This is a genomic window from Streptomyces sp. CA-249302, assembly GCF_050936785.1.
Lineage (GTDB): Bacteria > Actinomycetota > Actinomycetes > Streptomycetales > Streptomycetaceae > Streptomyces.
This window is the reverse complement of sequence record NZ_JBNJMG010000001.1, coordinates 8,317,057-8,374,727: the sequence shown is the minus strand read 5'-3', so window position 1 is coordinate 8,374,727 and position 57,671 is coordinate 8,317,057. Positions and strand designations below refer to the sequence as shown.

The window sequence follows — 57,671 nt, the reverse complement described above, 5'->3', positions numbered from 1 at the left end:
CCGGCACCCGGCCGGCTGCCGAGGGTGCTGAAGACGAAGACGTACTGCCCGTTGCCGTCCAGGCCTGCCGAGAAGTCGTAGACGTCCCCGTACATGTCGGCGACCGCGCCGGGCGCCGGCTTCACGCCGCTGTCGGGCGACGAGTTGTAGTTGATGAAGAGGTCCGCCTCGCAGTCGGGGTCGAAGCCTCTGGGGTCCCTGGCGATGCAGGGCGAGGAGGAGTAGATGACGGTGACCGCGTGCGCCTGGCTCTCGGTGGCGAACGTGGTGATACCGGCGCAGGTGACGACGGCGAGGCCGATCGCCGCCGCCCGTCTGTTGACGTTGCGGAACGCGGAAAGAGCACTGACCATGACCCGTCCTTTGCAGTGAGGAAGGCAGGCAAACTCCGTGCGATGGCGGCGAGTTCGCCAATGGGTCATGAAGTGCGCGACGCCCCGCCCCCGTGTATCCCTGACGGCGCGCTCAATTCAGGGACGTGCACAGGTTTCTCTTCAGAGCCCAACAGGAACAACCAAGAGTTACCAAAGAAACATCCAAGCAACTTCCTGCACTTGAGGCGCAGACATCACCAACTCACGTGTGACTGAGGTCACTTCATGCGCGTTGGGTAGCGAGAGGAAGTGGAAGATTTCCGACAGAAATCCACAGGAACGAGGGGTTCCACCCCCACGGACCACGCTCGGTGGACATCGCTGTCATGGTGTCCGGATCCGTCCGTTGCCATGACCTCTTCCTTTTCCGGGACCCCTGCACATACCTTGTGTCGGCTTCACTCGCGGGAACTCTCCTGTCCCGCAACGGGGATGAGGGGGCACTCATGTCCCCCGCCTCTCACCCTCACGTCTGCTCCCACCGTCGGTCACACCTGCCCATCGGGACCCTGGAGGACCCTTGAGGCTGAGACACAGAGCACGTGCGTCCATCACCCTGCTGGCCGCTTCACTGGCGGTCACCGGCCTGACCCAGACCGGTCCCGCCTTCGCCGCACCACCTTCCGGGTCACCCGCGTCCGCCTCGGAGTCGTCCGGCGCGAACGACCCCACTCCCAAGGCACCGAGCCAGGACCGGTCCTCGAAGGTGCTCTCCCCGGACACGCAGCTGGCCAAGGGCTGGCAGAAGTCGGCCGACCGCGCGGTGACCGTCGCCGGTGACGGTTCCGCGCTGCGTGTGCTGACCGCCGACAGCGCCAAGGCCTACCAGTGGCGGACCGTCGCCACGCTCTCGGAACCCGGCTTCGGCACCGACCTGTGGATCGGGAACGCGTGCGTGACGGGGTCCGGCAAACGGGCCGTGGTCGTCTACGCGCCGCGGGACTTCACCAACGAGCCCGAGCTGATGGAGCGTGGCGCCTTCGCCGCCGTCGTCGACCTGACCAGCGGCAAGGTCACCAAGCTCGCAGACACGGTCACCCTGGGGTACTTCAACCCGGGCTGCGGCACCGGCGAGACCGCCGTGCTCACCCAGCTCGGCGACGAACAGCGCAACCAGACGCGGCTGTTGACGGTGAACACCGCCACCGGCACTGTCGTCCGCAGGCAGACCGAGAACGTCCAGGTCACCTCCGCGGTCCCCACCGCCGACGGCATCGTCGGCGCGGCGGCGGGCCGACTGATCGGCTTCGACCGGAAGAACCACGCCACCGAGCTCGCCACCACCGACGGCCCCGCCTTCGGCCTGCACGTCGACGCCAAGGACGGCGTCGACTTCCTGGACCAGAAGTCCGGCAGGTCCCGCGCCCGCCGCACCGCCGCCGGCCGGACCACCACCTTCGCCCAGGGCTCGTCGGGTGAACTGGGCCTGGCGGCCGGCACCTCCGGCCGCGTCTTCCTCACCGGCAAGCCCGCCTCAGTACAGCAACTGCCCTCCGCTGTCAGGCAGTTGAAGGTCCCGGCGGACGCCACCGTGTCCTCGACCGGCGCGCTCGCCGTCGACCAGGCCGTGTCCGAGAGCCTGCGCAGCCACGTCAGCGATCCCCTCGCGGCGACCGCCTGGAACACTCCGGCACCGCTGAAGATCAAGACCGAGGTGCCCGCGACCGGAAGGAAGATCGCCTTCACCGTGGGCGAGGCCGCCACCGGGGCGAAGGCCGCGGGCGGGCAGGCGTCACCGGCCCTGACCGGCTCCGGCACAGCGTCGAAGTCCGCGACCACGTTGTCGGCCGCCGTGGCCGGCAGCCCCACGAGCACGGTCGACGACGACCGCACCTGTTCGCAGCCGCGCAACGACCCGGCACAGCAGGCGTACCAGCCGACCCCCAACCAGGTCGAGTGGGCCGCCGACATGGCCATCCGGTCCGACCTCACCAGCGCCTACGTCCGCCAGGGCGGTTGGCGCACCGCCGACGCCCTCGGCACGGTCAACCCCCAGGGCATGTTCCCGCTGCCGGGTCTGAACGGGACGAGCAGCGGTCGTATCCCCGCGCAGGTCCTCCTCGGCGTGCTGGCCCAGGAGTCCAATCTCTGGCAGGCCGAGGGCGGTGCGCTGCCCGGCCAGACCAGCTCCACCCTGGCCAGCACCAACGGCTTCTACGGTCACCCCAGCGACCCGGCGTCCCCCGAGGACCACTGGCTGATCGACTGGTCCAAGACCGACTGCGGCTACGGCATCGGCCAGCAGACCGACGGCATGAAGACGGGCGCCGTGGACGAGCTGCCTGCCGCCCAGCAGCGGGCCATCGCGCTGGACTACACCTCCAACATCGCGGTCGCCGCGCAGACGCTCGAGAAGAAGTGGAACGAGCTGCACACCACCGACGCGTCCACCGCCATCAAGCTCAACACCGACGACCCGGCGGCACCGGAGAACTGGTTCGCCGCCCTGTGGGACTACAACTCCGGCCTCAACTACTACATCCCGGCCAACCCGACCGGCTACTGGGGCCTGGGCTGGCTGAACAACCCGTCCAACCCGCTCTATCCCCCGGACCGGCACGCCTTCCTGGACGGCAACACCTATGCGGACGCCGCCCATCCGCAGGAGTGGTCGTACGAGGAGAAGGTACTCGGCTGGGGCGCCTGGCCGATCGACACCGGGCGCGCCTATGCCGACGACGGCACCGCCAACAACAGCAACCCCGCGGGCTACTCGGCCGCCTGGTGGAACTCCGACGCCGACCGCTCCTCGGTCAAGCCGGACCTCGACACCTTCTGCGCCCCGCTCGTCAACGACTGCGACCCGGCCGACCCGCCGCGCTGCGAGGTCGACCACCTCGGCGAGACCTGCGACCCGCCGCACTGGTACCACGCCAACCAGACCACCTGGAAGGTGGACTGCCCCAACAGCTGCGGTCACGAGTACCTGACGTACAAGACCCTCAGGACCGAACTGGGCAACGGCAACAACGGATCCGGCACCATGTGCGACAACGCGGACGTGGGCTTCACCATCGTGGACGACGTGTCCAGCAGCGTCCCGACGTTCACCGACAACTGCGCCAAGTCGGGCTGGACCAACTCGGGAACCTTCGGCTTCCGTTTCAACGCCGACTCCGCCGGCCACTACGAGGCGAAGGGTGACCTGCACCAGATCGGCGGCGGGTTCGGCGACCACTTCTGGTACGCCCACGCCCGCGACGACGCCCACGGCGCCACGGCCAACGTGTCCGATCCCGGTACGGATCCGGGCGACGCGAGCGGCGCGATGGCCGCCACCGGCACCTGGAGACTCAACACCCAGCGCACCTCCTGGACCCGGGTACTGGTTCACCTGCCCAACACCGGCTCCGGCAGCCAGCAGGCCGTGTACACCATCCACCTCGGCGACGGCACCACCCACAACCGGATCATCAACGCAGTCGCCCACGCCAACCAGTGGGTGAGCCTGGGCATCTACCACTTCACCGCCGGCTCCGACTTCCAGGGCGTCACGCTGTCCAACTACACCCCCGAGGGGCAGGCGGACAACGACGTGGCCTGGGACGCCGTCGGCTTCCAGTGGCTCTCGGCCAAGCCACGGCACATCGTGGCCGCGCTCGGCGACTCCTACTCCTCGGGCGAGGGCGCGGGCTCGTACGACGAGTCCACCAACCAGGACCACGGCACCGTCGACTGGGACGCCTGCCGTCGCAGCGCCAACGCGTGGCCCCGCAAGCTCGTACTGCCGGGCGAGTCCGCGAGCCTGTCGCTGCTGTCCGACAACTACAGCCCCGACGCGGAACTCGGCTTCGTCGCCTGCTCCGGCGCCCACACCTGGCAGGTGGACGGGTCCGTCGACACCAGCTACTGGCAGAGCGGTGACATCGCCGCCGGCGACGGCGAGTTCCGGGAGATCCCGCAGGTGGACTCCGGCGTGCTCACCGACGACACGACGCTGGTGACGCTCACCATCGGCGGCAACAACTACGGCGCGTTCGTCAACGCCGTCACGGACTGCGCGGGCCTGGGCGACTGCGCGGGCAGCGACTTCCTCAGCAAGTACGAGGCGTTGATCGACCAGACCAAGGAGGACATCGGCGACACCCTGAGGGCCATCGCCCAGCAGGCACCGAACGCCAAGATCCTGCTCGTCGGCTATCCGGAGATCCTCAGCCGCACGGTCAAGTGCACGGGCTCCTGGTACATCGACGGCGACGAGGCCGCCGCTCTGGCGACCCTCGCCAACTACACGGACGCCGCGCAGAAGGCCAAGGTGGACGAGTTGCACGCGGCCGGGTACGACGTGTCGTACGCCAATCCGGTATCGGCGTTCGTCGGCCACGGCGGCTGCGACAGCGACGAGTGGATCAACAAGATCGTGCTCGGCCCCAACGGCGACGGGGACTTCCACGAAGGGGACCCGCACGCCGTGTGCATCGCCGTCTCGGGCATCGGCCAGACCTGCCTGAGCCGCGAGGCCTTCCATCCGAACAACGCGGGCACCACCGGATACGAGCACGTGGTGGAGGACGCCTTGACCTCCATCGGCTATACGGGAGCATGACCGCGTGACCTCCCCCACGCGGCATGCGCCACACCGCGGCAGCGGGCCGGCCGGGTTCCTCGCCCGGTCGGCCGGCTGCCTCGGCGCTGCCGTACTGCTCGGCATGCTGGTGGCCGTGGGTGTGCTGGTCTGGTTCTTCCAGGCCGTGCACGACAGCGGGCGGGACCGGGAGCACGACGCCCGGGCCGACGTCACCGCCGCGGCCGAGCGGCTCAGGACCCGGCTCCAGGGGGCCGACGCCGACGGCACCCTGACCGACCGGGAGATCGCCGACGTACTGCGCCCCCGAAGCCCCCGTTCCGTCGCCCGGACCGCGACCCGCACCACGGTCGTGGTCCAGGTCGCGGCATCCGACTGGGCCCAGTGCTACGCGTACACCGCCACCCGCACCGGCACCGTCACCAGCCGACCGCTGGACAGCTGCCCATCGCCTTCCCCTTACGGTGGGACGACGCGGCTCGGCTGAAGGGACGACAAGGTGACACGGGTCGACGGCAGGGTCGAACGGGGCAACCGGACCCGGCAGGCGGTGCTGGACCGCACCGTCGAGATCGCCTCCGTGGAGGGGCTGGAGGCCCTGTCCGTCGGGCGGTTGGCGACGGAGCTGCGGCTCAGCAAGAGCGGGGTGTTCGCGCTCTTCGGGTCGAAGGAGGAGCTGCAGCTCGCCACCGTGCGCGAGGCGGGGCGCATCTTCACCGAGCGGGTGATCCGACCGGCGCAGGAGGAACCGCCGGGCGCCGGGCGGGTGTTGCGGCTGTGCGAGGCATGGCTGGAGTACTCGCGCGGCCGGGTCTTCCCGGGCGGCTGCTTCTTCTACGAGGTGATCGCCGAGTTCGACGCCAGGTCGGGACCGGTGCACGACGCCGTGGTCCGCGCCCAGCGCGACTGGACCGCCCATGTGGAGCACACCATCGCCGGGGCGCGCGACGCCGGCGAGCTGCAGGCCGGGACCGATGTGCCGCAACTTGCCTTCGAGCTGGTCGCGTTGATGGAGACGGCCAACATGGTGTCGGTCCTGCACAGCGAGGAGACGGCCTATGAGCGGGCGCGGACGGGGATCGCGGCGCGACTGCAACAGGCGTCCTCGGAAAACTAGTAGCACGACCGTTCGGACAGTTTTAGGCTCGGAGCCATGACTGTCACCGAAGCGGACATCGTCGAACTGGACCGGGTCGCCGTGCGTGAGGCGGTTCGGGTGGTGGATCTGGCGAAAGGTGAGGACTGGGAGCGGGACACCCCGTGCGCGGGGTGGACCCTGCGGCAGCTCGTGGCGCACATGGCCGCGCAGCACCACGGGTTCGCGGCCGCCGCGCGCGGCGCGGGGCAGGACATGGCGCACTGGCGCGAGCCCGCGGACCTGAGCGAACCGGCCCGGGTGCACCGGGGAGCCGCGGCGGCCGTTCTCGGCGCCTTCGGCGAACCGGGCGTCGGGGAGCGGGAGTTCGCGCTGCCGGAGCTGGGCGCGAGCTTTCCCGGGCGGACGGCGATCGCCTTCCACCTCGTCGACTACGTGGTGCACGCCTGGGACGTCGCCGCCACGCTCGGAGTGGCGGTGGAGCTGCCGGACGAGGTGCTCGGCGCGGCGCTCGCCGTCGCCCGGCTCGTCCCGGCCGAACCGGCGCTGCGGGGACCGGGATTCCCGTTCGCGCCCGTAGTGGCGGGACCCGCGGGAGCCGGGCCGCTGGAGGAGACGCTGCGGCTGCTCGGGCGGGCGCCGGAGCGGTGGCCGACGGGGGCGTGAGGGCCGGACGTGACGGCCGTACGACTTTGCCAGCCGTTTAGGTCTTTACCGTTTGTTTGAACAACGCTGCCGACCCGCTCGTACCTCCAGTCGCCGGCTCCGGCCAAGCACCAGCCCAGGAGGCAGCTTTGAGCAACAGGCGGATCAACGGTACGACGTTCCTCGTCGCGGCCCTCGTCGCCACCATCGGCGCCCTCGCGTTCCCCGTGTGGTCGTACGCCGACCGCTCGGGCACCGGGCAGGCGAACGTGGCCGCGGGGACCGTGAACACCCAGTGGGGTCCGCTGACCGCGGCCGACCGCGATCTGATCGTGCGCGTCCGGCTGGCGGGACTGTGGGAGCTGCCGGCCGGTCAGCAGGCGATCCAGCGCGCGCCCAGCGAGGCGATCAAGGAGGCCGGCGACCATCTCATCGTCGGCCACACCGACCTCGACAAACGGGTCCGGATCGTCGCCGCCCAGCTCGGCGTGGAACTGCCCAACGTGCCGAACGAGCAGCAGCAGGGCTGGCTGCAGGAGATGTCCGCGGCGAGCGGCGCGGAGTACGAGTACAAGTTCGTGAACCTGCTCCGGTCCGCGCACGGCAAGATCTTCCCGGCCATCGGCACGGTCCGGAACACCACCCGCAACACCCTCGTACGGCAGCTGGCCTCGGACGCCAACCAGACCGTGCTCGACCACATCACGATCCTGGAGAAGACCGGCCGGGTCGACTTCGACGCCATCGCCAACGACGCCGTCGCCGGTACGACCGCCAGCCCCACCGGCCCCGCGGCGCCGGTCCCCGGGCAGGTGGCGCCCTCCGCGCCGGCCGCCGAGGCGAGCGGCGACGTGAAGACGACCTCCCGGCCCTCGCCGGCCGCGCCGGGCACGGTCAACACGGGACGGCCGGATCCGGTGGACTCGGCGGGTGTCCTCCAGTAGGGCCGCCGGGGTGCCCCGGGGCCGGATCCGAACCTCAAATGTTCCTCTGAAGGTGTAAGCGGCGGGGTTCGGGTCCGGCCTCCGGGGCCATACCCCCGTCACGTCCGGAGAGACGGACGGGACGGGCGGTTGCGGAGGAAGCCGAGGAGGGGGACGGACCATGGAGCGACTGGGTACGGGTATCGGATGGCGGCCGGAGATCGCGGACGCCGTGGAGCGCATGCCGGGCATCGACTGGGTCGAGGCCGTGGCCGAGAACCTCTGCCCCGGGCACCTTCCCGAGTCGCTCCAGCGGCTCCGGGCCCGCGGGGTGACCGTCATCCCGCACGGCGTCTCGCTGGGCCTCGGCGGCGCCGACCGGCCCGACGCCGGGCGGCTGAGCGCGCTGGCCGAGCGGGTGGAGGCGCTGGGGGCGCCGCTGGTCACCGAGCACATCGCGTTCGTCCGGGCGGGCGGCCCGCTGACCGCCTCGCCGCTCCTGGAGGCCGGCCACCTGCTGCCCGTGCCCCGCACCCGGGACGCCCTCGACGTCCTGTGCGAGAACGTCCGCATCGCCCAGGACGCGCTGCCGGTGCCGCTGGCCGTCGAGAACATCGCCGCGCTGATCTCCTGGCCGGGCGAGGAGATGACCGAGGGGCAGTTCCTCTACGAACTGGTCGAGCGGACCGGCGTACGCCTGCTCATCGACGTGGCCAACCTGCACACCAACCACGTCAACCGAGGCGAGGACCCGGCCAAGGCACTCGCCGAGCTCCCGCTGGAGGCCATCGCGTACGTCCATGTCGCGGGCGGCTTCGAACGGGACGGCGTCTGGCACGACAGCCACGCCCACCCGGTACCGCCCGAGGTCCTGGCGATCCTGACCGACCTCGCGTCGCGGGTGTCACCGCCGGGGGTGCTGCTGGAGCGGGACGAGAACTTCCCGGAACCGGCGGTGCTGGAAGGGGAGTTGGCGGCGATACGGGAAGCCGTGGCGGCCGGTCGCGGTACGGCCGAGGGCATGCGGGCTCCCTCCGCAGAGGTGCCGAGTGCCGAGTCGCCCACCGATCCGGCCCGTCAGCGTCTCGCCCTCGCTCAGGCCGCGCTGCTGTCCGCGCTCGTCGCGGGTACGCCGGTCCCCGAGGGGTTCGACCGGGTGCGGCTCGGCGTGCAGGCACGCGCGCTCGCCGGGAAGCGGGCCGACGTCGTGGGCAAGGTCGCGCCCGAACTGCCGGAGATTCTCGGCGAGGGCTACCGGCCCGCCTTCCTCGCGTACGCGCACGGGCAGCCGATGACCGGCGGTTACCGGCGGGACGCGCTGTCCTTCGCCGAGCAGCTGCTGCTCTCCGGGCGGCCGGAGGACGCGCGGGTGCGACGGGAGTTGCGGGACTGGTGGCTGGAGCGGTCCGGGCCGGCACCGCGGGCGCAGGGACGCCTGGTGCGGGCGGCGCGCAAGGTGCTGCTGCACCGTTGACGGGCATCCCTGCCCGACAGTTGCCTCACACCTCCCGGTAACCTGTCAATCCCGCACTCATTTTCCGACAAGCGTGCGGTGCCGTGAGCAGGAGGCACCATGCGACCTCGACCGCCCCTCAGGGGCCGAGGCATCATCAGTGGCACCGGGATCATCATCACGGGCCTGACAGCGACCCTACTGGCGCTGATCTTCCCGATCTGGTCGTACGCCGACCGGTCGGGCACCGGCGTGGACGTGCTCAACGCCCAGACCGTGGCGACGAACTACGGACCGCTGTCCGGCCTGGACCGCGAGTTCATCACCAAGGTCCGGCTGGCCGGCCTGTGGGAGCTGCCCGCCGGTCAGGAGGCCGAGCAGAAGGGCACCACCCAGGCCGTACGGACGGCGGGGCAGCACCTCGTCCAGGGGCACACCTTCCTCGACCAGCGGGTCCGGGACGTCGCGGCCAAGCTCGGGCTCGCCCTGCCCAACGAGCCCAACGCCCAGCAGCAGCAGTGGCTCGCCACCCTGAACGCGGCCCAAGGCGTGGACTACGACCGCGACTTCGCCAACATCCTGCGCCTCGCGCACGGCAAGGTGTTCTCCGTCGTCGCCCAGGTCCGCGCCACCACCCGCAACTCCCTGGTGCGCGCCCTCGCCGACGACGCGAACACGACCGTCCTGGACCACATCAAGGTCCTGGAGGCCACGGGGTACGTCGACTGGGACGCGCTGGCGCGGGACATGGCCTCGGCGAGCACTCCCCCGCTCACCAACTCCCCGGCTCCGCCCGGCCCGACGGCGGATCCGACCCCGGTCGTCCCGGTCACCCCTTCGGCGTCCGGCACGTACACGCTCCCGCCGGCCGCCTCCAGCCCGCCGCCGTAACAGCCGTAGCGCCCGCACGGATCGCTTCCGGACAACCGGAACGTCACATACCCGCAACGCTCTGTCCGGATTGTGAACAGGCCATGGCGTCTCCGCAGGCCTTTGGCATAGAAACGCGGCATGTTCTGGGTTCTGTTCCTGCTGCTGGCCTGGGCCGTCGCCGGCACGGCGTGTACGCGGCTGTGCCTGGCCGCCGTACGCGCGGCCGCCGTCGACGCGGACACCCAGGGTCACGATCTGACGCTCTACGAGGCGGCTTTCCTGTCCGGCGGGCCCGGGCGGGTGGCCGATCTGACCATGGTCTCCATGGCCCGGCAGCGGCGGCTGCTGCTCGCCCACACCGGCTGGGCGACCGTGGTCGATCCGCTCGCCCGGGACGACATCGAGCGGTCCGTCATCGGGGCCATCGGCCCTGAGGGGCAGAACCGGATCGCCCCGGTCCGGGCCGCCGCGGCCTCCGCGGACGCGGTGGGCAGCCTCGGCGACCGGCTGGTCAGCGCCGGGCTCGCGGTGCCCGACGGGCGGGGCGGCATCGCCTCGGGGATCCGTCAGGTGCAGTTCGCCGCGTCGGCCGTCGCGGCGCTCGGCGCGGCCGCACTGCTGCTGCCCGCCCAGTCGACCATGCCGCGCGGGCTGATGGCCCTCTGGTTCGCGCTGCCGCTGGCCCTGACGCTGAGCTGTCTCGCCATCGCGCGTATCGAGGTCCACCCGTACTCCCGCTGGGCCTCTCCGGCCGGACAGCGGCTTCTGGGGACCCTCGCGCGGCACGCGGCGGGCGGCGACGACCGTACGTATCTCACGACCGTCGCCGTACGGGGCGTACGGGCGATCGGCGAGCCGGATCTGCGCGCCGCCCTCACGCACCGCGACCAGCCGTAGGGGTCGTTTTCCGGTCGGCGTGAACCGCACGCCGGGGGCGCACAGGGGTCATTGGCGCCGACACCGCCGGGGCGGTGCTTGCCTTCGCCGACCGCCGAACGAAACATCCCTTTTGTCGCCGCCGTGCATCGAAGGGATACGCCATGAGAGCAGCCGCCCTCTACTCGGCCGCCGGATCCTTGCTCCTGACCACCCTCGCCGCGGCGCCGGCCGGCGGCGCCTCCGTCGTGCCGGACACGGCTGCTCTGCAAGGCACGGCGATCGCCGCCGCGCGCGCCCGGGCCGCCGGCATCGACTTCGGGAAGTGCGCCGAGGCGCAGGACATGCCGGGTGCGCTCAAGTGCGGCACGGTGTCCGTCCCGCTCGACTACGCGGATCCGAACGGCAAGCAGATCAAGCTGACGGTGAGCCGGGTCCTGGCCACGCACAAGGACCCGCACAACAGCAAGCGCCGGGTGCCGGGGCAGGGCGCGCTGGTCTACAACCCGGGCGGACCTGGCGGCGACGGCCTGTACTTCCCGCTGGTCGGGCTGCTGCCGGAGTGGAAGCGGATCGGGGCGGCGTACGACCTGGTCGGCTACTCCCCGCGCGGCGTCGGCCACTCAGCACCGCTGTCCTGCCAGGACCCCAAGCGCTTCTTCAAGGCACCCTCGCAGTCGCCGACGAACCCCTCGGAGTCGTACAAGAAGGAACGCATCGCGCAGGCGAAGGCGTACGCGCGCGGGTGCTCGAAGAGGGCGGGCAGCGCGCTGCCCTACTACAACTCGGTCAACAACGCCCGCGACCTGGACGTGCTGCGGGCGGCGCTCGGCGAGGACCGGCTGACGTTCATGGGGGCCTCGTACGGCACCTACTTCGGGGCGCTGTACGCGACCCTGTTCCCGTCCCATGTACGGCGGATGGTGTTCGACTCCGCGGTGAATCCGGACCCGGAGCAGGTCTGGTACCGCAACAACCTCGACCAGTCGGCCGCGTTCGAGGAGCGCTGGACGGACTTCCGCGAGTGGATCGCCCGGCACGACGACGTGTACGGGCTGGGGAAGACGGCCGAGGCGGTGCAGCGCAGCTACGAACGGGCGAGCGCGCAGCTGGCGGCGGAACCGGCCGGGGGCAAGGTGGGCCCTGCACAGTTGCAGGGGGCGTTTCTGACGGCCGGATACTACGACGACTACTGGCCGCACCGGGCGCAGGCGCTGTCGGAGTACCTGAAGGGCGACCCGAAGCAGCTGATCGGACAGGCGGCGCCGGTGCCGGGGGCGGCGGCCGAGGCGGAGAACTCCAACGCGGTGTACACGGCCGTGGAGTGCAACGACGCGTCCTGGCCGACGGACTTCAGGGTCTGGGACCGGGACAACACGCGGCTCGCGCGGGTCGCGCCGTTCGAGACCTGGGACAACGTGTGGATGAACCTGCCCTGCGCGTACTGGCTCGCGCCGCGTCAGCAGCCGGTGGATGTGCGGACGGGGCCCGGGGAGTTGCCGCCGACGCTCATTCTGGCCGCCGAGCGGGACGCTGCCGCGCCTTACGAGGGGGCGTTGGAGTTGCAGCGGCGGTTGTCGGGGGCGGTGCTGGTGACCGAGCGGGATGCGGGGACGCACGGGATCGCCGGGGGGCCGAACCGGTGCGTCAACGGGTACTTGGACGCGTACCTGCTGGAAGGGCGGATGCCGGTACGGCGCGCGGCCTGCGCACCGCACCGGGAACCCCAGCCGACGAGTCGCTCACGTAAGGCGACTCCACAACCGGCTAGTTGATCAGGCCAGGCCCGCCACAAGCTCCGCGACGTCCTTGCGGCGGCCCGTGTAGAACGGGACCTCCTCGCGGACGTGCATGCGGGCCTCCGAGGCGCGGAGGTGGCGCATGAGGTCGACGATGCGGTACAGCTCGTCGGCCTCGAAGGCGAGGATCCACTCGTAGTCGCCGAGCGAGAAGGACGCGACCGTGTTGGCGCGGACGTCCGGGTAGCCGCGGGCCATCTTGCCGTGGTCGGCGAGCATGCGGCGGCGGTCCTCGTCGGGCAGCAGGTACCAGTCGTAGGAGCGCACGAAGGGGTAGACGCTCACATAGTTGCGGGGCGTCTCGTCGGCGAGGAACGCCGGGATGTGCGAGCGGTTGAACTCGGCGGGGCGGTGCAGCGCCATGTTCGACCAGACGGGCTCCAGGGCGCGGCCCAGCTTCGTGCGGCGGAAGAGGTTGTACGCCTCCTGCAGCTGGTCGCTGGTCTCCGCGTGCCACCAGATCATGAGGTCGGCGTCGGCGCGCAGACCGGACACGTCGTACGTGCCGCGGATCGTCACGTCCTTTGCGGCGAGCTGGTCGAAGAGCTCCTGGACCTCGTCGGCGTAGCCCGCGCGGTCCTCGGGCAGTACGTCCTTCAGCCTGAAGACGGACCACAGGGTGTAGCGGATGACCTCGTTGAGGTCCTTGGCCAGCTTGCCCTTGTTCGGGATCCGGGCGGCCTCGGTGGTGGGGGCGTCGTCACTCATGTCCCTCATTCTCCCGCTCCGCCGTGCAGACTCTGCACCGGGTTGGCGGTGAGCTCCTGCACAGCACTGAGGTCGCCGTCAAGCTGGTCGACGGCTGCGTGCGCGCTCGCGATGCAGGCCGGGATGCCGACGCCGTCGTACTGGGCGCCGCACACCGCGAGGCCCGGGAGCTTGGCGACGTGCTCGCGGATGCGGGCCACGCGCGCGTGGTGGCCGACGGGGTACTGGGGCAGGCCGTCGGTCCAGCGGGTGACGCGGGTGGCGACCGGCGTGGCGTCGAGGCCGGTCGCCTCGCGCAGGTCGTGGCGGGAGACGTCGACCAGGCCGGCGTCCTCGCGGCCGAGGATCTCCGTCTCGCCGTACCGGCCGACCGAGGTGCGCAGGACGACCAGGTCCGGGTTCCCGTCGGCGATCCAGCCCCACTTCTGGGAGGCGAACGTCGACGCCTTGATGGTGCGCCCGTCGACCGGCGGCACCAGGAAGCCGCTGCCCTCGGGGAGCGCGGTGTCGGCGCGACGGTAGGCGAGGGTGATCAGGGCCATGGAGGCGTACTCGATGCCGGCCAGCTCGGTGGCGGCGGCGGGGGCCTCGGCGCGGAGGAGATCGGCGGCGACGGGGGCGGGGACGGCGAGGACGACGGCGTCGGCGTGCAGGAGGCGGTCGGCGGTGGTCACGCGCCAGCCGGTCCCGGCCGCGCGGCGCAGCTCGGTCACGGGCGCGCCGGTGACGATCTCGCCGCCCGCCGCCCGCACCGCCTCCGCCACCGCGAGCGGCAGCGTGCCGACTCCACCCTCGATGCCCATGAACACCGGCCCCGTCTGCTGGGCCGCCGCGGCCTTCGCCTGGATCTCGCGGACGGCCTCGGTGAGCGAGTCGTGCGCCTTCGCCGCCTGGTAGAGCTGCGGGACCGCCGAGCGCATCGAGATGCGGTACGCGTCGCCCGCGTACACCCCGCCCAGCAGGGGCTCGACGAGGCGGTCGACGACCTCGCGGCCGAGGCGCTCCGCCACGTACTCGCCGACCGCCACGTCGTCGCCGACCTCCGTGCGGGGCAGGTCGGCGTCCCGCTCGATGCGGGCGAGGCCCTCGTCGGAGAGGACGCCGGAGAGGGCGGTCGCGGTGCCGGGGACGCCCATGACGTGACCCTTGGGCATGGGGCGCAGGGCGCCGCGGGTCCAGATCGAGGCCGTCGCCGTGGCCGGCGGCTGGAGGCGGTCGGCGAGCCCCACCTCGCGCGCGAGGGCGACCGCCTCCGGTCGGCGGGCCAGCATCGACTCGGCGCCGAAGTCCACGCGCGCGCCCGCGATCTCGCCCGGCAGCAGCTTGCCGCCGACCCGGTCCGAGGCCTCCAGCACGGTCACCCGCGCGCCCCGCGCCAGCAACCGGTGGGCGGCGGCCAGCCCCGCGATGCCGGCCCCGATGACGACGACCGACCCCGCACCCGTACGACTCTCCACTTCGCGCATGTCCCCAGCCTCTCAGACCCCACTGACAGGCCCGCCCCGCCCCGGTGTCCTGCACGAGTCCCGACCGTGACCGCATCGGGACCGGCCCCACCCCAACGTCCGTGCCCCTCCCGGCGTCCAAGGAGCGTCAGTCGTCAAGACCCTCGGGGGGACGCCCAGATGCGCGCACGACATTCCGTACGACCCGTCCACGCCGTGACGGGACTGCTGCTGGCCACCGCGCTCGCGCTGACCGGATGCAGCAGCGGCGCGAACGACAGCAGCGCCGGGAGCAAGGCCGCGGACGGCGCCGCCGCCCGGAGCGACGAGAAGGGCTCCGCCCCCGGCGGCGCGAACGACGCGAGCGGCTCCCGGGCGACCCGGGCGCCGCAGCCGGCGGTGAGCCGCATCATCCGCACCGCCTCGCTGACCGTACAGGTGAAGGACGTGCCCAAGGCCCTTGACGAGGCCCGCACCACCACCGAGAACGCGGGCGGCTACGTCGGGAACGAGACCACCAGCCGGGACGACGAGGGACGCGAGCACACGCGCGTGGTGCTGCGCGTGCCGGTCGAGAAGTACGACGAGGTCCTGACCGACCTACAGGGCGCGGGCAAGCTGCTGGACCGCACCGCGAAGGCCGAGGACGTCACCGACCAGGTCGTCGACGTGGACAGCCGCATCAAGTCGCAGCGGGCCAGCGTGGCCCGGGTGCGCGAGCTGATGGACCGGGCGACCAGGCTGAGCGACGTCGTGGAGCTGGAGGGCGAGCTGAGCAACCGGGAGGCCGACCTGGAGGCGCTGCTCGCCCAGCAGGCGTCCCTGAAGGACCGCACCAGCCTGGCCACCATCACGCTGTCGCTGTCCGAGACGCCGGTGAAGAAGGCGGCCGCGAAGGACGAGGACCCCGGCTTCCTGGACGCGTTGGAGGGCGGCTGGCACGCGTTCGTGACCATGCTGCGCTGGCTGGCGGTGGTGTTCGGCGCGGTGCTGCCCTTCGTCGCGGTGGCCGTCCTGCTCGTGCTGGCGTGGCTGCGGCTGGTCCGGCCCCGGCTGCCGCGCCGCACGGCGTCCGCACACGCGGCCGCCACCTGGGGCCCGCTGCCCACGGCCCGTACCGCACCGGAGGCCACCACCCCCGAGGAGAACGGTGGGCAGGACTGAAATGCCCTGTCCCCGTAGCGTGTTCGCATGAGCATGAGCGCTGCGAGGGAACGACTGGTCGTGATCGGCGGCGACGCCGCGGGAATGTCCGCGGCGTCGCAGGCCCGCCGTCTGAAGGGCCCGGACGAGCTGGAGATCGTGGCCTTCGAGCGCGGCCACTTCACCTCGTACTCGGCCTGTGGCATCCCGTACTGGGTGGGCGGCGACGTCTCCGGGCCGGACGAGCTGATCGCCCGTACGCCGGAGGAGCACCGCGCGCGGGACATCGACCTGCGGATGCGTACCGAGGTCACGGAGATCGACGTGGCGAACGCGCGGGTACGCGCGCGTGGTGTCGATTCCGGGGACGAGTCCTGGACGTCGTACGACAAACTCGTGATCGCGACCGGCGCCCGCCCGATCCGCCCGGACATGCCGGGCGCGGACGCCCCCGGGGTGCACGGAGTGCAGACGCTCGACGACGGGCAGGCGCTGCTCGACTCGCTCGCACGCACGCGTGGCCGGCGCGCGGTGGTCGTGGGGGCCGGCTACATCGGCGTGGAGATGGCCGAGGCGCTGATCAACCGGGGCTACGAGGTGACGGTCGTCAACCGTGGCAGCGAGCCGATGTCGACCCTCGACCCGGACATGGGGCGCCTGGTGCACGAGGCCATGGAGGGCATGAACATCACCATGGTCGACGACGCCGAGGTCACCAAGATCCTCACCGGTGAGGACGGGCGGGTGCGGGCGGTGGTCACGGAGGACGCCGAGTACCCGGCGGACGTGGTGGTGCTGGGCATCGGCGTGCGTCCGGAGACGACACTCGCGGAGGCCGCCGGGCTGCCCCTGGGGACGCACGGCGGGCTGCTGACCGACCTCGCCATGCGGGTGCGCGGGTACGAGAACATCTGGGCCGGGGGCGACTGCGTGGAGGTGTTCGACCTGGTCTCCGGCCGGCAGCGGTACATCGCGCTGGGGACGCACGCCAACAAGCACGGGCAGGTCATCGGGGCGAACGTGGGCGGCGGTTACGCCACCTTCCCCGGTGTGGTCGGCACCGCGGTCTCCAAGGTCTGCGACCTGGAGATCGCCCGCACCGGCCTGCGCGAGAAGGACGCGCGCAGGGCCGGGCTGCGGTTCGTGTCGGTCACCATCGAGTCGACCAGCCGGGCGGGCTACTACCCGAACGCCGCCCCCATGACGGTGAAGATGCTCGCCGAGCACCGCACGGGGCGGCTGCTCGGCGTGCAGATCGTGGGCCGGGAGGGCGCGGGCAAGCGGGTCGACATCGCGGCGGTGGCCCTGACGGCCGGGATGACGGTGGAACAGATGACGGCCCTGGACCTGGGCTACGCCCCACCGTTCAGCCCGGTCTGGGACCCCGTACTGGTGGCCGCCCGCAAGGCCACCGCGAAGGTACGGGCCTCCTGAGGGCCCCTGGAGCCCCTGAAGCCCCCTGAAGATCCCTGAGGCTCTGACGGCTACGCCGAGCCGTTGATCCGCTCGATGGCCTGGCGGGCCTGCTCGGCCGGGGGCCGCGGCGGGAGCGAGGAGACGGAGGCCGTGGTCGTCACGGCCACCGGCTGCTCGCCGGCCGGCTTCGCGTGCGCGGCGGCGGGCCGCGTGGACCTGAGACGGTTGCTCACCGCCTCGTCGAGGCTCACCGGGCGCTGCATCTGCGAGGCCAGCCGCCCGGCCTCCTGGCCCAGCCGGGCCACGTCCTCCCAGGGCAGTTGGATCACAAGGGCCAGCTCGGCCTCGCCGTTCGGCAGGGCCTGTACCGGCAGCGGAGGAGTAACTCGGTCGTTCATCGCCTGTTCCTCACGTCGTCCCCGCGACCCGCCTTCCCCGCGCCGCGGGCGGTTGCCGACTCATACGCACACGCGCGTGGCCGCGTTCATCGATTTACCGGGCCCATCGCGGGCACTAATCCCTTGTGGTCATCCCCGTCCATGACGTGAACCCGGTGCGCCGCACCCCCTGGGTGACGTACGCACTGATCGCCGCGAACGTCTACGTCTTCCTGGCCACGCCCGGCATAGCCGGCTCCGTGGCCGGCGGCAGCGACCTGGCGCAGCTGTGCCATCTGCAGGCGTTCCTGGACCACTACGCGGCGGTGCCGCGGGAGTTGATCCACCATCAGCTGCCGCGCACGGTCCCCACGGGCGACGTCGGCAGGAGTGCCGGCGGCGCCCTGGGCTGTGTGGTGGCCCCGCCGGGCTACGACAAGTCGCCCGTGGTGTCGGTCTTCACGGCGATGTTCCTGCACGGCAGCTGGCTGCACCTGCTGGGCAACATGCTCTTCCTGCTGATCTTCGGCAACAACGTCGAGGACCGCATGGGGCATGTGCGGTACCTGCTCTTCTACGTCGTCTGCGGCTACGCGGCGGCCTACGGCTTCGCGCTGCTCAACGAGGACTCCGGCGACCCGCTGATCGGCGCCTCGGGAGCCATCGCGGGCGTCCTCGGTGCCTACCTGGTGCTCTATCCGAAGGCCAGGGTCTGGGTCCTCGTCCCGTTCCTGATCTTCCTGCCGCTGCGGCTGCCCGCCTGGCTGGTGCTGGGCTTCTGGTTCGTGCTTCAGGCGGTGTACTCGTCCGGCGAGGGCGTCTCCGACGCCGGGACGGTGGCGTACGCGGCGCATGTGGTCGGCTTCCTGGCCGGCATGCTCCTCGCCTGGCCGCTCAAACCGGGCACTCCCCCGCCGCCGGAACCGCGCGGCCTGCTGTTCGGCAGGCGGGCACGGCCCCGGCACACCTGGTGAGTCAGCGGGCGGTCCGCGTGTGGACGTACTCCGTGAGGCGGGTCAGCGCGTCCGGGTCGGTGGCCGGCATGACGCCGTGGCCGAGGTTGAAGATGTGGCCCTCGAGGCCCGCGGCCGCCGCCAGCACCTCGTCGGTCTTGGCCTCGACGGCCTCCGGGGTGGTGAACAGGATCGTCGGGTCGAGGTTGCCCTGCAGCGCCTTGCCGGGGCCGACCCGGCGGACGGCCTCGTCCAGCGGGACGCGCCAGTCGACGCCGACGACGTCCGCGCCGGCCTCGCCCATGAGCCCGAGCAGCTCGCCGGTGCCGACACCGAAGTGGATGCGCGGGACGCCGTAACCGGCGACGGCCTCGAAGACCTTCGCGGAGGCCGGCATCACGGAGTGCCTGTAGTCGGCGGGGGCCAGGGCGCCGGCCCAGGAGTCGAAGAGCTGCACCGCGGAGGCGCCGGCCTCGATCTGCACCTTGAGGAAGGTGGTTGTGATGTCCGCGAGCCGGTCGAGCAGGTCGGCCCAGAGCTCCGGGTCGCCGTACATCATCGCCTTGGCGTTCTCGTACGTGCGCGACGGACCGCCCTCGACGAGGTAACTCGCGAGGGTGAAAGGTGCGCCGGCGAAGCCGATGAGCGGGGTGGCGCCGAGTTCGCGGGTGAGCAGGCCGATGGCCTCGGTGACGTACCAGACGTCCTCGGGGGTCAGGTCGCGGAGTCGGGCCAGGTCGGCGCGGGTGCGGATCGGCTTCTCGACGACCGGGCCGACGCCGGGCTTGATGTCGAGGTCGATGCCGATGGCCTTGAGCGGTACGACGATGTCGCTGAAGTAGATCGCCGCGTCGACGCCGTGCCGGCGGACCGGCTGGAGGGTGATCTCGGTGACCAGCTCGGGCCGCGTGCAGGACTCCAGCATCGGGACGCCCTCGCGCACCTTGAGGTACTCCGGCAGCGAGCGCCCCGCCTGCCGCATGAACCAGACCGGGGTGTGCGGCACGGGTTCGCGCCGGCAGGCCCTCAGGAAGGCGGAGTCGTAGGTCGCGGACTGCTGCGGGGTGTCGTTGGCGCTCACGGGGCAAGTCTTGCACGGCGGTGGAATTGCTCCCGCCGCGCCTGGGGTCACCCACAGGCCGGCTACACGTAGAAGGGTGTCTTGCCCTGCACGAAGGCTCGGTTCCCCTTAATCTTCCCCGCATGGCTGCGGCTCAAGGACGACTGTCGGACGGCGCTGACGGAATGGACGACACCAAGGAGGGGGACCGGGATGGGAGCGGTACGGCTCCGCCGGCTTTCCTGGCCGCGGTGCAGGCGCTGCGCGGCAGCAGGCTGAGGCCGCAGATCGAGGTGGAGCCGACGCGGGCGCCCCAGCGGCTCGCGCCGTTCGCGTACGCGCTGGAGGCGGCCGTCGTCGACGGCGACGAGGATCTGGCCGACGGCCGGCTGGTGCTGCTGCACGACCCCGACGGGCACGACGCCTGGCGCGGCACCTTCCGGCTGGTGACGCTGGTCCGGGCCGAGCTGGAGCCGGAGATGGCGGCGGACCCGCTGCTGCCCGACGTGTGCTGGTCCTGGCTGACCGGTGCGCTGTCCGCGCGCGGACTGTCGTACGGCGAACCGAGCGGCACTGTCACGCGGGCGAGTTCGCACTACTTCGGGGGGCTGTCCGAGCGCCCCGCCGCGTCGCAGATCGAGATCCGGGCCTCCTGGACGCCCCGGGAGGGGATGGGCGGGGTGCCGGACACGGCGGCCCATCTGGCCTCCTGGTGCGATCTGCTGGCCCAGATCGCGGGGCTGCCGCCGGCCGGGCCGGGCGACGCCTCGGTGGTGACGCTGCCCCAGCGGCGCGATCCCCAGGCACGCTGACCCCGGTCCGATCACTTCAGTCCCGCTCACTTCATTCACGGCGGCCGCCAACCGGCCGCCGTTTTTGTCATCGTTTTGTCGATACGGCCACTTTCAATCATGAACCGCCCCTCGAACGAACCGATTCGTTCACCGAACGATCGACCACGTGTCCGAATTGCACAGATTTCCACTCACTAAATCGTGATCTTTCACTAAAGGGCTTCGGGTTTGGTGCCGAAGACGACTGTGACCTTCAAAGCCGTCCCGCACCCCAGGAGGCCTGGTGTCAGTTCTTCTCGAGCAGCCCGCAAGCCTGGTCGCCTACCGTCCCAACAAGCCGACCGCCATGGTGGTCGTGGCCGACCCCCGAGTCCGCTCCACCGTCACCCGCCACCTGTGGGCGCTCGGTGTCCGTGACGTCATCGAGGCGTCGTCCATCGCCGAGGCCCGTCCCCGCATCGGCAACCCCCGCGACATCTGCGTCGCCGACGTCCACCTGCCCGACGGCTCCGGCCTCACCATCCTCTCGGAGACCCGCGCCGCGGGCTGGCCCAACGGCCTGGCCCTGTCCGCGGCCGACGACATCGGCGCCGTGCGCAACGCCCTCGCGGGCGGCGTCAAGGGTTACGTCGTCACCGGCACCCGTACCAACGTCGGGCTCCCCACCCGACCCGGTGCCGCTCCCATCGGTGCCGCCGGCGCCCGTATGCACCGCCGCCCCCCGGGTGCCCCGAGCCACCCGGGCGGCTACCGCGAGCTCTCCGGACGAGAGGTCGAGGTTCTTCGCCTGGTCGCGGAGGGCCAGTCGAACAAGGCGATCGGCGTCTCGATGGGCCTGTCCGCGCTGACCGTCAAGAGCCACCTCGCCCGCATCGCCCGCAAGCTCGGCACGGGCGACCGCGCCGGGATGGTCGCGGTGGCCCTGCGGACCGGCATCATCCACTGACACCGGCCACCCATCCGGCACCGGTGGTTCAATCCCGCACCATTCACGGACGTGAACAGGATCGGCCGGTGATCCCCGCGTCCGTACCCCACCTGTCGTGAACCGGATGTTTCACCGACCTGACTGGTTTACGACCCCCAGGCGCCCGTCGACGGAACGTTACGTCGGCGGGCGCTGTCCATCCACGGATACCCTTGACAGGTGACCGACGCCCAAGAGACCGCAGCAGACAGCTCACTGCGAACCACCGGAGGCGCCCCTCCGGACGACGGCGGATCATCTGATTCCGGGGCGCCGATTCCTTTGCTCGAACCGCGCGAGGGCATTCCGCCGGTGATCGCCGACGCGGAGTCGCTCGCCGCGGCGGTGGCCGCGTTCGCGGCCGGTTCCGGCCCCGTGGCCGTGGACGCCGAACGGGCGTCCGGTTACCGGTACGGCCAGCGCGCCTATCTGGTGCAGCTGCGCCGCGAGGGCGCGGGGACCGCGCTGATCGACCCCGTTGCCTGTCCCGATCTGTCCGGGCTCGGCGAGGCCCTCTCCGGCGTCGAGTGGGTGCTGCACGCGGCCACCCAGGACCTGCCCTGTCTGCGCGAGATAGGCATGGTGCCGACGCGGCTGTTCGACACCGAGCTCGCGGGACGGCTCGCCGGGTTCCCGCGGGTCGGCCTGGGCGCGATGGTCGAGGGCGTCCTGGGCTACGTACTCGAAAAGGGACACTCCGCCGTCGACTGGTCGACCCGGCCGCTGCCCGAGCCGTGGCTGCGGTACGCGGCGCTGGACGTGGAACTCCTGGTCGACCTGCGGGACGCCCTCGAGAAGGAGCTGGACCGGCAGGGCAAGCTGGAGTGGGCGCGGCAGGAGTTCGACGCGATCGCGGCCGCGCCGCCCGCCGAGCCGCGCAAGGATCCCTGGCGCCGGACCTCCGGGATGCACAAGGTGCGGCGGCGCCGGCAGCTCGCGGTGGTGCGGGAGCTGTGGGAGACGCGGGACCGGATCGCGCAGCGGCGGGACGTGTCGCCGGGCAAGGTGCTCAGTGACGCGGCCATCGTGGAGGCGGCGCTTGCCGTGCCGGTCAATGTCCACGCCCTCGCGGCGTTGAACGGGTTCGGGCATCGGATGGGGCGGCGGCAGCTGGAGCAGTGGCAGGCCGCGGTCGATCGGGCGAAGGCGTTGACGGACGTGCAGCTGCCGGCGCCGGGGCAGCCGGTCACCGGGCCTCCGCCGCCGCGCGCCTGGGCAGACAAGGATCCGGCGGCCGCGGCTCGGTTGTCCGCGGCCCGGGCCGGGGTTTCGGCGTTGGCCGAGCGGTTGAACATGCCCCAGGAGAATCTGATCACGCCGGACACCGTGCGGCGGGTCTGCTGGGAGCCGCCGAAGGGCGTGGACACGGAGTCGGTGGGGGCTGCGCTGGCAGGGTACGGGGCGCGGCCTTGGCAGGTCGAGCAGGTGACTCCCGTGTTGGTGGCCGCGCTGTCCGCGTAGCGGCCGGCGACAGTGCCTCACCTGGTCGCTCCTCTGGTGAAACCGTTGTAGATGTAGCGCTGAAGGCACAGGAAGACGATCAGTGTCGGCAGGATGACGAGGACCGCTCCTGCCGAGATCGTTTCCCAGTGGGCGCCGAACGGGCCCTTGAAGCGGAACAGGGACGTCGAGATCACGCCAAGATCCTGGTTCGGCATGTAGAGGAACGGGATGTAGAAGTCGTTGTAGACGGCTATGCCCTTCACGATGACCACCGTTGCTATGGCGGGCTTGAGCAACGGGAAGATGATCTTGCGGTAGATCGTGAAGGCGTTGGCTCCGTCGATGCGGGCCGCCTCGTCCAGTGAGGTCGGGATGGATCGTACGAACTGGAGGAAGATGTAGATCGAGACGATGTCCGTGCCCATGTAGAGGGCGATCGGGGCCCAGCGGGTGTCGAACATGCCGAAGCTGGTGACTATCTGGAAGGTCGCCACCTGGGTCGTCACCCCGGGGACCAGCGCCGCGATCAGGAACAGGGCGACCACCAGCCGCTTGAAGCGGAAGGTGAAGCGGTCTATCGCGTACGCCGTCATCGAGCCGATCAGGACCGTGCCGGCGACCGAGACCACCAGGATGAAGGCCGTGTTGCCGAAGGCCGAGAGCATACGGCCGTCCTGGAACGCCGTGACGTAGTTGTGGAAGTTCAGCGGGTCGTGCGGCAGCGTGAGCGCGCCCGTGTCGTCCGAGGTCTCCTGTTCCGCCTTGAGGGAGGTCAGGAAGACGACCAGGAGCGGCAGCAGGACCACCACGCTCGCGGTGATCAGGGACAGGTGGACCAGGGTGCGGGCCACTGCTCGGCGGGTCATACGAGGTCCACCTTCTCGTCGGGGACCAGTCGGCGCTGGATCCACGTCACCAGGAGGATGATCAGGAGGAGCACGACGGCGGCCGCGGAGGCCAGGCCCGTCTTGTTGAACTGGAAGGCCAGCTTCACGGTCTGGATCACGAAGGTCTCGGTGCCGGTCGCCCCGCCGGTCATGATGTACGGGATGTCGAAGGCCGAGAGTGATCCGGAGATCGAGAGGATCACCGTGAGGGTCAGGACCGGTTTGATGCCGGGCGCGATGATGTGGCGGAACTGGTGCCAGCGGTTCGCGCCGTCCAGCTCGGCGGCCTCGTACAACTCCCCCGGGATGGACTGGATCGCGCCCAGGAACAGGACGAAGTTCAGGCCCAGGTAACGCCAGACCGAGACGCCCGCGAGCGAGATGTTCGCGGAGACCGGGGTGCCGAGCCACGCGTGGTCCGTGTGGTGGCCGAGGAGGCCGAGCACCGAGTCGAGGGTGCCGCCGTCCTGGAAGAAGTAGAGGAAGACGAAGCCGATCGCGACGCCGTTGATCAGGTACGGGAAGAACAGCAGGCCCTTGAAGAAGTTCCGGAAGCGGACGTCGAAGCTCAGGACCGTCGCGAAGTAGAGGGCCGCCACGATCTGGACGACGGAGGCCGCCAGGTAGTAGCCGCTGACCCAGAAGACCTCGAACAGGTCGGGGCGGGTGAAGAGTTCGGTGTAGTTGCCGACGCCCGTGTAGTGCAGCTCGGGGCTGACGCCGTCCCAGTCGGTGAAGCTGTACGCCAGCATGTTCACGATCGGCGCGTAGGTGAAGGTGATCAGGAAGGCGAGCGGGGCGAGGAGGAAGAGCCAGGGGGTGAGGCCCCGCCACACGCGGGTGCCGCGCGGGGCGGGGGCCGGGACCGGCGTGGTGGGCGCCGGACCCGGGGCGGCCTTTCGTACGGCAGCCTGGTGGGTGGTGTCCGTCATCAGGACCCCGCGGTCTTCTGGGCCTCGGTCCACTTCTTGGTCAGGTCGGCGAGGAAGTCGTCGAGGCTGCCCTTGCGGGCGCCGCGGGCGAGGTCGACCAGGTCCTGGCGGTAGTCGGGCTTGTTGATGCCGACCTCGGACTGGTCGTCGATCGCCTTCACCCGGGCGCCCTCGGTGTCGTCGAGCTCGATGAACTTCACGCCCTCGTCCTCGTACGGCTTCAGGACGGACGGCAGGGGCGCGTCCTTGAGCGGGGAGATCGCCAGATTGTCCTTGTCGTAGCCGGACTTGTCGGTGAACCAGTCGATCCAGGCGCGGGCCGCCTCCTTGTGCTTGGAGTGGACGTTGACGGCCTGGTTGTAGTCGGGGCCGATGACCGCGCAGAACTTGCCGCCCACCTGGGCCGGGAAGGGCATGAAGCCGATGTCGTCGGGGCTCACCCCGGCCTTCTTCGCCGCGTCCTGGAACTGGACGATCGCCCAGGTGCCGAGCCACTGCGTGGCGATCCTCCCCTTCGCCAACTGCGGCTTGGACAGCTCCCAGTTGGTGGTCGTCGGGTCCTTCTCGGCCAGGCCCTGGTGCACGATGTCGTAGAGCAGGGTGTCACCGACGCGCAGGTCGCTGCCCTTCGCCCACGGGTCGCCCTCCGCCAGCTTGGTGGTGGCCCCGGTGTCGCAGCTGGGCGAGCCGTTGACGAACGTCCATGAGGTCAGCGGCCATTGGGCGGCGAAGTTGGTGTAGTAGGGGGTCGCGTCCGTCTTGGACTTGATCGCCTTGAGGTCGGTGAGGAACTCGGCAGGTGTGGTGGGCCAGTCGGTGATGCCGGCTTCCCGCCAGACCTTCTTGTTGTAGACGAAGCCGGGGCTCACGCCGATCGGACTCTGGCCGTAGACCTTTCCGCCGACCGTGGTGAAGTCGGTGAAGCGGTACTTCTTGCCGCGCTCCGCCTGGCTGCCGAGCGAGGCGAAGAAGCGGGGGTAGTCGCTCTTCTTCACGACACCCGGGATCAGCAGGACATCACCGTAGTTCTCCGTGTTCATCCGGATCTTGACCTCGGCCTCGTAGTTCGTGAGGGCCTCGAACTCGACCTTGACCTTCGGATACGTCCTGTTGAACTCGGCGGCGTACTTCTTCATCGTGCCGTCCTGCACCAGGTCGGTGCGCTGGGTCAGGACCTTGATGGTGCCGCTCACTTTTGACGGGTCGTCAGGGGCCTTCGCCTCCGCGCCCTTCGACGCGCCTCCGGTGCCGGTGCAGGCCGTGAGGAGGAGGGCGGCTCCGGCTGCGACGGCGAGGACTGTACGGCGGGACATGTGCATCAGCTCCGTTCATGGTTCACGTTCATGGGACGGACGAGCACGAGCGGGTTGGCTGGTTCGGTACTCTGACAACGTTTTCTTAACCGGTAAAGTCCCTATTCCGCCAAGGCTGTCGAAAGTTTTCCGAGCACTGGACTCGAACGGTTTAGGTCGACGGTTTAGGGAGTGTGCATGCTGGAGGCGACACCGCTCACCGAGGGATGGGTCCTGCGGCACGAAGGGGAGGGACTTCCGGCCGCGGTGCCGGGCTGTGTGCACACCGATCTGCTGGCGGCGGGGGTGATCCCGGACCCCTTTCTCGGGCGCAGCGAGACCGAGGTCGCCTGGGTGGGACGGCGCGAGTGGACCTACGAGACCGAGCTGCGGGCCGGGTCCGGGCACGAGCAGACCGACCTGGTCTTCGACGGGCTCGACACCGCCGCCGAGGTGCTGGTCGACGGTCAACTCCTGGGCCGGACAAGGAACATGCACCGGTCCTACCGCTTCGACGTGACCGGGATGTCGGGGCGGCTCTCGGTGCGGTTCGTCTCCGCGTACGCCGAGGCGGAGGCCGTGCGGGGGCGGGTCGGCGAGCGGCCGGCCGCCTATGCCGAGCCGTACCAGTACGTCCGCAAGATGGCCTGCTCGTTCGGCTGGGACTGGGGGCCGACGCTGGTGACGGCCGGAATCTGGCGGCCGGTGCGCCTCGAGCACTGGTCGACGGCCCGGATCGCCCGGGTGCGTCCCCTGGTGACCGTCGAAGACGGCCTGGGCGTGGTCGAGTTGCACGTCGAGGTCGAGCGGAGCCGGGTCGAGGTGCCGCTGGCCGTCGAGGCGACGGTGGGTGGGGTGCGGGCGCGGGCGGAGATCGACGGGACCGAGGGGGTCGTACGGCTTCGGGTGCCGGACGTGGGGTTGTGGTGGCCGCGTGGGTACGGCGAACAGCCGCTGTATGACGTCGAGTTGACGCTGCTGGGTGGTGGCGAGGCGCTGGATGTGTGGCGGCGGCGGGTCGGGTTCAGGACCGTGGAGCTGGACACCTCGGCCGATGCGCACGGCACCGGGTTCACCCTCGTCGTCAACGGCGAGCGGCTCTTCGCGCGCGGGGTCAACTGGATCCCGGACGACGTGTTCCCGTCCCGGATCACTCGGGCGCGGTATCGGAAGCGGCTTGAGCAGGCCGCCGGTGCGGGTGTGGATCTGGTGCGGGTGTGGGGCGGGGGGATCTACGAGAGCGAGGACTTCTACGACGCCTGCGACGAACTCGGGCTGCTGGTCTGGCAGGACTTCCCCTTCGCCTGCGCCGCCTATCCGGAGGAGCAGCCGCTGCGTGGGGAGGTGGAGGCCGAGGCGAGGGAGAACGTCGTACGGCTGATGCCGCATCCCTCGCTGGTGCTGTGGAACGGCAACAACGAGAACCTGTGGGGGTTCCGGGACTGGGGGTGGGAGGAGCGGCTCGCCGGGGACTCCTGGGGCGAGGGGTACTACCTGGGCGTACTGCCGCGGGTGGTGGCCGAGTCGGATCCGACGCGGGTGTACACGGCGGGCAGTCCGTGGTCCGGTTCGTGGGCGCGGCATCCGAATGATCCTGCGCACGGGACGCACCACTCGTGGGAGGTGTGGAACCGGGCCGACTACGGGGAGTACCGGGCTCAAGTGCCGCGATTCGTGGCCGAGTTCGGGTGGCAGGCACCGCCCGCGTACGCGACGCTGCGGCGGGCGCTGCCAGGTGAGGAGCTCGCGCCGGACTCCCCCGGTGTGCTGCACCACCAGAAGGCCGACGACGGGAACGGGAAACTGCGGCGGGGGCTGGAGCAGCATTTCGCCTTTCCCGAGGGCGACTTCGACCGCTGGCACTATCTGACCCAGGTGAACCAGGCGCGCGCGGTCGCCGCCGGGATCGAGCACTGGCGGTCGAACTGGCCGGTGTGCGCGGGGACGGTCGTGTGGCAGCTCAACGACTGCTGGCCGGTGACGAGTTGGGCGGCGGTGGACGGGGACGGGCGGGAGAAGCCGCTGTATCACGAGCTGCGGCGGGTGTATGCGGATCGGTTGCTGACGTTTCAAGTGCGGGGGCGGGGGCTGGTGTTGGCCGTCGTCAACCAGGGGGCTCAGGCCTGGGCGGGGGCGGTGCGGCTGCGGCGGATGTCGGTGGACGGTGGGGTGATCGGTGAGCGGGAGATGGACTTCCGCGCGGATCGGCGAGGCGTCACGGCCGTGGCGGTCGCGCCGGAGCTGGCGCCGGTGGGGCCGAAGGAGTTCCTGGTGGCCGACGGCGGCGGCCTGAGGGCCCTGCACTTTCCCTCGCCCGACCGTGAAATCCCCTATCCGCGGCCCGAGTTCGATGTGACGGTGGCGCCGGGGTCCGTGACGGTGACGGCGCACACCCTCGTACGGGATCTGCTGTTGCAGGCGGATCGGCTGGACCCGGAAGCGCGGGCCGATCGGGGGCTGGTGACGCTGTTGCCCGGGGAAGAGGTGACCATCGGGGTGAGCGGCTGGCAGACTCCCGACGCCGATGCCGCCCGTTCCGCCCTGTACTGCCTGGAGACCGGCCGATGACCACCTCCCGCGTCACCATCAAGGACGTCGCCGCGCGTGCCGGGGTGTCCAAGGGTGCGGTGTCGCTCGCCTTCAATCACAAGCCGGGGTTGTCGGAAGCCACCCGGGGCCGGATCTTCGAGGCGGCGCGGGAGCTGGGCTGGGCGCCGAACCTCACCGCGCGGACGCTGGCCGGGTCGCGGGTGGACGTGGTCGGGCTGGCGATCTGCCGGCCGGCGCGGCTGCTGGGGCTCGAACCCTTCTACATGGAGTTCGTCTCGGGCGTGGAGAGCGTGCTGATTGAGCGGAACTGCTCGCTGCTGCTGCGGCTGGTGCGGAACGTGGAGGAGGAGGTCGGGCTCCAGGAGGCGTGGTGGCGGGGGCGCCAGATCGGGGGGTCGATCCTGGTCGACTTCCGGGCGGACGACCCACGGGTGGCGGCTGCCGAGCGGCTGGGGATGCCGGTGGTGGCGGTCGGGCACCCCTCGCTGACGGGCTCGCTCACCTCCGTGTGGACGGACGACGCCACGGCCGTGACGGAAGCCGTGCGGTATCTCGCGGCGCTGGGGCACCGGCGGATCGCGCGGGTGGGGGGTGCGGCGGCGCTGGGGCACACGGCGATGCGGACGGCCGCGTTCGACGCGGCGGCGCGTGTGTTGGAGCTGGCCGGGGCGTGGCAGGTGACCACCGACTACTCCGGCGAGGCGGGGGCTCGGGCCACCCGGTCGCTGCTCAGCGCGGCACCGGCGGACCGGCCGACGGCGATCGTGTACGACAACGACATCATGGCGGTGGCGGGGCTGTCGGTGGCGGCGGAGATGGGGCTCACCGTGCCGGCGGACGTGTCGCTCCTTGCCTGGGACGACTCCCAGCTGTGCCGGCTGACGCATCCGACCCTGTCCGCGATGAGACATGACGTGCACGGATTCGGCGCGGACGCGGCGCGCACGCTGTTCGGCGTGATCATGGGAGACGGGCCGGGATCGCATCCCGTACCCACTCCGGTTCTCACTCCACGCGGGTCGACGGCCCCTCCGCGGATGTGACCTTCGCCGCTCCCGCCGTCAGGGGTGTGCAGTCACGTTACTCATAAGTAGCATGGGCCTGAGCGCGCGCTCAGCAGCGCGGCCCCGCAGCAGTGCAGATCCCGCATCTGGAGGAGAGCCATCGTGCCTCGTACCGTCAGGGACGTCGTCTTCGTCGACGGCGTCCGCACCCCGTTCGGCAAGGCGGGCCCGAAGGGCATCTACCACGAGACCCGGGCCGACGACCTCGTCGTGAAGGCGATCCGGGAGCTGCTGCGCCGCAACCCCGGTCTCGACCCCAAGAAGATCGACGAGGTCGCCATCGCCGCGACCACGCAGATCGGTGACCAGGGCCTGACCATCGGCCGTACCGCCGGAATCCTGGCCGGTCTGCCGCAGTCCGTCCCCGGCTACTCCATCGACCGCATGTGTGCCGGCGCCCTGACCGCCGTCACCTCGGTCGCCGGTTCCGTGGCCTTCGGCGCGTACGACATCGCCATCGCCGGTGGTGTCGAGCACATGGGCCGCCACCCCATGGGCGAGGGCGTGGACCCGAACCCGCGGTTCGTCAGCGAGAAGCTGGTCGACGAGTCCGCCCTGTTCATGGGCATGACCGCGGAGAACCTGCACGACCGCTACCCCACGATCACCAAGCAGCGCGCCGACGAGTACGCCGTGCGCTCGCAGGAGAAGGCCGCCAAGGCGTACGCCAACGGCAAGATCCAGGCCGACCTGGTGCCGATCTCGGTGCGCCGGACCAACGCGGAGGCCGGGGAGACCGGCTGGGGTCTGGTGACGGCTGATGAGCCGATGCGGCCAGGGACCACGCTGGAGAACCTGTCGGGTCTGAAGACGCCGTTCCGTGTGCACGGCCGGGTCACCGCCGGTAACGCGGCCGGTCTGAACGACGGCGCCACCGCCTCGCTGATCGCCTCCGAGGACTTCGCCCGCGAGAACAACCTCCCGGTGAAGATGCGCCTCGTCTCGTACTCCTTCGTGGGTGTCGAGCCGGAGGTCATGGGCTACGGCCCGATCCCGGCGACGGAGAAGGCGCTCGCGCAGGCCGGTCTGTCCATCGACGACATCGGTCTGTTCGAGATCAACGAGGCCTTCGCCGTGCAGGTGCTGGCCTTCCTGGAGCACTACGGCATCGCCGACGACGACGCGCGCGTCAACCAGTACGGCGGCGCCATCGCCTTCGGTCACCCGCTGGCCTCCTCCGGTGTGCGTCTGATGACGCAGCTGGCCCGCCAGTTCGAGGAGCAGCCGAACGTCCGCTACGGCCTGACCACCATGTGCGTCGGCTTCGGCATGGGCGCCACGGTCATCTGGGAGAACCCGCACTTCGACGGAGGCAGCAAGTGAGCACCACCGCTGAGCTTTTGAAGGGTGCAGCCGAGCTGTTCCCCGACGAGGTCGTGACGTCCGCGCACGTACGCCACCTCGACCTGCCGTTCGGCGCCGGGCGCTTCGCGCTCGTCACGCTCGACAACGGCTTCGACCACACCAAGCCGACCACCTTCGGCCCGGCCTCGCTGGCGAACCTCAACACCGCCATCGACCAGGTCGAGAAGGAGGCCGCGGCCGGCGAGATCGTCGGTGTCGGCGTCACCGGCAAGCCGTTCATCTTCGCCGTCGGCGCGGACCTGAAGGGCGTCGAGCTCCTCAAGGAGTACGACCACGCGCTCGCCATCGGCAAGGGCGGCCACGAGGTCTTCAAGCGCCTCGCGGACATCACGGTCCCGACCTTCGCGTACTACAACGGCGCGGCGATGGGCGGTGGCGTCGAGGTCGGTCTGCACTGCGAGTACCGGACCGTCTCCAAGGCGCTCCCGGCCTTCTCGCTGCCCGAGGTCTTCCTCGGTCTGGTCCCCGGCTGGGGCGGCTGCACGCTGCTGCCGAACCTGATCGGCGCCGACAAGGCCGTCTCGGTGATCATCGAGAACAGCCTCAACCAGAACAAGCAGCTCAAGGGGCAGCAGGTCTTCGACCTCGGGATCGCCGACGCCCTGTTCGAGGGTGCGGACTTCCTGGAGCAGTCGCTGATCTGGACCGCCCAGGTGCTGAAGGGCGACGTCAAGGTCGAGCGCCCGGCGATCGACCGCGGTGAGGCCTGGGACCAGGCCGTCGCCAAGGGCCGCTTCATCGCGGACTCCAAGGTGCACGGCGCCGCTCCGGCCGCCTACCGCGCCCTGGACATCATCGAGGCCGCCAAGAACGGCGACCTCCAGCAGGGTTACGACGCCGAGGACAAGGCCCTCGCCGACCTGATCATGGGTGGCGAACTGCGCGCCGGCATCTACGCGTTCAACCTGGTGCAGAAGCGCGGCAAGCGCCCCGCCGGTGCCCCGGACAAGAACCTGGCCCGCCCGGTCACCAAGGTCGGCGTCGTCGGCGCCGGTCTGATGGCCTCCCAGCTCGCGCTGCTCTTCCTGCGCCGCCTGGAGGTGCCGGTCGTACTCACCGACATCGACCAGGAGCGCGTCGACAAGGGTGTGGGCTACGTCCACGCCGAGATCGAGAAGCTGCTCGGCAAGGGCCGTATCAACCAGGACAAGGCCAACCGCCTCAAGGCCCTGGTCACCGGTGTGCTGGACAAGGCCGAGGGCTTCTCCGACGCCGACTTCATCATCGAGGCCGTCTTCGAGGAGATCGGCGTCAAGCAGCAGGTGTTCGCGGAGGTCGAGGCGGTCGCCCCGGCGCACGCGATCCTCGCCACGAACACGTCTTCGCTTTCGGTGTCGGAGATGGCGTCGAAGCTCAAGAACCCCGAGCGGGTCGTGGGCTTCCACTTCTTCAACCCGGTCGCGATCCTGCCGCTGCTCGAGATCGTGCGCGGCGAGCAGACGGACGACGCGTCGCTCGCGACCGCCTTCGCCGTCGCCAAGAAGCTGAAGAAGACCGCGGTGCTGGTGAAGGACGCCCCGGCGTTCGTCGTGAACCGCATCCTCACCCGCTTCATGGGCGAGATCCAGAACGTCATCGACGAGGGCACGCCGGTCGAGGTCGCGGAGAAGGCGGTCGAGCCGCTGGGTCTGCCGATGTCGCCGCTGGTCCTGCTCGAACTGGTCGGTCCCGCGATCGGTCTGCACGTCTCCGAGACCCTCAACCGGGCCTTCCCGGACCGCTTCACGGTCTCCCCGAACCTCGCGGCCGTCGTCAAGGCGGGCAAGCGCGGCTTCTACGTGTACGACTCCGGGAAGCCGGAGCTGGACCCGGAGGTCGCCGCGCTGCTGAAGCAGGGCGACTCCGTGCTCACCGAGGAGCAGGTCCGGGACCGTGTCCTCGACGCCGTCGCCCAGGAGATCGGGCTCATGCTCGACGAGGGTGTCGTCGCCGAGGCGCAGGACATCGACCTCTGCCTGATCACGGGCGCCGGCTGGCCCTTCCACCTGGGCGGCATCACGCCGTACCTGGACCGCGAGGGTGTCTCCGAGCGCGTGAACGGCAAGAAGTTCCTGGCTCCGGGCCTGGCGTCGGTTCCCGCGTAAGTGTTCTTCCTACGACGGTGAAGAGGGCCTCCTCCTTCGGGCGGAGGCCCTCTGTCATTCGGAGTCGGCGACGAGTTGCTCGGGTGCGGGGCGCCGTTCTTGGCGTAGAGGGAGCCACCGCCCAGTGCGGCGGGCGGGTTGCTCGGATCCTCGGCCACCTGGACCACGTGGAGCTGGGACTGGGGCGTGTCCCCGCTGCCCCTGACGACGAGGTCGTCGAGTCCCTTGTTGTTGGGCAGGACGAGCCGGTGGTGGCGGTCGGACAGATGCCCTGGGCGGCTGTGCCACCGCTCAGGAAGGGGTGTCACACCTTCCGCCATGCCTCCAGTGCCAGGCCCGGTTCGTTCTTTCTGCGGGTGACCAGGAGTTGGCCGGTTGACGGGGACAACGTTGCCGCCACCACGCGGTCGTCCTCGTCCACCGCCAGGGACACCGTGGCGTCCGCGGGGAGGGCGGGGCCCGACTCGGCCCACCAGGCGCCCGCCGACTCCTGCTCCGTGGGGTACGCGGCGAAGGCGACCCGGCCGCTTGCCGAGCGCTGGGCGACCAACGTGCAGTCGTGGCCGTCGAGTTCGCAGCGGACTGCGCTGACCGGGCCGGGGCCGGCGGAGGGCAGCAGGGTGACGGGCTTGCCGCCGGGGCGCCAGGCGCACAGGTCGCCGGAGTCGTCGGTGTAGAAGAGCGTGGTGGCGTCCGGGGAGGTGGCCAGGGCGTACAGGGTGTCCGGGCGGACCGGGGCCTCCATGGCCTCCTCCAGGGCCGGCTGCGCGCCTGGCTCTTCCTGGCGCCAGTGCAGGATCCCGCCGGGGACGGCCGCGTACAGCTCGACGCGGCCCGACTCCGCCGTGACGGCTGCCAACTCCGCTTGTACTTCGCTCCCCTTGAGGTCGCGCCACGGGTTCCAGCCGCCCTTCGCCTTCTGCGCGACCATGCTCACGCCGCCGGCCTTGTTGCGTACGAAGACGTGGGCGCGGCCCTCGGCGTCGACCGCGACGGCGGGTGGGCCGGTGCGTTTGCCCTTCTTGTCGGGGTGGCCGATCGGGGCCCAGTCGAGGGCGGCGAGGCGGGGGCGGAAGTGGACCGAGTGGACGAGGCCGGCCTCGCCGGAGACGGTGGGGCGCCAGGCGACCAGATGGCCGTATGCGTCGGTGCCCCGGCCGACCGCGGCCGCGGCCTCGGTGTGCAGTTTCTGGTCGCCGCCGATCGTGTGTGGGGGCGACCAGGGGCCGCCGGGTGCCCGTTCGGCGCGGCACAGGACGGCGTCGTCGTCGGACAGCAGGTAGACACTGAGCCGGCCGTCACGGCCGCGGAGGAGCCAGTCGCCGTTCACCAGTTCACTCTAAGCGGGGCGGGTGGTCGTGGGTGGGTCGGGGTCGGGGCGGTACGGCGAACCCGCCGCCGACGGTACTGCTGTGGGTCGGGAGGGGAACGAGCCCAATTAGCCACGTAAGCGGCGGGTTGCGCCGTACCGCCCCGACCCGCTCCCGTGCGTTCGCGGCTGCGGGTGCGTGGGACGGCCCGACCCGCTCCCGTGCGTTCGCGGCTGCGGGTGCGTGGGACGGCCCGACCCGCTCCCGTGCGTTCGCGACTGCGGGTGCGTGGTGGCGGCCCGACCCGGTCCTGTTGCGTTCGCGGCCGATCCGCCTTCGTGGTTGGGGAGTGCGGAGTGGGGTGGAAGGGGCAGGCTGGGTCTGAGCAAGTACGCAGGTATCGGAAGCGATCAGGAAGCCGATCTCATGACCTCCAAGCTCACCGTCAGCGTTCTGGGTACCGGCATCATGGGTGCCGCCATGGCCCGTAACCTCGCCCGGGCGGGACACGGCGTCCGCGTCTGGAACCGCAGCCGCGCCAAGGCCGAACCGCTCGCCGCCGACGGCGCCCACGTTGCCGACACGCCTGCCGAGGCGGTCCAGGGCGCCGATGTCGTCCTGACCATCCTGTACGACGGTCCCGCCGCCCTGGATGTCATGCGCGAGGCCTCTGCCTCGCTGCGTCCCGGCGCCGCCTGGGTGCAGTCGACCACCGCCGGTATCGGGGCGATCGGCGGGCTGGCCGCGTTCGCCGAGGAGCACGGGCTGCTCTTCTACGACGCCCCCGTGCTCGGCACCCGGCAGCCCGCGGAGGCCGGGCAGCTGACCGTGCTGGCCGCCGGGCCGGTCGAGGGGCGGGCGGTGGTGGAGCCGGTGTTCGACGCGGTGGGTGCGCGGACCCTGTGGACCGGCGAGGACGGGGGCGCCGGGAGTGCGACGCGGCTGAAGCTCGTGGCCAACAGCTGGGTGCTCGCCGCGACTGCCGCGACCGGCGAGGTCCTGGCCCTGTCCACGGCCCTGGACGTCGACCCGCAGGCCTTCTTCGACCTGATCGCCGGGGGCCCGCTGGACATGGGTTATCTGAAGGCCAAGGCGGGCCTGATTTTGGGTGGCCAGTTGTCGCCGGCCTCGTTCGCTGTGACCACGGCCGCGAAGGATGCCCGCCTCATCGTCGAGGCGGGGCGCGAGAACGGCGTCCGGCTGGACGTGGCCGAGGCCAGTGCGGAGCGGCTGGAACGGGCCGCCGCGCAGGGGCACGGGGAGGAAGACATGGCCGCCGCTTACTTCGCGAGCTTCGAGGAGAAGCCAGGGGCGGAGTGATACGTACCGGGGGGCGGCTGGCGGGGCCGTCCCTCGCGGTGTCTGCGCCTGGTGCGGCTGTCTGCCTCCGGCGGCTTCCCCTTGGGTGGTCGGTTCTTTAGGTGGCTGTGCGAACCTTGCCGCATGAGTGAGAGCGATCCCCTGCTCGTGATCGTCGATGCCGCGAACGTCGTCGGGTCGGTGCCCGATGGGTGGTGGCGGGATCGGCGGGGGGCCGCGGAGCGGCTTCGTGATCGGCTGGCTGTGGGTGGGGTGCCGGGGCGCGTCGGGCCCGTGGAAATCGTGCTGGTGGTCGAGGGCGCGGCTCGTGGCGTGGCGGGTGTGCCGGGTGTGCGGGTGGAGTCGGCGCCCGGGAGTGGGGACGATCACATGGTCGAGCTGGTGGCGGGCGCGGTGGGGAGGGCCGTGCTCGTGGTGACCGCGGATCGTGAACTCCGGCGCAGGGTTGTGGAGTTGGGGGCGGAGGTCGCCGGGCCTCGGTCAGTCCGGCCCGCCTAGCGGGACGTACAGCACCACTCCGTCCACCTCGCCCGCCTCCTCGCACCGGCCGGCCAGTAGCCGCCGCCCCCATCGGTGTCGGTCCGCGCACCACATGGGCGCGGCCGTGCGGCCCGCCTCGTCGCCCCAGCGGCGGCGGGCGAGGGAGGCCAGCAGGGTGGCGGTGAGGAGTTGGGCGAGGACCGCCGACACCCCTACCAGGGCCGGGGAATTGGAGCCCGTCGACGCGAACGCGGCCTCGGGGAGCCACGGGAGCTGTGGTGGCTTGCGTCTACGACCGTCTCGTACAGCCGGCCGCCGTGCGCGAGTATCCGGGCCTCGACGGCGAGGTAGCCCTCGTCGGGGTTCCAGAGGGGACGGAGCGTGGTGGGGCTTGCGGCTCGGCGAGCATCGAGCATGGGGTGGACGTTGTCCGGCCCCGCATTCACCAACCGATCGGGGCATACGGGGCCGTTGCGGTAGGGGTGTTGACTACTGTTCGTGTTGGGCCAGGCGGCTGTGGGTGCGGCCGTAGAGGAAGTAGACGACGAAGCCGATGACCATCCAGATGGCGAAGCGGAGCCACGTCTCGGTGGGCAGGTTGAGCATCAGCCAGAGCGAGGCCAGCACCGAGACGATGGGGAGGGCGGGGACCAGCGGGGTGCGGAAGGAGCGTTCCAGGTCGGGGCGGGTGCGGCGCAGGATGATGACGCTGATCGCGACGACGATGAAGGCGAAGAGCGTGCCGATGTTCACCAGTTCGGCGAGTTCGCTGAGGCTGGTGAAGCCGGCGACGATCGCGATGACCACGCCGAGGAGGATCGTGGGGCGGTAGGGGGTGCGGAACTTGGGGTGGGTGTGCGAGAAGAAGCGGGGCAGCAGGCCGTCTCGGCTCATCGCGAAGAAGACGCGGGACTGGCCGAGGAGGAGGATCATGCAGACCGTGGTGAGGCCCACCGCCGCGCCGAAGCTGATCAGGCCCGCGAACCAGGGGTGGCCGGTGGCCTTGAAGGCGTCGGCGAGCGGGGCGTCGACCGAGAGCTTGCTGTACTTCTGCATGCCGGTCACCACGATCGACACGGCCACGTAGAGCGTGGTGCAGATGATCAGGGAGCCGATGATGCCGCGTGGTACGTCGCGTTGGGGGTTGCGGGTCTCCTCGGCGGCGGTGGCGACGACGTCGAAGCCGATGAAAGCGAAGAAGACGACGGAGGCGGCGGTGAAGATGCCCATGACGCCGAAGTTGGAGGGCGCCCAGCCGAACATCAGCTGGATCAGCGGGGCCTTGAGGCTGCCGCCCGCCTCCACGGTCTGCGTCTCGGGGATGAACGGGTCGTAGTTGTCGCCCTTGATGAAGAAGGAGCCCGCGATGATGACGACGAGGACGACGGCCACCTTGATGGCGACGACGATCGAGGTGACCCGCGCGGAGAGCTTCATGCCGACGACGAGGATCGCGGTGAGCAGCAGGACGAGCGCGGCGGCGAGGATGTCGAAGCCGAAGCCGTGGGCGCCGTCCCGGCCGCTGAGCGCCTCGGGCAGGTGCCAGCCCGCGTTGTCCAGCAGGGACTTGATGTAGCCGGACCAGCCGACGGCCACCACCGCCGTGCCGAGGGCCAGTTCCAGGACCAGGTCCCAGCCGATGATCCAGGCGGGGAACTCGCCGAGCGAGGCGTACGAGAAGGTGTACGCGGATCCGGCGACCGGGACCGTGGAGGCGAACTCGGCGTAGCAGAGCGCCGCGAGGGCGCAGACGACGCCGGCGACCACGAAGGACAGGGAGACGGCGGGGCCCGCGGTGTTCTTGGCGGCCGTGCCGGTGAGCACGAAGATGCCGGTGCCGATGATGACACCGACGCCGAACACCGTCAGGTCCAGGGCCGACAGTGACTTTCTGAGCGCATGCTCCGGTTCCTCGGTGTCCCGGATGGACTGCTCGATGTTCTTCGTCCTGAAGAGGGTGTTGCTCACGGGCGTACCTCCCACGCTGTGTCGTCCTCGACATGATCGAGAGGGGGCGTAGTCCGTATGCCCCGGCGCGGGTGGTTTCACGCGAAAGGACCCCTTTCAACACCGCGGAGGGTGGCGAAAGGGGTCCTTTCGGCGGCGTCAGTCCCGTGCGGGTTCGACCTCGGGGGTGGCGCGGTCGTACCGACCGTCGAGCTTGGAGACCAGGCCGGTGACCTGGCGGGCGATGTCGGGGGCGGTGAGGCCGATCTCCGCCATGACCTCGGCTCGGGAGGCGTGGTCGAGGAAGCGCGGCGGGATGCCGAAGTCCCGGAGGGGGACGTCGACGCCCGCGTCGCGCAGGGCCTGTGCGACGGCCGAGCCGACGCCTCCCACGCGGGAGTTGTCCTCGACCGTGACGACCACCCGGTGGCGTTCGGCGAGGGGGGCCATGGCCTCGTCGACCGGCTTGACCCAGCGCGGGTCGACGACGGTGGTGGAGATGCCCTGCTTGTCGAGGAGCGTGGCGATCTCCAGGCACATGGGGGCGAGGGCGCCTACGGAGACGAGGAGGACGTCCGGGGTGTCGGTGCCGGGCTCGCGCAGTACGTCCATGGCGCCGACGCGGCCCACGGCGGGTACGGCGGGGCCGACGGCGCCCTTGGAGAAGCGGACGACGGTCGGCGCGTCCTTGACCTGGACGGCCTCGCGGAGCTGGGCGCGGACCTGGTCGGCGTCGCGCGGGGCGGCGAGTCTGAGGCCGGGGACGACCTGGAGGATCGACATGTCCCACATGCCGTTGTGCGAGGCGCCGTCGGTGCCGGTGACGCCGGCCCGGTCCAGGACGAACGTCACGCCGCACTTGTGCAGGGCCACGTCCATGAGGACCTGGTCGAAGGCGCGGTTGAGGAAGGTGGCGTAGACGGCGAAGACGGGGTGCAGGCCGCCGGTGGCCAGGCCCGCGGCGGAGACGGCGCCGTGCTGCTCGGCGATGCCCACGTCGTAGATGCGGTCCGGGAAGGCGTCGGCGAACTTCTTCAGGCCGACCGGCTGGAGCATGGCCGCGGTGATGGCGACGATGTCCTCGCGCTCCTTGCCGAGCTCGACCATCTCGTCGCCGAAGACGGAGGTCCAGTCGGCGCCGGAGGCCTTGACCGGCAGGCCGGTGTCGGGGTGGATGGGGCCGATGCCGTGGAAGCGGTCGGCCTCGTCCTGGAGGGCGGGCTGGTAGCCGCGGCCCTTCTCGGTGAGGACGTGCACGATCACCGGGCCGCCGAACCGCTTGGCGCGGGCCAGCGCGGACTCCATGGCCTCGATGTCGTGCCCGTCGATGGGGCCGACGTACTTGAGGCCAAGGTCCTCGAACATGCCCTGCGGGGCGATGAAGTCCTTGAGGCCCTTCTTCGCGCCGTGCAGGGTCTCGTAGAGGGGCTTGCCGACGACCGGGGTGCGCTCCAGGAGGTCCTTGCCGCGGGCCAGGAAGCGCTCGTAGCCGTCGGTGGTGCGCAGGGTCGCCAGGTGGTTCGCGAGGCCGCCGATGGTCGGCGCGTACGAGCGCTCGTTGTCGTTCACGACGATGACGAGGGGGCGGTCCTTGGCGTCGGCGATGTTGTTCAGCGCCTCCCAGGCCATACCGCCGGTCAGGGCGCCGTCACCGATCACGGCGACCACGTGGTCGTCGCGTTTCAGCACCTGGTTGGCCTTGGCGAGGCCGTCGGCCCAGCCGAGGACCGTCGAGGCGTGGCTGTTCTCGATGACGTCGTGCTCGGACTCGGCCTGCGAGGGGTAGCCGGAGAGGCCGCCCTTCATCTTCAGCCGGGAGAAGTCCTGGCGGCCGGTGAGCAGCTTGTGCACGTAGGACTGGTGGCCGGTGTCCCAGAGCACCCGGTCCTTCGGGGAGTCGAAGACCCGGTGCAGGGCGATGGTCAGCTCGACCACACCGAGGTTGGGGCCGAGGTGGCCGCCTGTCTTGGAGACCGCGTCGACGAGGAAGGTCCGGATCTCCTCGGCCAGCTGGTCCAGCTGCTCCGGGCTGAGCCGGTCCAGATCGCGCGGTCCCCTGATGCGGGTCAGCAGCGGCACCCGTGCCTCCTTGCAGTAGAGCTGATCGAGCTGTTGCCGGGCTTGTCGAGTCTAATGTTCCGTCTTTGCGGACGGCGCCCGGGCGGTGGGGGATACGTCACGCGATCGGCTGTACCCAAGATCTGCCTTGCCTATGACATGACTGTGCCCGGCACCGCCATTGGTGCCGGGCACAGTGTTCTCGGGGTTCTCGGGGTGTTACGCCCGTCCGGCCGTCTTCTGCGTCTTGCGGGTGACGGCGTCGATGACGACGGTCGCCAGCAGCACGCCACCGGTGATCATGTACTGGACCGGGGAGGCGATGCCCTCCAGCGCCAGGCCGTACTGGATCGAGACGATCACCAGCACGCCGAGCAGCGCGTTCCAGGTGCGTCCACGGCCACCGAACAGCGACGTACCGCCGATGACGGCCGCGGCGATCGCGTTCATCAGCAGGTCACCGCCGCCGGCGCCCTGGTTGGCCGAGGCGATCTTCGAGGCGATGAACAGACCGCCGATCGCGGCGAAGGTGCCGGAGATCGCGAAGACCGAGATCCGGACCATGTCCACGTTGATACCGGCTCGCCGGGAGGCCTCGACGCTGCCGCCGAGGGCGAAGATCTTGCGGCCGTAGGCGGTGCGGCGGAGCACGAAGTCCGTGATGAGCAGCACGCCGACGAAGATCACGACGGCCAGCGGCAGGCCCTTGTACTGGTTGTAGACGGCCGCGGCGGCGAACGCCAGGACCGCCAGCAGCACGGTGCGCAGGATGGTCTCGCTCAGCGGACGCGACGGCACGCCGGCGGCCTCGCGGCGCCGGTTGCCGAGGAAGGAGCTGATGAAGAACAGCGCCACCACGGCGACGGCCAGGCTGTAGGCGGCGGCCACGTCCGTGAAGTAGTAACCGGTCAGCTTGGCCACCAGGCCCTCGCTGTCCAGGTTGATGGTGCCGCTGTCGCCCAGGATCTGGAGCATGAAGCCGTTCCAGAAGAGCAGACCGGCCAGGGTGACGGCGAACGCCGGGACACCGATCTTCGCGAAGAAGAAGCCGTGCAGCGCGCCGGCGACCGTGCCGGTGAGGATCGCCAGGACGAAGGCGAGCCACGCGGGCATGCCGTGGGTGACGGTCAGCACCGCGTAGGAGGCGCCCGCGACACCGGAGACCGAACCGACCGACAGGTCGATCTCGCCGAGCAGCAGCACGAAGACGATGCCGACGGCGATCATGCCCGTGCCGACCATGGCGACGGAGATGTCGGACAGGTTGCCCGCGGTGAGGAAGTTCGAGTTGAGGCTCTGGAAGATGATCCAGATGACGGCCAGACCGATGACGACCGGGATGGCACCCAGGTCGCCGGCCTTCATCTTCCGCTTGAACTCGGTGAGGTAGCCCGCGAAGCCCTGTTCGCGCACCAGCAGCCGGGGGTCGACGACGGTGGCCGCGCCCGCTGCTGCCTCGGGGTTCTCCACGACGTGGTCGTCGGGGGACGTCGAAGTCTTGTCGATGCTCACTTCTTGATCTCCCCAGTGCTGCGCGCCGCACGACGGGTCACGGCGTTGTCCGTGGCACCGGTGATGGCGGAGATGATCTCTTCCTGCGAGGTCGACTTGACCTCGAAGACGCCGTTGTTGCGGCCCAGCCGCAGTACGGCGACCTTGTCCGCCACTGCCTTCACGTCGGCCATGTTGTGGCTGATGAGGAGCACGGCGTGACCGCGCTCGCGCAGCCGCTCCACGAGGTCGAGGACCTGGGCGGTCTGCTCCACGCCGAGGGCCGCGGTGGGCTCGTCGAGGATGACCAGCTTGGGCTCGCCGAGCATGGACCGGGCGATGGCCACGGTCTGGCGCTGACCGCCGGAGAGCGAGGCGATCGGGATGCGGACGCTGGGGATGCGGATGGACAGCGTGTCCAGGAGCTCGCGGGAGCGGCGCTCCATCTCGACCTCGTCCAGGATGCCGCGCTTGCGGATCTCCCGGCCCAGGTAGAGGTTGCCGACGACGTCGATGTTGTCGCACAGCGCGAGGTCCTGGTACACCGTCGCGACGCCCAGGTTCTGGGCGTCGTGCGGCCGGTTGATCGAGACGGCCTTGCCGTCCCACTCGATGACGCCCTCATCGATGGGATGCACGCCGGCGATCGTCTTGACCAGCGTGGACTTTCCGGCGCCGTTGTCGCCCACCAGGGCGACCACCTCACCGGCGTGGACCTCAAGCTCTACGTCGGTGAGCGCCTGGACGGCACCGAACCGCTTGGAGACCCCGCGCAACGCCAGAACAGGCGTAGCGGACACGTGAACCATCTCCTTCGCCGCCTGACCCGGCGGGAGGTTGTGCAGAAAGATTGGGGGGAGGTGTTCCGTCCGGCGCCCCGCGACGAGCTTGCGGGGCTGTATGAACGCGGGGCGCCGGAGGAGCCTTCGGAGCGGGCGTCCCGTAGGGGAATTCAAGAAGGAATTCCCCTACCTGGGAAGGGACGTACCGCCGCTTGTTTCAGTCGGACCGGTTACTTCAGACCGATCTTGTCGCAGGCGCTCTTGTACTGCGCGGTGCAGATGTCGGCGACCGTGTAGATACCGTCCTTGATGACGGTGTCGTTGATGTTGTCCTTGGTCAGCGCGACGACACCGATGATCTTCGACGGGATCGCCTTGTTGGTCGGGCTGTCGACCTTGTCGGGCGCGGCCGAGGAGAGGTCCTTGCCCTGGGCGATGTCGACGGCCAGCTCCGCGACCGTGTTGGCCTCTTCCGGGTACGGCTTGTACACGCTCATGTACTGCGTACCGGAGACGATGCGCTGCACACCCGCGAGCTCCGCGTCCTGGCCGGTCACCGGGACGCTGATGCCGGCGGCCGTGAGGGCGGTGATGATACCGCCGGCCATGCCGTCGTTGGCGGAGTAGACACCGATGATGTTCTTCTTGCCGAGTGCCGAGATCGCCGCCTCCATGTTGGCGTTGGCGTTCTCCGGCTTCCAGTCCTTGGTGTCGTACTCCTTGCCGATGTTCACCTTGCCGTCGAGGACGGAGTGGGCGCCCTTCTTGAACAGGGCGGCGTTCGGGTCGGTGACCGCGCCGTTCATCATGACGATCTTGCCGGACTTGGCCTTGGAGCCGAGCGCCTTGAGGAGGGCCTCGCCCTGGGTCTTGCCGACGGTCTCGTTGTCGAACGAGGTGTAGGCGCTGATCGGGCCCTGCGCCAGGCGGTCGTACGCGACGACCGGGATGCCGGCGTCCTTGGCCTTCTGCACCGAGTTCTTGATGGCCGCGGAGTCCACCGCGTCGACGATCAGCACGTCCACCTTGTTGGTGATCATGGTGTCGACCTGCTGGTTCTGCAGACTGGCGTCCTGCTTGGCGTTGGCGTAGACGACCGTGCCCTTGCCGTTCGTGAGCTCCTTGACCTTCTTCTCGATCAAGGGGCGGTCGAACTTCTCGTAACGCGCGGTCTGGTTCTCCGGGAGCAGCAGGCCGACCTTGATGTTGTCGCCCTTGGTGCCCGAGCTGCTGGACGAGTCACTCTTGCCGCCCGACTCCTTCGCACTGCCACAGGCGGCGAGGGAAACGGCCATCGCACCAGCGGCGACGGCGAACGCGGCGCGACGCATACGCGTGTTCACTTCAGAAACCTCCCTGACGAGGCCGCGACGTTGCGGCCGAGGTGGCTGGAAGTCAACTCGGCCACACGTGCGACGTCAAGAAGTAAATCCTTAACGAGATGGCAACGGTGCCATCCGTTCTCTAAGTGAAGGCAGGGGTCGCCGTAGCGAGGGTGCCATCCAAAAGGGTCGAATCGCCCATCTCGCTGAGCGCGAGGGCGAGGGCCCCGAGCACCTCCGCACGACCTCCAAGTGCACCCGGAAGAACGGACAGTTGGCGCGCCGCGCTGGGGATGGCGTAGCGGCCGACGGACTCCCTGATCGGCCCGAGCACCAGCTCACCGGCCTCGGCGAGATCACCGCCCAGGACCACTCGGCTCGGGTTCAGCAGATTGCAGAGATTAGCCACTCCACTGCCGATGTGTCGGCCGACGTCGGCGATCACCCGACGACAGCCCGGGTCTCCGTCCCTGGCCAGCCGCACGACGCCTTCCATCGTCAGGTCCGTGCCGTGACTGGACTGGAGGAGCGGCAGCACATAGCGCGCGGCCGCGAAGGTCTCCAGGCAGCCCCGGTTTCCGCAGCGGCAGACGGGGCCGGATTCATCAAGAGTAATATGACCGATTTCTCCCGCTGTGCCACCCGGGCCGCGGTAGATCTTGCCGTCGATCACCAGACCGGCACCGACACCGCTGGCCACCTTGATGTAAGCAAGATCACGTACGCCTCTGCCGCTGCCCCAGACCAGCTCACCCAGGGCGCCGAGGTTGGCGTCGTTGTCCACGTGCACCGGAACGCCGAGCCGCCCCCGCAGCTCCTCGGCGGGCTTGGTGCCGGTCCAGCCGGGCAGGATCGCGGTCGAGCCGAGGGTGCCGGACTCCACGTCGATCGGACCGGGTACGCCGACGCCCACTCCGGCGACTTTCGACCGGTCCACGCCCGTTGCGCTGATCAGGCGATTGACCAGTTCCTCCGCCCGGTCGAAGCCCTGCGTCGAGGAGGCGTCCACGTCCAGCGGCTCGGACTCCTCGGCCAGCACCTGGTGGGCCAGGTTCCCGACCGCGACGCGCAGATGCGTGTGCCCGAAGTCGACGCCGATGACGATGCCGGCGTCCCCGCTGAGCGAGACGCTCCGGGCCCTGCGGCCACCCGCCGACGTGGGCGTGACCTCGACCGTTCCGCCGTCCTTGAGCTCGCGGACGATGTTGGAGACCGTCGCCGCGGACAGTCCCGTGGTCCTCGCGATCTCCGCCTGCGTGAGTGACCCGGCCAGCCGGACGGCCCGTACGACCCGCTCCAGGTTGGCCCGGTGCAGTGACGACTGCGACCCTGGAGTCTCCACGACGACCTCCTGCGCGCGGGACCGCATCGGTGAGGCCCCGTCTATGTCCAACTAGTGAACTCTAAGCTGACCCGTTCGGGTTGCCTCCCGTCAATAGGTTGAACCGTTTCCGGGTCCTTGGACACACGGACACACACGCGCACGCGCCGCCCCCGGACTCGGGAACGGCGCGTGCGCGGCCGACTGCGGAGCGCCGCCGGGCGCCCGGCGGACTACGTCCCGTTCACTTCAGGGTCGCCGAGGTGAGGCCCGCCTGCACCTGGCGCTGGAAGGACAGGTAGACCACCAGCATCGGGATCATCGCGATGGTCACGCCGGCGAAGAGGACGGGCAGGTCGGAGGCGTACCCCTGCTGCTGTTGCAGCTGGATGAGGCCCTGGGTGAGGACGTAGCGCTCGGGGTCGCTGCCGCTCTGCGGCTGCATCAGGACCGTGGGCAGGATGAACTGGTTCCACTGGCCGAGCGTGTTGAAGATCCCGACGCTGATCAGGCCCGGCTTCGCCATCGGCAGCATCACCTGGAAGAAGGTCCGGGTGTGCGAGGCGCCGTCCAGGACCGCCGCCTCGAAGACCGCCGTCGGCAGGGTCCGGAAGAAGGCGTGCATGAAGAACACCGTGAACGGCATCGAGTAGGCGACGTAGACCAGGATCAGGCCCTGGTAGGTGTTGAGCATGTCCAGCCGTTTGACCATGAAGAACAGCGGGACCAAGGCCAGGAACACCGGGAACATCGCGCCGGCGACGAAGAAGTAGTACAGCAGCCGGTTGCCCCAGAACTGGTAGCGGGCCAGCACATAGGCGGCCATCGAGCCGAACAGCATCGTCAGCGGCACGGAGAACACCAGGACGATCACGGTGTTCAGGAAGTAGTCGCCGATGCCCTTGTTCCAGGCGCGGTGGAAGACGTCGAAGGTCCAGTTCTGGGGCCACCCGAAGGCGGAGCCGCCGATCTGGGCGTCGGTCTTGAAGGAGCTGATCACCAGCCACAGCAGCGGCAGCACGATCAGCAGGGCCCACAGGGCGAGGAAGCCGTGCGAGAAGACGTTCAGTACGACGCCCTCGCCGCGCTTGTCGCCGGGGCGGGGCGGCGCCTTGGTGACGCTGGGCTGGGGCGGGATGGTGCCGCCCTGGGCGGCGGTCTCCTTGAGGGGTGCGCTCATCGTCGTATCTCCCGCTCAGAACTCGACGCGGTCGCGGCGGGTGGCACGCAGCATGACCACGGACAGGACCAGGGTGAGCAGCAGCATGACGACGCCCATGGCGCAGGCGTATCCGCTCTTGCCGAAGTACTGGAAGTTGCGCATCATCACCGTCGACATGACGTCGCTGTGATGGTCGGGGCCGCCGCCGTACGCGCCCATGCTCGCGGTCATCGAGGAGACCAGGACGAACATGTCCATCGCGACGATGCCCAGGTACACCCAGGCCGTCTGCACGGTGTCCCACAGCAGCGGCAGGGTGATGCGGAAGAAGGACTGGTTGCGGCCGGCGCCGTCGATGAGGGCGGCCTCGTAGATGTCCCTCGGGATGGACTGCATGGCGGCCGAGAACAGCACCAGGTAGAAGCCGACGCCGTGCCAGACCACGGCGGCCATCAGCGCCCACAGCACCATGTTCGGCTCGTTGAGCCATTCCACGGGATTGTTGGCGTCGACCAGGTGGAGTTTGATCAGGAAACCGTTGAGCAGACCGCCGCCGTCACTGCGGTACACCGCGTTGAACAACACCGCGACGATCGCCAGCGACAGCACCTGCGGAAAGAAGTAGATGATTTTGTAGAACTTCGAACCGGCGACGCCCTGCACTCCGCCGGCCTTGCTGCGCCCGCCCGCGTTCACCATGAACGCGAAGAACAGCGCGAGCAGGATGGTGATCACCGGGATGAAGATCAGGAACAGGATGTTGTGCCAGATGGCCTGCATGAAGACGTCGTCGTGGAAGAGCGCCTTGTAGTTGTCCAGGCCGACGAACTTGAAGGTCTGCGACTGTCCCTTCCAGTCGGTCAGCGAATAGCCGAACGTCTGGATGTACGGCCAGATCACGAAGATCAGATAGAGCGCCACGGGAACGAAGAGAAATCCCGCGACGAACCTGTACTGCCCTTTGCGCATTGGCGTTTCCTGCCCCTGGTGTCCTCCCCCGGGCCGGAGCGCTCCGGCCCGGGAATCGGCGTTGCGGTCAGTCCCGGTGGTTCTTCTTGGAGGCCGGGTCCTTGGCCTGCTTGTCGACCGCGGCCTGGCACCGCTTGAGCCATTCCTTCGGCTGGATGCGCTTGGACATCAGCTCGTTGGACGCGGCCTCGATGGCGGCACCCATCTCGCTGTACCACTCGGTGTAGAGGTAACGGAAGGTGTTGTCGCCGGCCGCCTTGGACGCCTCGACCGTGGACTGGGTGCCGGGCCGCAGCTTGACGCTCGCGTCGACGCCGTCCTTGAGGATGGTCAGGGAGTTGGCCTCCTTGGCGAAGAGCGTCGACCACTCCTTGGAGAGCATGCGCCGCATGAACTCCTTGGCCGCGGGCAGGTTCTTGGCCTTCGCCGGGATGATGAAGGGCTCACCGGAGCCGGCTCGGATCGCCTCGAAGGGCAGCTTGCTGTCCGGCAGCAGCGGCATCGGCATGAACTTCATGTCGAAGTCCGTCGGCGTCTGCTTGAGCTGCTCGTTCTCCAGCCAGGAGCCGCAGGTGATGAAGGCGGCCTTGTACTGGTTCCAGCGCGTCTGCGACTCGGTGTGGGTGAGGCCGTTGGTGCCGGGCATCAACAGGCCCTTCTCCACCACCTCGTAGATCGCCTCGACGCCCGCCTGCGCCGCGTCGGAGCCGACGAACGCCTTGGGGTCGAGGTTGTCGATCGCCTTCATGGCGTCCAGACCGCCGGTCTTGGCGATCAGGTCCATGATGGCGACGTTGATGTAGTACGGGTACTTGCCCTGGTGGGCGAGACCGCCGATGCCGTCCTTCTTCGCGGCCTGACAGACCTTGATGAAGTCGGCCCAGGTCTTCGGTTCCTCCCAGCCCTTCTCCTTGAAGAGCTTCCCGGAGTACCACAGGCCCCACACCGTGTAGATGTAGTTGAGGGCCACGATCTTGCCCTCCTGCGTGCCCGCGTCGAGGGTGCCGGGGATGATCATGTCCCGCACCTTCTTGCTCGGGTCGTCGACCGACGGCGCGTCGAGGACCGCGGCGAGGTCCAGCAGCTGGCCGTTCTTGTAGAGCACGTCGACCTTGATCTGCTGGGCGCCGGAGTCGTCCACGATGTCCGGCGGGTTGCCCGCGTTGAAGCGGGGCTGGAGCTTGCCGGTGATCTCCTGGGTGCCGGTATGGGTGGAGGTGATGCCGAGCTTCGTCTTGAAGTTCGCCTCCCACGCCTTGGCGTAGTCGTCGCCGTAACCGCCCTTGAAGACGACGACGTCGAGCTTGCCGTTCTTCTCGACGCCGAAGGGGTTGTCCTTGGAGGTCTTCCCCTGGTTGTTGTCTCCGGAGTTGTCGTCGCCGCCACCGCTGGCGCACGCCGACAGGAAGCTCATCGTGGGTACGGCGATCAGGCCGAGGGCGGCCGAACGCTTGATCAGATCTCGGCGGCCGACACCCGCGGTGCCGTCGTTCTCGGCGGAAGTGGATCCCATGCTCAAGTCCTCGCCTTCTCCAGGACTCAGGCGGTGAACCGGATCCTCCCCGGCACCGCGGTCAGGTCAAGCAGGGTCGTGCAGGAAGTGCGAATCATGCCGTACGGATCGTGTGAATCGCCGACAGGTATAGTCCACTTCCCGCCAACGGAGCAAGATCGAATGCAAGGTTGGTCGTTGGTCTTTTCCGAGTTGAGACCTCTCGGAAATATGAGCACCCTGTGTACCGCTTGCCGGAAAAATCCGCGACATAGGCCCCGAATGCCACACTCAACACCCTTGACATCACTGACCACTTGACCCACTACTGGTCCTTGCGCGTCAAAGTTGACAACGTTGTCCGGATGGGCGCAGGGAGGGTCTGGTCCTATGCGACACAGAGCTCGGCACAGATGGGGTCCGGCGGTCGTGCTCACGGCCGCCTTTGTCATGGCGGTGGGAACGCAGGGGGCCGCGGTCGCCCTGCCCGAGGCTGCGGCCAAGGCCGATCAGCAGTTCGCGTCCTCGTTCGAGTCGGGTGATCCGGCGCCGGACTGGCTCAACACCGTCGACACGGCGGCCGACGGCAGCAAGCGGGCCGCCGGCGTCGACGGCGGCTACAGCAGCGGCATCCCCGGCAATGTGAACGACCACATCACGGACCTCAGGGCGAGCAGCGAGAACACCGGCGGCGGCGAGGTGAAGGAGAACCTCGTCGACGGCGAGGCCGGCACCAAGTGGCTGACCTTCGAGCCGACCGGCTGGGTCGAGTTCGACCTCGACAAGCCCATGAAGATCGTGACCTACGCGATCACTTCCGCGAACGACTTCGACGAGCGCGACCCCAAGGACTGGACCCTCCAGGGCTCCACCGACGGCAAGGACTGGAAGACCGTCGACTCCCGCTCCGGTGAGACCTTCTCCGAGCGGTTCCAGACGAAGTCGTACGACCTCGCGGCTCCTGCCGAGTACCAGCACTTCCGGCTCGACGTGACGAAGAACAACGGCGCCTCGGACATCCTGCAGATCGCCGACGTGCAGTTCTCCACGGGCGGCAGCAGCGGGCCGATCCCGCAGGACATGCTCTCGCTGGTCGACCACGGCCCGAGCGGCTCGCCGACGGCGAAGGCGGCCGCCGGGTTCACCGGAAAGCGTGCCCTGCGTTACGCCGGCCGGCACACCGCCGACGGGCGGGCGTACTCGTACAACAAGGTCTTCGACGTGAACGTGGCCGTCGGCCGCGACACCCAGCTGTCGTACCGGATCTATCCCGGGATGGCGGACGGCGACCGCGACTACGACGCCACGAACGTCTCCGTCGACCTGGCCTTCACCGACGGCACCTATCTGAGCGACCTGGGCGCCACCGACCAGCACGGGTTCGGGATGTCGCCGCAGGAGCAGGGGGCCGCCAAGATCCTTTACGTCAACCAGTGGAACAACGTCCTCTCGCGGATCGGGTCCGTTGCGGCCGGGAAGACCGTCGACCGGATCCTGGTGGCGTACGACTCCGCGAAGGGCCCGGCGAAGTTCCGGGGCTGGCTGGACGACATCGCGATCAAGCGGGTGGCGCCGGAGCAGCCGAAGGCGCATCTGTCCGACTACGTGCTGACAACGCGCGGCACCAACTCCAGCGGCTCCTTCTCGCGCGGCAACAACTTCCCCGCGGCCGCCGTGCCGCACGGCTTCAACTTCTGGACGCCGGTCACGAACGCGGGCTCGCTGGACTGGCTGTACGAGTACGCGCGGGCCAACAACGACGACAACCTGCCGACGATCCAGGCGTTCAGCGCGAGTCACGAGCCGAGTCCGTGGATGGGCGACCGGCAGACCTTCCAGGTGATGCCGTCGGTCGCGTCCGGGACTCCGGACACCGGGCGGGAGGCGCGTGAGCTGGCCTTCCGGCACGAGAACGAGACCGCGCGGCCGTACTACTACGGGGTGAAGTTCGAGAACGGGCTGAAGGCCGAGATGGCGCCGACCGACCACGCGGCCTCGCTCCGGTTCACCTATCCCGGCGACGACGCGAGTGTCGTCTTCGACAACGTGACCGAGCAGGCGGGTCTGACGCTCGACAAGGAGAACGGGATCGTCACCGGCTACTCGGACGTGAAGTCCGGGCAGTCGGCCGGCGCCACCCGGCTCTTCGTGTACGGCGTCTTCGACAAGAAGGTGACCGACGGATCGTCGAGCGGGGTCAAGGGGTATCTGCGGTTCGACGCCGGCTCCGACCACACCGTCACCCTGCGGCTTGCGACCTCGCTCATCAGCGTCGACCAGGCCAAGGACAACCTCCGCCAGGAGATCCCGGACGGCACGTCCTTCGACACGGTGAAGAAGCAGGCCCAGCGCACCTGGGACAAGCTGCTCGGCAAGGTCGAGGTCGAGGGCGCCACGCCGGACCAGCTGACCACGCTGTACTCCAGCATGTACCGGCTGTACCTGTACCCCAACTCCGGCTTCGAGAAGGTCGGTTCGAAGTACCAGTACGCCTCCCCGTTCTCGCCGATGCCGGGTCCGGACACCCCGACCCACACCGGTGCGAAGATCGTCGACGGCAAGGTGTACGTCAACAACGGCTTCTGGGACACCTATCGGACCACCTGGCCGGCTTACTCCTTCCTGACGCCCTCTCAGGCGGGTGAGATGGTCGACGGGTTCGTGCAGCAGTACAAGGACGGCGGCTGGACCTCGCGCTGGTCCTCCCCCGGCTACGCGGACCTGATGACCGGCACCTCCTCGGACGTGGCCTTCGCGGACGCGTACGTGAAGGGCGTGAAGTTCGACGCGAAGGCGGCGTACGACGCGGCCGTGAAGAACGCGACCGTCGTGCCGCCGGCCTCCGGCGTGGGCCGCAAGGGCATGGCCACCTCACCCTTCCTCGGCTACACCACCACCTCCACCGGCGAGGGCTTCTCCTGGGCGATGGAGGGCTACGTCAACGACTACGGCATCGCCAAGATGGGCCAGGCCCTCTACAAGAAGACCGGCGAGAAGCGCTACAAGGAGGAGTCCGAGTACTTCCTCAACCGCGCCCAGGACTACGTGAACCTCTACGACTCCAAGGCCGGCTTCTTCCAGGGCAGGGACGACAAGGGCGACTGGCGCGTGGACTCCGCCAAGTACGACCCGCGCGTGTGGGGTTACGACTACACGGAGACCAACGGCTGGGGCTACGCCTTCACCGCCCCGCAGGACAGCCGGGGCCTCGCCAACCTCTACGGCGGCCGCAAGGCGCTCGGCGACAAGCTGGACGAGTACTTCTCGACTCCCGAGACGGCGTCCCCGGACCTGAAGGGCTCCTACTCCGGCGTCATCCACGAGATGACCGAAGCGCGGGACGTCCGGATGGGCATGTACGGACACTCCAACCAGGTCGCCCACCACGTCATCTACATGTACGACGCGGCCGGCGAGCCGTACAAGGCGCAGAAGAACGTCCGCGAGGTGCTCTCCCGCCTCTACAGCGGCAGCGACATCGGGCAGGGCTACCACGGCGACGAGGACAACGGCGAGCAGTCGGCCTGGTACCTCTTCTCCGCGCTCGGCTTCTACCCGCTGGTGATGGGCAGCGGTGAATACGCCATCGGCTCCCCGCTGTTCAAGAAGGTCACGGTCCACCTGGAGAACGGTCAGGACCTGGTCGTCCGCGCGCCGAAGAACAGCACGAAGAACGTGTACGTGCAGGGCCTGAAGGTCAACGGCCGTACCTGGACGTCGACTTCGCTGCCCGACTCGCTGCTGAAGAAGGGCGGCGTGCTCGACTTCGACATGGGCGCGAAGCCCTCCTCGTGGGGCACCGGGAAGAACGCGGCGCCGGTCTCCATCACCCAGGACGACAAGGTGCCGACGCCCCGGGCGGACGTGCTGAAGGGTGACGGTCCGCTGTTCGACAACACCTCGGCGACGGACGCGACGGTGACCTCCGTGGACCTGCCGGTGTCCGGTCCGGTCAAGGGCCTTCAGTACACGGTGACTTCGTCGAAGGACCACACGCAGGCGCCGACGGGCTGGACGCTCCAGGGCTCGGCCGACGGGACCACGTGGAAGACGCTGGACCAGCGGTCCGGCGAGTCCTTCGCCTGGGACAGGCAGACACGGGCGTTCTCCGTGGGGTCTCCGGGTACGTACGGGAAGTACCGTCTGGTCTTCACCGGCGAGGCGGTGGTGTCGGAGGTCGAACTGCTGGCCTGAGCAGCCGAGTTGGGGGTCCCATGCCACGTCCCGTGCCCGTCCTGCCCGAGGGTGTCGACCCGGCCTGGCTGCCGGTGCGGGCGTTCCGCCCGATCGGCACCCGGCGGACCCTGATCCGCGGATCGGGTCCACTGGTTGAGACGGTGCACGGGGAAGTGGCCGAGGCCTGCGCACGGTTCGGGGGCCGCGTCGAACGTGACGCGGCCCCCGGGCCGTTCGACCTGGTACTGGAGCTGACCGGCTCCGGCGACGACTCGTCGGAGGCATTCGGGTACGAGCGCGGTCGCGGGTGTACGACGGTGACGGCGACCGGGGCACGGGGGTTGCTGTACGGCTTCTTCCACGTCGTACGGCTCGGGGAGGCCGCGTTCGTCGGCGAGGCCCAACAAGCTCTGCATGAACCGGCGTTGGCCCTGCGCATGCTGGATCACTGGGACAACGTGGCGGTGCATCCGGTCATGGGACAGGTGGAGCGGGGTTACGCGGGCGGTTCGCTGTTCTGGGCGGCCGGACGGGCCCGCGGGGAGCTGGAACGGGTGCGGGCGTACGGCAGGCTGCTCGCGGCCTGCGGGATCAACGCCGTGGCCGTCAACAACGTCAACGTGCACGAGGTCGAGGCGCGCCTGCTGACGGACCGGATCGGTGAAGTGGCGGATATCGCGGGGGCGTTGAGGCCGTACGGGATCCGGACGCATCTGTCGGTCACCTTCGCCGCGCCGATCGTGCTGGGTGGGCTGGAGACGGCCGATCCGCTGGACGGGCGGGTGCGGGAGTGGTGGGCCGGGGCGGTCGCGCGCGTCCACGAGGCGATACCGGACTTCGGCGGGTTCGTGGTGAAGGCCGACTCGGAGGGGCAGCCGGGGCCGTTCGCGTACGGGCGCACGCATGCGGACGGGGCGAACATGCTGGCCGCGGCACTGGAGCCGTACGGGGGCACGGTCCACTGGCGGGCCTTCGTCTACGACCACCGGCAGGACTGGCGGGACCGGACGACCGACCGGGCGCGGGCCGCGTACGACCACTTCGTGCCGCTGGACGGGGAGTTCGCCGCGAACGCGGTGCTTCAGGTGAAGCACGGGCCGATGGACTTCCAGGTGCGGGAGCCGGTGTCGCCGTTGATCAGTGCTATGTCACATACCACTCTCGCGGTGGAGCTCCAGGCGACGCAGGAGTACACCGGGCAGCAGCGGCACGTGTGCTGGCTGGGGCCGATGTGGAGCGAGGTGCTGCGGTTCCTCGGGGACCAGGAGGGCCCGGCCTTCGAGGAGTTGGTGGCCGTGTCCAATGTCGGCGACGACCCCTTCTGGACGGGCCATCCGCTGGCCCAGGCCAACCTCTACACCTTCGGGCGGCTCGCCTGGCAGCCGGACGCCGATCCGGGCGGGATCCTCGACGAGTGGATCCGGCTCAGCTTCGGCACGGGGCCCGCGGCGGGGCTGCACGCGGTGCTGGACGGTTCGTGGCGGACGTATGAGAAGTACACCGCGCCACTCGGGGTCGGGTTCATGGTGCAGCCGGGGCACCACTACGGGCCCAGCGTGGACGGGTACGAGTACAGCCCCTGGGGGACTTATCACTTCGCCGACCGGGACGGCGTCGGGGTGGACCGGAGTGTGGCGAGCGGGACCGGATACGCGGGGCAGTACGCGAAGGCGTGGGCCGAGGTGTACGAGTCGGCGGAGAGCTGCCCGGACGAGCTGCTGCTGTTCTTCCACCATGTGCCGTACGGGCATGTGCTGAAGAGCGGTAGGACCGTGATCCAGCACATCTACGACACGCACTTCGAAGGTGTGGCGGAGGCGGAGGCGGCCGCGCGGGTGTGGGAGTCGCTGGCGGGGCTGGTGACGCCGGCGCGCCACGCGCGGGTTGCGGAGCTCTTCGAGGAGCAGCTCCGGAGTGCCCGCGAGTGGCGCGATCAGATCAACAGCTACTTCCTGCGGAAGTCCGGGGTGCCGGACGCCGAAGGGCGTGTCATCTACTGAACCCGCAGGACGGCCACGCCGAGCGGGTCGAGGGTGAGCGGGTCGCCCTGCTCGACCCGCTTGCCCGTCAGGAGATCCGTGGCGGTGGTGTGGGCCGTCAACCGGGCTGGTTCCGGAGCATGGTTGAGGAGGAAGAGGAGCCGGGTGCCGTCGGGGGCGATTCGGGTCGCGGTCTCGACGGACGGCTGGTCGGCGTACGGGCCGAGCAGGTCGTGGCGGGTGAGGATGCGGCGGATGATCTCGTCGACGCCGGGCTGGTCGACGGCGGTGGCGACGTACCAGGCCTCTCCCTCGCCGAAGGAGTGCCGAGTGACCGCTGGAGTCCCCGCGTAGAAGTCCTCGCCGTATGTGGCGACCGGTTCGGCGCCGCGTGGGAGCACGATCTCGAAGACGAGCCGTGCCTGGGTGGAGAGTTCGGGGACGGTCTGGGTGAACTCCGGTGCGCGGGCGTCCCATTCGTCGATCCGGACGCCCATGAGCGGTGCGAGCGGGCCGGGGACGTCGGTGAGGAAGGCGCGGTCGTGTTCGTCGGCCCGGCCGGAGAGGAAGGTCGTCAGGACGGTGCCGCCCCGGGCGGCGACGGCTTCGAGGCGGGTCGCGAGGTCGCCCTTGACCAGGTGCAGGACGGGGGCGAGTACGACGTCGTACGGGGTGAGGTCGGCGGTCTGCGGGATCACGTCCACGTCGGCGCCGGACTCGCGGGCGGCGCGGTAGTAGGCGTGGACGACGTCCAGGTACTTGACCAGCCGGGACGGGCCGTCGGAGATCTCCAACGCCCACCAGCTGTCCCAGTCGAAGAGCAGCGCGGTACGGGCGGGGGTGCGGGCGCCGAGGGTCGCGTCGCCGAGCGAGGCCAACTCCCCTCCCAGGTCGGCGACTTCGCGGAAGACGCGGGTGTCGTCCCGGCCCGCGTGGCCGATGACCGCGCCGTGGTACTTCTCGCAGGCGCCGCGGGATGCGCGCATCTGGAAGTACAGGGCCGCGTCGGCGCCGTGGGCGATGGCCTGGAAAGTGGCGAGGCGCAACTCCCCCGGTCTGCGCAGGGGGTTGACGTCACGGCAGGCCGTCGTCGACGGCGTCTGTTCCATCAGCCAGAAAGGGGCGCCGTCCTTCAGTCCTCTCATCAGGTCGTGGGCCAGGGCCGGCCAGGTCGGCGGGGCGTCGAGGGGCGGGTAGCTGTCCCAGGAGGCGAAGTCGAGGTGGGGCGCCCAGCGGTGGTAGTCGAGGGGGCGAAACATGCCCATGAAGTTGGTGGTGACGGGCGTGTCCGGGTCGTACCGCCGGATCGCCTCCTTCTCGGCGAGGAAGCAGCCGAGCAGTGCGTCGGTGGTGAAGCGGAAGTAGTCGAGGGTGAGGCCCTGGAAGGCGGTGTGGTCGGGGCCGCGCCAGTGTTCGGTGAGGGCGTTCGGGGGCTCGACCTGGTCCCAGTCGGTGTAGCGGTGCGACCAGAAGGCCGTCCACCAGGCGTCGTTGAGGGCGTCGAGGGTGACGTACTTCTGGCGCAGCCAGTCCCGGAACGCCTCGGCGCACAGCTCGCAGTAACAGGCGCCTCCGTACTCGTTGTTGATGTGCCAGGCGAGCAACGCCGGGTGCTGCGCGTACCGTTCGGCGACGCGTGCGGCCAGCGCGGTGGCGAGGCGGCGGTACTCGGGTGAGCTGGGGCAGAAGTTGTGGCGCTGGCCGTAGCGGTGCCGGCGGCCCTCGAAGTCGGTGCGGTTGACCTCGGGGTACTTCTTGGCGAGCCAGGGCGGGAGGGCGGCGGTGCCGGTGGCGAGGCAGACGCGCCGGTTCTCGGCGGCGGCGCGGTCGAGGACGCGGTCGAGGACGGTGAAGTCGTAGACATCCTCGGCGGGTTGGGTGAGGGCCCAGGAGAAGACGCCGACGGTGAGGGTGTCGATGCCGGCCCGGGTGAACAGCCGGTGGTCCTCGTCCCAGACCTCCTCCGGCCACTGCTCGGGGTTGTAGTCGCCGCCGTACGGGATCTTGGGGGTCCGCGGGGTCATGCGGTGAAGTCCTCCTGGGTCTCGGCGATCACCGGACGGCTGCCGTGCAGCAGGGAGAGCAGCATCGGGGCGGCCAGCAGGGCGGGCAGGGCCTCGGTGCGCAGGGCGGTGAGGCCGGCGGTCAGCACGAGCAGCGAGGCCGCGGCGAGGGTGGCCCTGCCGTGCCGGAAGAGGAAGTACGCGGCGAGGCGGGCGGTGTCGCGGGCGCGGAAGGTGAAGAGGGAGGTCAGGACGAGCGCGTGGGCGCCCCAGAGGAGGGAGGCGAGGCCGATGGCCGCCAGCAGCCACGCCCACCAGCCGGGCAGGCCGGTCGCGGAGAAGTGGGTGAGTGTGAAGCCGATGATGGTGAGCCAGGCGAGCAGGGGCACCCAAATCCTGAGGACGGCAAGGGCGTTGAGGCGCCAGCCGCGGGCGTACGTGCGGGCCGGGTGGAGGTCGGTGAGGTCGCCGGTGCGGTGGTGGAGGGCGTAGAGCGCGGCGGAGAGGGCCGGGCCGACGGGGAGCAGGCATACGGCGGCCAGAGGAAGGTTGGACGGGTCGGGGCCCAGGAGGAGCAGGGCGAGCAGGCCGGGCGACGCGGCGGCGAGGAGCAGGGCCTCCACAGTGAGGAGGGTGTGGATGAGGGCGGCGGCCCGGGAGAGGGGGCCGACCCCGAAGCCGACGGTCGGTGTGCTCATGCCGGCCGCCCTCCCAACAGCCGCCGCTCGTCCGCCCATTCGGGCGCCTCCTCCCGCACCGGGCCGACTTCGACGAGCGTCACCTCGTGCCTGGCCAGCGTCAGGTCCAACCCCACC

44 protein-coding genes and 1 pseudogene (2 of these 45 only partly in view) are annotated in these 57,671 nt (G+C 69.9%); 23 read left to right on the top strand and 22 right to left on the bottom strand.

The features are described 5' to 3' along the window. Nucleotides 1-353, bottom strand: partial view of a hypothetical protein gene (locus ACQEWB_RS37875; RefSeq protein WP_432839276.1) — the 5' portion only. Its footprint begins 181 nt before the window's first position; 353 of the gene's 534 nt are visible here — the first part of the coding sequence; it begins with the start codon at nucleotides 351-353; its stop codon lies beyond the left edge, outside the window. 541 nt (nucleotides 354-894) lie between these two features. On the opposite strand from ACQEWB_RS37875, the gene ACQEWB_RS37870 reads away from it, so the two are divergent. The 9 genes from ACQEWB_RS37870 (at nucleotide 895) to ACQEWB_RS37830 (ending at nucleotide 12,540) form a co-directional block, all read left to right on the top strand. Further along, entirely contained in the window at nucleotides 895-4,920 is a 4,026-nt protein-coding gene (locus tag ACQEWB_RS37870; RefSeq protein ID WP_432839274.1) for an SGNH/GDSL hydrolase family protein, read from the top strand. Between the two features lie 4 nt (nucleotides 4,921-4,924). Continuing rightward, nucleotides 4,925-5,386 carry a hypothetical protein gene (locus tag ACQEWB_RS37865; protein WP_432839272.1) on the top strand — a complete coding sequence of 154 codons (462 nt, stop codon included), beginning with the start codon at nucleotides 4,925-4,927 and terminating at the stop codon, nucleotides 5,384-5,386. Nucleotides 5,387-5,398: 12 nt separating this feature from the next. Further along, nucleotides 5,399-6,016 carry a TetR/AcrR family transcriptional regulator gene (locus ACQEWB_RS37860; protein WP_432839270.1) on the top strand — a complete coding sequence of 206 codons (618 nt, stop codon included), beginning with the start codon at nucleotides 5,399-5,401 and terminating at the stop codon, nucleotides 6,014-6,016. Nucleotides 6,017-6,052: 36 nt separating this feature from the next. Continuing rightward, nucleotides 6,053-6,661 carry a TIGR03086 family metal-binding protein gene (locus ACQEWB_RS37855; RefSeq protein WP_432839268.1) on the top strand — a complete coding sequence of 203 codons (609 nt, stop codon included), beginning with the start codon at nucleotides 6,053-6,055 and terminating at the stop codon, nucleotides 6,659-6,661. A 128-nt stretch (nucleotides 6,662-6,789) separates the two neighbouring features. Beyond that, nucleotides 6,790-7,584: a DUF4142 domain-containing protein gene (locus ACQEWB_RS37850; protein WP_432839266.1), complete on the top strand. Its 795-nt coding sequence runs from the start codon at nucleotides 6,790-6,792 to the stop codon at nucleotides 7,582-7,584. 160 nt (nucleotides 7,585-7,744) lie between these two features. After that, the gene (locus ACQEWB_RS37845) at nucleotides 7,745-9,037 is read left to right on the top strand and encodes a DUF692 domain-containing protein (RefSeq protein WP_432839264.1); all 1,293 of its coding nucleotides are present in this window, start codon (nucleotides 7,745-7,747) and stop codon (nucleotides 9,035-9,037) included. A 99-nt stretch (nucleotides 9,038-9,136) separates the two neighbouring features. Continuing rightward, nucleotides 9,137-9,907 (top strand): DUF4142 domain-containing protein, encoded by a 771-nt coding sequence (locus ACQEWB_RS37840; protein ID WP_432839262.1) that lies wholly within the window; start codon nucleotides 9,137-9,139, stop codon nucleotides 9,905-9,907. Between the two features lie 120 nt (nucleotides 9,908-10,027). Next, entirely contained in the window at nucleotides 10,028-10,786 is a 759-nt protein-coding gene (locus ACQEWB_RS37835) for a TIGR04222 domain-containing membrane protein (RefSeq protein ID WP_432839260.1), read from the top strand. Between the two features lie 143 nt (nucleotides 10,787-10,929). Then, entirely contained in the window at nucleotides 10,930-12,540 is a 1,611-nt protein-coding gene (locus ACQEWB_RS37830; protein ID WP_432839258.1) for an alpha/beta hydrolase, read from the top strand. Here the strand turns inward: ACQEWB_RS37830 and hemQ are convergent, their stop codons facing one another. After that, a complete protein-coding gene (gene hemQ / locus ACQEWB_RS37825; protein WP_432839256.1) occupies nucleotides 12,541-13,272 on the bottom strand; it encodes a hydrogen peroxide-dependent heme synthase in 732 nt (243 codons plus the stop codon). Nucleotides 13,273-13,277: 5 nt separating this feature from the next. Continuing rightward, nucleotides 13,278-14,738 carry a protoporphyrinogen oxidase gene (gene hemG / locus ACQEWB_RS37820; protein ID WP_432839254.1) on the bottom strand — a complete coding sequence of 487 codons (1,461 nt, stop codon included), beginning with the start codon at nucleotides 14,736-14,738 and terminating at the stop codon, nucleotides 13,278-13,280. 159 nt (nucleotides 14,739-14,897) lie between these two features. Between hemG and ACQEWB_RS37815 the strand changes: the two genes are divergently transcribed. Further along, nucleotides 14,898-15,881, top strand: coding sequence for a DUF4349 domain-containing protein (locus tag ACQEWB_RS37815; RefSeq protein ID WP_432839252.1), 984 nt, complete (start codon nucleotides 14,898-14,900; stop codon nucleotides 15,879-15,881). Nucleotides 15,882-15,908: 27 nt separating this feature from the next. Then, a complete protein-coding gene (locus ACQEWB_RS37810) occupies nucleotides 15,909-17,294 on the top strand; it encodes an FAD-dependent oxidoreductase (RefSeq protein WP_432839250.1) in 1,386 nt (461 codons plus the stop codon). Nucleotides 17,295-17,344: 50 nt separating this feature from the next. On the opposite strand, the gene ACQEWB_RS37805 is transcribed toward ACQEWB_RS37810, so the two are convergent. After that, a complete protein-coding gene (locus ACQEWB_RS37805; RefSeq protein ID WP_432839248.1) occupies nucleotides 17,345-17,674 on the bottom strand; it encodes a hypothetical protein in 330 nt (109 codons plus the stop codon). Nucleotides 17,675-17,799: 125 nt separating this feature from the next. On the opposite strand from ACQEWB_RS37805, the gene ACQEWB_RS37800 reads away from it, so the two are divergent. Then, nucleotides 17,800-18,627 carry a rhomboid family intramembrane serine protease gene (locus tag ACQEWB_RS37800; protein ID WP_432839246.1) on the top strand — a complete coding sequence of 276 codons (828 nt, stop codon included), beginning with the start codon at nucleotides 17,800-17,802 and terminating at the stop codon, nucleotides 18,625-18,627. Between the two features lies 1 nt (nucleotide 18,628). Here ACQEWB_RS37800 and hemE read toward each other — a convergent pair whose 3' ends face one another. Further along, nucleotides 18,629-19,687, bottom strand: coding sequence for a uroporphyrinogen decarboxylase (hemE, locus tag ACQEWB_RS37795; protein WP_432839244.1), 1,059 nt, complete (start codon nucleotides 19,685-19,687; stop codon nucleotides 18,629-18,631). Nucleotides 19,688-19,809: 122 nt separating this feature from the next. On the opposite strand from hemE, the gene ACQEWB_RS37790 reads away from it, so the two are divergent. The 3 genes from ACQEWB_RS37790 (at nucleotide 19,810) to ACQEWB_RS37780 (ending at nucleotide 22,888) form a co-directional block, all read left to right on the top strand. After that, nucleotides 19,810-20,478 (top strand): DUF3000 domain-containing protein, encoded by a 669-nt coding sequence (locus ACQEWB_RS37790; protein WP_432839242.1) that lies wholly within the window; start codon nucleotides 19,810-19,812, stop codon nucleotides 20,476-20,478. A gap of 265 nt (nucleotides 20,479-20,743) precedes the next feature. Next, the gene (locus tag ACQEWB_RS37785) at nucleotides 20,744-21,406 is read left to right on the top strand and encodes a helix-turn-helix transcriptional regulator (RefSeq protein ID WP_242764552.1); all 663 of its coding nucleotides are present in this window, start codon (nucleotides 20,744-20,746) and stop codon (nucleotides 21,404-21,406) included. A gap of 201 nt (nucleotides 21,407-21,607) precedes the next feature. Continuing rightward, nucleotides 21,608-22,888 (top strand): HRDC domain-containing protein, encoded by a 1,281-nt coding sequence (locus ACQEWB_RS37780; RefSeq protein ID WP_432839239.1) that lies wholly within the window; start codon nucleotides 21,608-21,610, stop codon nucleotides 22,886-22,888. Between the two features lie 17 nt (nucleotides 22,889-22,905). On the opposite strand, the gene ACQEWB_RS37775 is transcribed toward ACQEWB_RS37780, so the two are convergent. From ACQEWB_RS37775 to ACQEWB_RS37765, 3 genes are read right to left on the bottom strand one after another with little or no spacing between them, the layout of a single operon-like run. Next, nucleotides 22,906-23,736 (bottom strand): carbohydrate ABC transporter permease, encoded by an 831-nt coding sequence (locus ACQEWB_RS37775; RefSeq protein WP_432839237.1) that lies wholly within the window; start codon nucleotides 23,734-23,736, stop codon nucleotides 22,906-22,908. Beyond that, nucleotides 23,733-24,689, bottom strand: a complete 957-nt coding sequence (locus ACQEWB_RS37770) for a carbohydrate ABC transporter permease (RefSeq protein ID WP_432839235.1) — start codon at nucleotides 24,687-24,689, stop codon at nucleotides 23,733-23,735. Before ACQEWB_RS37770 ends, ACQEWB_RS37775 begins: the two co-directional genes overlap by 4 nt. After that, on the bottom strand, nucleotides 24,689-26,002 hold the full coding sequence (locus ACQEWB_RS37765; RefSeq protein ID WP_432839233.1) for an extracellular solute-binding protein: 1,314 nt from the start codon (nucleotides 26,000-26,002) through the stop codon (nucleotides 24,689-24,691). Before ACQEWB_RS37765 ends, ACQEWB_RS37770 begins: the two co-directional genes overlap by 1 nt. 177 nt (nucleotides 26,003-26,179) lie before the next feature. On the opposite strand from ACQEWB_RS37765, the gene ACQEWB_RS37760 reads away from it, so the two are divergent. The 4 genes from ACQEWB_RS37760 to ACQEWB_RS37745 all read left to right on the top strand — a co-directional run bounded on the left by ACQEWB_RS37760 (nucleotide 26,180) and on the right by ACQEWB_RS37745 (nucleotide 33,044). After that, the gene (locus ACQEWB_RS37760; protein WP_432839231.1) at nucleotides 26,180-28,549 is read left to right on the top strand and encodes a glycoside hydrolase family 2 protein; all 2,370 of its coding nucleotides are present in this window, start codon (nucleotides 26,180-26,182) and stop codon (nucleotides 28,547-28,549) included. Beyond that, a complete protein-coding gene (locus tag ACQEWB_RS37755) occupies nucleotides 28,546-29,574 on the top strand; it encodes a LacI family DNA-binding transcriptional regulator (protein WP_432839229.1) in 1,029 nt (342 codons plus the stop codon). Before ACQEWB_RS37760 ends, ACQEWB_RS37755 begins: the two co-directional genes overlap by 4 nt. A gap of 123 nt (nucleotides 29,575-29,697) precedes the next feature. Beyond that, a complete protein-coding gene (locus ACQEWB_RS37750) occupies nucleotides 29,698-30,918 on the top strand; it encodes a thiolase family protein (protein ID WP_432839227.1) in 1,221 nt (406 codons plus the stop codon). Next, nucleotides 30,915-33,044, top strand: a complete 2,130-nt coding sequence (locus tag ACQEWB_RS37745; RefSeq protein ID WP_432839225.1) for a 3-hydroxyacyl-CoA dehydrogenase NAD-binding domain-containing protein — start codon at nucleotides 30,915-30,917, stop codon at nucleotides 33,042-33,044. Before ACQEWB_RS37750 ends, ACQEWB_RS37745 begins: the two co-directional genes overlap by 4 nt. A 304-nt stretch (nucleotides 33,045-33,348) precedes the next feature. On the opposite strand, the gene ACQEWB_RS37740 is transcribed toward ACQEWB_RS37745, so the two are convergent. Beyond that, nucleotides 33,349-34,374: a hypothetical protein gene (locus ACQEWB_RS37740; protein WP_432839223.1), complete on the bottom strand. Its 1,026-nt coding sequence runs from the start codon at nucleotides 34,372-34,374 to the stop codon at nucleotides 33,349-33,351. A gap of 406 nt (nucleotides 34,375-34,780) precedes the next feature. Here ACQEWB_RS37740 and ACQEWB_RS37735 point away from each other — a divergent pair, with 406 nt between their 5' ends. Both ACQEWB_RS37735 and ACQEWB_RS37730 read left to right on the top strand, forming a co-directional pair. Further along, nucleotides 34,781-35,674, top strand: a complete 894-nt coding sequence (locus tag ACQEWB_RS37735; RefSeq protein WP_432839221.1) for an NAD(P)-dependent oxidoreductase — start codon at nucleotides 34,781-34,783, stop codon at nucleotides 35,672-35,674. A gap of 123 nt (nucleotides 35,675-35,797) precedes the next feature. Continuing rightward, complete coding sequence (locus ACQEWB_RS37730) at nucleotides 35,798-36,172, top strand: NTP pyrophosphohydrolase (RefSeq protein WP_432839219.1); 375 nt, start codon at nucleotides 35,798-35,800, stop codon at nucleotides 36,170-36,172. Between the two features lie 66 nt (nucleotides 36,173-36,238). Here the strand turns inward: ACQEWB_RS37730 and ACQEWB_RS37725 are convergent. The 10 genes and pseudogenes from ACQEWB_RS37725 to ngcE all read right to left on the bottom strand — a co-directional run. Then, nucleotides 36,239-36,543 (bottom strand): annotated as a pseudogene (locus ACQEWB_RS37725) (glycosyltransferase); the annotation flags it as partial. A 100-nt stretch (nucleotides 36,544-36,643) separates the two neighbouring features. Continuing rightward, nucleotides 36,644-38,122 (bottom strand): amino acid permease, encoded by a 1,479-nt coding sequence (locus ACQEWB_RS37720; RefSeq protein ID WP_432839217.1) that lies wholly within the window; start codon nucleotides 38,120-38,122, stop codon nucleotides 36,644-36,646. Between the two features lie 138 nt (nucleotides 38,123-38,260). Next, entirely contained in the window at nucleotides 38,261-40,180 is a 1,920-nt protein-coding gene (gene dxs, locus ACQEWB_RS37715) for a 1-deoxy-D-xylulose-5-phosphate synthase (RefSeq protein WP_432839215.1), read from the bottom strand. Between the two features lie 198 nt (nucleotides 40,181-40,378). Further along, on the bottom strand, nucleotides 40,379-41,671 hold the full coding sequence (locus tag ACQEWB_RS37710) for a sugar ABC transporter permease (RefSeq protein ID WP_432839213.1): 1,293 nt from the start codon (nucleotides 41,669-41,671) through the stop codon (nucleotides 40,379-40,381). Continuing rightward, the gene (locus ACQEWB_RS37705) at nucleotides 41,668-42,459 is read right to left on the bottom strand and encodes an ATP-binding cassette domain-containing protein (protein ID WP_432839211.1); all 792 of its coding nucleotides are present in this window, start codon (nucleotides 42,457-42,459) and stop codon (nucleotides 41,668-41,670) included. Before ACQEWB_RS37705 ends, ACQEWB_RS37710 begins: the two co-directional genes overlap by 4 nt. 203 nt (nucleotides 42,460-42,662) lie before the next feature. After that, nucleotides 42,663-43,763 carry a sugar ABC transporter substrate-binding protein gene (locus ACQEWB_RS37700; RefSeq protein WP_432844213.1) on the bottom strand — a complete coding sequence of 367 codons (1,101 nt, stop codon included), beginning with the start codon at nucleotides 43,761-43,763 and terminating at the stop codon, nucleotides 42,663-42,665. 133 nt (nucleotides 43,764-43,896) lie between these two features. Next, complete coding sequence (locus ACQEWB_RS37695) at nucleotides 43,897-45,096, bottom strand: ROK family transcriptional regulator (RefSeq protein ID WP_432839209.1); 1,200 nt, start codon at nucleotides 45,094-45,096, stop codon at nucleotides 43,897-43,899. Nucleotides 45,097-45,319: 223 nt separating this feature from the next. Then, nucleotides 45,320-46,255, bottom strand: a complete 936-nt coding sequence (locus ACQEWB_RS37690; protein WP_432839207.1) for a carbohydrate ABC transporter permease — start codon at nucleotides 46,253-46,255, stop codon at nucleotides 45,320-45,322. A 15-nt stretch (nucleotides 46,256-46,270) separates the two neighbouring features. Next, nucleotides 46,271-47,206 carry a carbohydrate ABC transporter permease gene (locus tag ACQEWB_RS37685; protein WP_432839205.1) on the bottom strand — a complete coding sequence of 312 codons (936 nt, stop codon included), beginning with the start codon at nucleotides 47,204-47,206 and terminating at the stop codon, nucleotides 46,271-46,273. A gap of 67 nt (nucleotides 47,207-47,273) precedes the next feature. After that, on the bottom strand, nucleotides 47,274-48,719 hold the full coding sequence (gene ngcE, locus ACQEWB_RS37680) for an N-acetylglucosamine/diacetylchitobiose ABC transporter substrate-binding protein (protein WP_432839203.1): 1,446 nt from the start codon (nucleotides 48,717-48,719) through the stop codon (nucleotides 47,274-47,276). Nucleotides 48,720-49,088: 369 nt separating this feature from the next. On the opposite strand from ngcE, the gene ACQEWB_RS37675 reads away from it, so the two are divergent. Further along, nucleotides 49,089-52,892, top strand: coding sequence for a GH92 family glycosyl hydrolase (locus ACQEWB_RS37675; protein WP_432839201.1), 3,804 nt, complete (start codon nucleotides 49,089-49,091; stop codon nucleotides 52,890-52,892). A gap of 20 nt (nucleotides 52,893-52,912) precedes the next feature. Continuing rightward, nucleotides 52,913-54,874, top strand: a complete 1,962-nt coding sequence (locus tag ACQEWB_RS37670; RefSeq protein WP_432839199.1) for an alpha-glucuronidase — start codon at nucleotides 52,913-52,915, stop codon at nucleotides 54,872-54,874. Here ACQEWB_RS37670 and ACQEWB_RS37665 read toward each other — a convergent pair. The 3 genes in view from ACQEWB_RS37665 to ACQEWB_RS37655 are tightly spaced (each overlapping or abutting the next) and all read right to left on the bottom strand, a layout consistent with a single transcriptional unit that may run on beyond the window. Further along, a complete protein-coding gene (locus tag ACQEWB_RS37665; protein WP_432839197.1) occupies nucleotides 54,868-56,877 on the bottom strand; it encodes a beta-galactosidase in 2,010 nt (669 codons plus the stop codon). The genes ACQEWB_RS37670 and ACQEWB_RS37665 overlap by 7 nt on opposite strands. Next, nucleotides 56,874-57,554, bottom strand: a complete 681-nt coding sequence (locus ACQEWB_RS37660; RefSeq protein ID WP_432839195.1) for a hypothetical protein — start codon at nucleotides 57,552-57,554, stop codon at nucleotides 56,874-56,876. The genes ACQEWB_RS37665 and ACQEWB_RS37660 overlap by 4 nt, the downstream gene beginning before the upstream one ends. Next, on the bottom strand, nucleotides 57,551-57,671 hold the 3' end of the coding sequence (locus ACQEWB_RS37655; RefSeq protein ID WP_432839193.1) for a GH39 family glycosyl hydrolase. It continues 1,418 nt past the right edge of the window; 121 of the gene's 1,539 nt are visible here — the last part of the coding sequence; its start codon lies off the right edge, out of view — the gene reads right to left on this strand; its stop codon occupies nucleotides 57,551-57,553. Before ACQEWB_RS37655 ends, ACQEWB_RS37660 begins: the two co-directional genes overlap by 4 nt.

Coding starts and splice junctions, on each gene's coding strand:
- ACQEWB_RS37855 (WP_432839268.1), top strand. CDS start 6,053: ATGACTGTCACCGAAGCGGACATCGTCGAACTGGACCGGGTCGCCGTG.
- ACQEWB_RS37845 (WP_432839264.1), top strand. CDS start 7,745: ATGGAGCGACTGGGTACGGGTATCGGATGGCGGCCGGAGATCGCGGAC.
- ACQEWB_RS37840 (WP_432839262.1), top strand. CDS start 9,137: ATGCGACCTCGACCGCCCCTCAGGGGCCGAGGCATCATCAGTGGCACC.
- ACQEWB_RS37835 (WP_432839260.1), top strand. CDS start 10,028: ATGTTCTGGGTTCTGTTCCTGCTGCTGGCCTGGGCCGTCGCCGGCACG.
- ACQEWB_RS37830 (WP_432839258.1), top strand. CDS start 10,930: ATGAGAGCAGCCGCCCTCTACTCGGCCGCCGGATCCTTGCTCCTGACC.
- hemQ (WP_432839256.1), bottom strand. CDS start 13,272: ATGAGTGACGACGCCCCCACCACCGAGGCCGCCCGGATCCCGAACAAG.
- hemG (WP_432839254.1), bottom strand. CDS start 14,738: ATGCGCGAAGTGGAGAGTCGTACGGGTGCGGGGTCGGTCGTCGTCATC.
- ACQEWB_RS37815 (WP_432839252.1), top strand. CDS start 14,898: ATGCGCGCACGACATTCCGTACGACCCGTCCACGCCGTGACGGGACTG.
- ACQEWB_RS37810 (WP_432839250.1), top strand. CDS start 15,909: ATGAGCATGAGCGCTGCGAGGGAACGACTGGTCGTGATCGGCGGCGAC.
- ACQEWB_RS37805 (WP_432839248.1), bottom strand. CDS start 17,674: ATGAACGACCGAGTTACTCCTCCGCTGCCGGTACAGGCCCTGCCGAAC.
- ACQEWB_RS37790 (WP_432839242.1), top strand. CDS start 19,810: ATGGCTGCGGCTCAAGGACGACTGTCGGACGGCGCTGACGGAATGGAC.
- ACQEWB_RS37775 (WP_432839237.1), bottom strand. CDS start 23,736: ATGACCCGCCGAGCAGTGGCCCGCACCCTGGTCCACCTGTCCCTGATC.
- ACQEWB_RS37770 (WP_432839235.1), bottom strand. CDS start 24,689: ATGACGGACACCACCCACCAGGCTGCCGTACGAAAGGCCGCCCCGGGT.
- ACQEWB_RS37765 (WP_432839233.1), bottom strand. CDS start 26,002: ATGTCCCGCCGTACAGTCCTCGCCGTCGCAGCCGGAGCCGCCCTCCTC.
- ACQEWB_RS37760 (WP_432839231.1), top strand. CDS start 26,180: ATGCTGGAGGCGACACCGCTCACCGAGGGATGGGTCCTGCGGCACGAA.
- ACQEWB_RS37755 (WP_432839229.1), top strand. CDS start 28,546: ATGACCACCTCCCGCGTCACCATCAAGGACGTCGCCGCGCGTGCCGGG.
- ACQEWB_RS37735 (WP_432839221.1), top strand. CDS start 34,781: ATGACCTCCAAGCTCACCGTCAGCGTTCTGGGTACCGGCATCATGGGT.
- ACQEWB_RS37730 (WP_432839219.1), top strand. CDS start 35,798: ATGAGTGAGAGCGATCCCCTGCTCGTGATCGTCGATGCCGCGAACGTC.
- ACQEWB_RS37705 (WP_432839211.1), bottom strand. CDS start 42,459: ATGGTTCACGTGTCCGCTACGCCTGTTCTGGCGTTGCGCGGGGTCTCC.
- ACQEWB_RS37700 (WP_432844213.1), bottom strand. CDS start 43,763: ATGCGTCGCGCCGCGTTCGCCGTCGCCGCTGGTGCGATGGCCGTTTCC.
- ACQEWB_RS37690 (WP_432839207.1), bottom strand. CDS start 46,255: ATGAGCGCACCCCTCAAGGAGACCGCCGCCCAGGGCGGCACCATCCCG.
- ACQEWB_RS37685 (WP_432839205.1), bottom strand. CDS start 47,206: ATGCGCAAAGGGCAGTACAGGTTCGTCGCGGGATTTCTCTTCGTTCCC.
- ngcE (WP_432839203.1), bottom strand. CDS start 48,719: ATGGGATCCACTTCCGCCGAGAACGACGGCACCGCGGGTGTCGGCCGC.
- ACQEWB_RS37675 (WP_432839201.1), top strand. CDS start 49,089: ATGCGACACAGAGCTCGGCACAGATGGGGTCCGGCGGTCGTGCTCACG.
- ACQEWB_RS37670 (WP_432839199.1), top strand. CDS start 52,913: ATGCCACGTCCCGTGCCCGTCCTGCCCGAGGGTGTCGACCCGGCCTGG.
- ACQEWB_RS37665 (WP_432839197.1), bottom strand. CDS start 56,877: ATGACCCCGCGGACCCCCAAGATCCCGTACGGCGGCGACTACAACCCC.
- ACQEWB_RS37660 (WP_432839195.1), bottom strand. CDS start 57,554: ATGAGCACACCGACCGTCGGCTTCGGGGTCGGCCCCCTCTCCCGGGCC.